A 40,500-nucleotide genomic window follows, 5' to 3' on the forward strand; every position below is an offset into this window, starting at 1 on the left:
CTATAGGCCTTTAAATCAAGCTTAAGCTGGTTTTCTTGCTTCTTTAGTGATGTTTTTCATCACTAAAGGCGCTGATATCAGACTGGGGTTGATTTTCTTGCTTCTTTTGTGATGTTTTTCATCACTAAAGGCCCTGAAATCAGACTGGGGTTGGTTTTCTTGCTGCTGTAGTGATGTTTTTCATCACTACAGCAACTCCACCCATGCTGCCGTGGATAATTTCACCCTGCAAATGATGATGAGGCTGCTCAGCACACTTTCAGATCTAGTTAGAGACTCTCCGCGATCATAATACTCGTATCGGTATACTGAAATTCGTGGTCAGGCTTCTTGCCACTGAATATGAGATCGTACAATATTCGCAGGGAGCGATAGCCTTGCTGAATCGGATTTTGCATAATGGTAAAATCAATAACACCCTCTCTCAGTCCTTGCTCAACTTCAGGCATCAAATCATTGCATACGATGCGGAGCTTACCACCCTTCCCTGCCAATTTCACCGCATCGATACATGCCCCTGCATCACCTGTTGCCATATAAATGCCATCCAAATCAGGATACATCTTCAGTGACTCATTCAGCTTGCGAAATGTATCTTCGTAGCGATCATATCCTTCAATGACATCAACAATCTCGATCTCACTCTGGATTAATTTCTCTTTAAAATACTGAACTCGCATGCGATGCGCATGGAATTTCATATTGGCTACAATGACTAAAACCTTGGCTTTGCCTGTGAACATTCGGGTCATCAATCCTGCCGCGATTTCACCGCTTTTCCCCAGATCCTGACCCACAAAACAGCTCCGCTTCGAGTTCTCGACGTCAGAATTAAACGTAACCACTGGAATGCCTTGTTCAATCGCCTTATCTATGCTTGCTCGGTTAACTTCATCATCAATAGCTGAGAATAGAATGCCGCTTGCACCATTCGCAATCAGTGACTGAATGGCTCTCGCACCCTCATCTGGCAGCTGATTATTGATATGCACATACTCTAAACAAATACCTAGACCCTTCAGCTCCTCTTCTGCAGCATGAATCCCTTTGCGAATGTCATCAAAGAACGAAATTTCTTTCGGAGGCATCACGATACCTATTTGAATCGGTTTTCTATTGTAAGCAAGTGCCTTCGCAGCCACATTGGGCACATACTGAAGCTCATCTGCAATCGCAAGTATACGTTCTCTAATTTCAGGCTTTACGCCTGATCTTCCATTCAGTACACGATCAACGGTACCTCTGGAAACACCAGCTTGCTGGGCAATCTCTCTAATTGTAACGCTCATAGGGTTCTCCATTCACAAGGGATTGTGCACGGGCACGTAACAAGTATGATAGAAATGAAGCTCGATATCAAGTCCGTGGCAATCGAACCTTATGTTTTCTCGTTCCCGCTGTTCCCGCTATACCAATTGCATAAACACCTTACCTGCTTCAACCTTTGTCGCATAGGTTTTGAGCTTGATACACACGGGAACTCGCTTCGCCTCTCCTGTGGTGATATCGAATCGGCCGTTATGCTTCGGACATTCTATGAGGTTCCCCATCACAAGTCCCTTGGATAGATGAATTTTCTCATGTGTGCAATACCCGTCTGAAGCGAAAAATTGCCCCTGTGCGTTCCGATAAACAGCGAACGTTGCTTCGCCGTGGTCAAATCGAATGACATCCTCATCTTCTAATTCACTAGCTGCACAGACCTCTATCCATTCGTCCATCATACTTGTTGTCTCCTTTGATTAACTTGTTCCTCTTCACGGCTACCGCCAAAATAATAAGGTTGAGCAGTTACGGGTAACGGCTTTACGACCACATAAGAAGGTTCATTTTTTTGCAACCTTAGTGCTGTAATGACCTCTTTCAATGCTACCCATAAGCTTGTGCATGGGGCTGGGCAGTCAGCCAACATCTCTTGATGTAATCTAGGTAATGCATGGTACGGCACCATGGGAAACATATGATGTTCGGTATGATAGTTCATGTTCCAGTACAGAAATCGAAAGATCGGATTCATATGAATCGTACGTGTATTCAATCGGTGATCCAGTACATCTTCATAAAGTCCAAGGTGCTGTGTCATGCCAAAAAGGAGTACAAACAGATTGCCATAGAAGGATGGCAAGAAGATAAACATCGCGGGAAGCAGGCTCCCCGTGTATATACATGCCACCACAACAGCAAGGATGATCAGCATGTAGATGCGCGCCTCGCGAAATACTTTCGGAAACTCAGAAGCTGGAATATAATCTTTCTCCTGTGTTTCCAATCGTCCAATCGTGTGTAGGACAAATCGCTTGATCTCGATCGGACCGCCATATAAATGAAATATTTGCATCAGGATGATTTTCCAAATCGGTGGTCTCTCCGTCAAAATTTCAGGGTCCTTGCCGACAATAATGGTGTCGGTATGATGCCGTGCGTGGCTCCAACGCCAAGGTGTAGCCGAACGCAATACGAAGAATGAGGCGATCTGATATACCACATCGTTCATCCATGGCGTTTTAAAAGCAGTACCATGCCCGCACTCATGCCATCTCGAGTCACCTGGAGATGCATAGAGCACACCATAGATGAAAAAAGCCGGAACAGCCCACCAAGTCCCCCATGATAAATACGCTAGATAGCCGAATATCAGCAATGCGCCAAACCAGATGATGGTGTCCCGAATCGCAGGTCCATCCTTGCGTTTCATTAATTCTTTCATCTTTGCGCGAGGAATGGGGCTAGCATACCATTCAGCACTAGCTAAACCTCGTTCTTGCGCTCTAATGCTTTCCTGACCGGTAATACTGTAATCTCTTTTCTGAACAACAATGGCCACATGAACGCCTCCTTATATGGCTGGAACTAATTCGAATCTCACCTTTCGTGCTCGAGCACGATAATGTCCAAAAAATAAAGCCACCTTGGCTTGATACGATTTGCCTTTGCTAAACTTACAATTCCGTGCTCGGGCACAACTCAATTCTAAAACATCCTTCTCTACTTTTCAAGTAGCAAAAAAGCCATGAATAGGGTATACCCCTCTCATGACTCTGCTTCGATCTTTATTACATCGAACACTTCATGTGGCACTACAGTTCAGAATAAATTTAAGATTCGCTATGCGTATTTTTTCTTACTACATAAGTAAGACAATCTGTCTTCAGTAGGATCTGTTTGCCATTGCGCTCTATGTTAAATGTCAACTTCTTTAATGTCGTTAATAATATGTCCCAACCTACATATTGTTTGTTCAAAATCTCTTGTAAGTGTTCTGTCGTGAGATTTAGTTCGATAAGAGGTGTTAATTCTTCCCCAGTTAATGTATCAATCTCTTGTAGATTCGAATTAATAATCAAACAATTAACCCCATTAACTTTCGTCCCCATAGCTATTTGATCCAGAACTCGTTCGAAGGCTTGCTCAGAGTCAACATGCTCCAGCGAAGATACGGCGACGATATAATCAAAAGTATCCGGTGCAATTTCATATTCTCCAATGTCGGAGAGATGCGTTTCGATTTGAGCTCGAACACCAAATTGTTCACTGTAGGCCAACAATTTCGTAAGCGCGGATGGCAGGAGGTCCACACAGACCACTTTACCTCCTTTGTGTTTCAATGCTTCGGCTATAGGTATACTATTTCGGCCAACTCCACTACCTAAATCCAAAACAGTTACATATTCATAAGCGTCAAAATAGGATAAAGCATCCATAACCGTTTTCACKGGTTTTGACAACCATGAGCCTTCTTCAAATAACTTATAGTTCTCATAACACGCATCATGATATTTTCTTTCTTCTTCCCGTATCTTTGAAATTCGTGAGTACTCCATCAACCAGCAATCTCGCAGCTCTCCCTCGTGCATCTCCCGTGCAGGCAATTCCTTCACTTTAGTAAATCCACATCGTTCATAGCATCTTATAGCTCGAAGATTCCACTGCTGCGGGTCCATGACAACGCGATCTGCTTTAAGGACATTCATCAAATAATCCACCATCGACATTACTAGCAGTTTCCCAATCCCTTGATCCCAATAGGCCGTTTCACCTATGAATTGATCCGTGCCATAGATTTTATCCGTGGATTCCGAATAGCCATACGCGAGACGTTCTTCTTCCTCTATCTCATAAAACTGAATATAGCCGATCGTCCGATCCTCATATTCGATAAGGCATCTGACAGCTGAATCTTCCTCCGTATAAAAGTGGGCATCCACCAAATCCCCATCGTGGGGGCGATCGCGACCTCCATAATAGGTTAATACCAAGGGGTTATTGAGCCAGGAAACTAACAGGTTCTTATCTCTGAGTTCAAGTTCTCGAATCGTTAACAAATCTGTTTGGTAAACTATCATAGGAATCTCCTTTCAATTGCTGCGCCCCTGTTGAAGTACTGTCCCATTCCCGAAAGCTTGTCCATCCTCAAGGATTAGTCAGGTGGAAAAACTTACTCAAACCCATCTAAATGCGCAATACAATTGTATTGTAAGCATTCCCAACGGCTCTCCGTGTGACGAATTTTCGTCACGGACGTGTTATGTAAGTGTTCCTCAATGTCTTCATGTGGGATCAAATCCATAAGAGTCAGACTAAGTAAGGCTCCATGACTAACAATTAACACCTTCTGATTCGGATGTCTCTCGATCACTTCTTGGATGAAACTCACACCGCGAGCCGCAATTTGTTGATGCGTTTCGACCCCTAAATCCAATTGGGACCAGTCTTTTCCCCATTTTGCCACACGTTCCTCAAGCGTTGTTCCTTCAATCTGACCGCAATACATTTCTCTTAATCGCTCATCTGTGTTCACTTCCATTTGCTTCACATTTCCAATACATGCCGCTGTTTCTCTAGCTCGACCCAAATCACTCGCATAGATGTAATCCCAATGCTCATCCTTCATTCGCTGAGATAATAATTCGGCTTGTTTGCGACCAAGTTCATTGAGCGGAACATCGGTTTGTCCCTGTATGCGCCGTTCCGTATTCCAATCTGTTAACCCGTGTCGTATGAGTCCAATCACCGTCATTCACTTTCAACCTCCAAATAATACATCTAGTATCGTGCCTAATGAGCCCGCTTTCTTACTATGTAACACATTCGGATCATACATTTCTACGTATCCACAGTGCAAACATGAGACAGCTAAGAAATGATGATGCTGAATATCGAACATTTTACTTAAGCCTGTTCCCGTCATCGCTATTTCTTTTATGTGACATTCCCTATGATTACATTTGAAGCACTTGTATTGGTGAGAGATTCGTTCTTCCAGACTCAGTTCGTCGATCTCTTCATATTCGGTTAGCTCTTCTACATTATTTTCTTCTCCATTTGGATTCAAATGGTTCGTGAGCACCTCCTGCTTGCAAGCAGGACAAACATCCTCAACTAACTGTACGTGTTCATGACACCAAGGACATTCCACCATAGTAAGTCTCCTTTCAGGAACATCTTTTACTATTCCATACATGGCAACAAATCCCTGCTTAATTTCCGAAATGGCACTCTTCCTTCTAGCAACATCAGCGTCCTCGTACAATTAACATTAACATGAAAATGTACAGTTAATTCTGCCGTTTTCCAACCTTTTTCCCAATTAACTGTAAAACATGACGCTAATTCAGCTGTTTTGATTCATAGTGAGTCTGATGGGAGAAATTAACTGGAGGAAATACAGCTATTGCTCACAAACTGCCGATTTACGCGAAATTAGCTACAGAAATTCCATCTATTCCAAAAACGGGCCTTGTTTCCCATTCTATGCCGAAAAGACAAAAAATAGCTGGAAGTTTTCCCGCTATTTCTCAATGTGTGCCTATAGAAATTGTTCCACACCCGTCTCGGCAGCTCGGTAAACAGCTTCCAGCGCAGCTATGACGCCTCGCGCATATTCGGGTGGACAACTCGTTTCACTTTTCGCCTCAATCGCGCTCAATAGATCCTTATACTGCAGCTCGAATGGCGTATCCATCGGTGGCACATCGACCTGTTCATAGGCACCGCCACGACTGATCCATAAACTTACGCCAGTAACCAGCTTCAGCATTCCTAACGTACCAATGATCTCTGTTTCATTCCGAGTAGCCCCTGGATAACCAGACTGAGCAATTGATGCGGGCAGCCCTGAAGCTAGCTCCATATAGATGATGCCGCTTCCCTCTACATTTCCTCGTTTGCCATGATGGCTCACTGCGGCGCTCACTTTACGGACTGAACTATCCATCAACCATTGAATCTTATCGATAGAGTGCGTGCCTAGATTGGCAAGTATGCCTCCGCCTGATTTATCTTTTTCCAGAAACCACTGCGGCCTTGTATCTTGGAAGTAATTCAAATGCCTGACATCATTGATCATGACAATCTCACCTAGCTCGCCACTTTCAATGATCCGCTTCGCATGAATATTCTCCGCCATATAATGCTGTGTATGCCCAACTAAGATGCGTATATCCGCTTTATTAGCGGCTTCCATAATATCATCACATTCAGCAACGTTCAAGGCCATTGGCTTCTCCAGCATCAAATGACACCCATGCTCTGCAGCGAATATAGCTGTTTCTCTATGTAGAAAATGTGGCAACGCAATGACCACAACATCCGGTCGTTCTTGCCGAATCAGCTCTTGATAATCACGATAGGCCGTAATACCATAGGTTTCAGCAATAGCTTGGGCTCTCTCCAGTTGAATATCCGCAACAGCACAAGCTACAAACCCGTCTGTACGACGAATTGCATCAAAATGTTGACGAGCAATAGCCCCCGCACCCAGGACAGCTACCTTTAATTCTGCTTTTTCCATCGTTGTAATCCTCTCCTTGGGTTTCTAAGCGATCACATCTATAAGTTCACGGTAAGTCCTGTTTCCCGACTCTCATTAGCCGCTTCCATAAAGCGAATGATTTGTATTGTTTCTTTCACATCAATATCCGGAGTTGCACTCGCAAACATCGTCATAATTTTCTCCAAGAGACTCGCATAATAAGGCTTGGGATGTTTGTTTACATCGACAAATTGTGTATGTGATTCCCGATGTAAAAGTGCACCAAATTGCCCGTTGCCCTTTCGATTGCCGCGAATAGTACCAATAACGCCATTGTCCCATACGCCAGTTATCAGATCATGATCTTCTGTAGTAGCCGCAGTCACGTGCAGGCAGCCCTTGCCAAGTGCTCTAAAAAGCATTTCAACCGTATGCACACCATACCAAAACAGCCCAGGCTGTGTCGCTTGTAATGCCAAAGGACCGTAGCAGTCCATCCCGATAATGTTACTACTAGTATCTGATACTGCTAGAGCTATCGTCAATTCCTCAGCGTATCTTAACGAGGAGCAACTCATAATAGGAATGTTATTTTCTTGCGCGATCTTGAAGATTTCACTAGCTTCGGCAGAAGATACGGTCATTGGTTTATCGATAAAAATAGGCCGGCGATAGGACGCTACACGGCGGAACTGCTCCAAATGAATTCGACCATCCACCGATGTCATCAGAATGCCATCGCAATTCGCTGCTACTTCTTCCGGTGAGTCCACAATTTCCACTCCTCGTTCGCGAAGCTGAGCAGTAAAACCTTCAATCCGGGAATAGCTCATCTCAAAATCCGGAGAACCTCCAGGATAAGCAATGGTGACCTTGCCGCCAGCAACATGAAAAGGATGATCCTCATCGTTTAACATTTGGGTAAACGTAGGTGCATGCGAGGAATCAATGCCAATGATACCAATTCGTAATGTAGACTGATTCATAAATGGAACAACCTCCAAGACAGTTTAAAATGAATTTTGTACTTTAATCTGTGGTCCGCTGGACCCAGAATGTCTTCACTCTCATCATAATGAACTTCCATATAAGAGACAAGTCTTTTAATCAACTATAAACATGAATCACGTTAGGCATTCGCATTGAAATGAAATAAAATAAGCCCCCCATTAAGGAAGCTATATCTCATATTCCATTGATGATCAGACAGCATCAACCTATAAATTGTGTAAGTACATAATTAAAGCGATCTCTTTCCTCCCAGAATGCGCCATGCCCACTGTAATGAAACGGGACAAGCTGCGAATTTGGAATTCGTTTATTTACCTCGACCGCTTGTTGGTAGGGAATCACTTTGTCATGTATACCGTGAACAATTAAGGTAGGTGCTTCAATTCGGCTTAGATCAGCAGCCACATTTTCATCTCTCAGCAATCGAATGACAGCCGCGGTGGACCAACTGGCCGCTTGTAAGCCCATTTGAAAGAACCAATCCGAGAATCGTTCCGTGATATATTGAAAGAAGAACGAATCCGTTACATGTTGCAGCATGTTGGGACGATCGTTGGCATTCTCTTGCAAAAACTTTGCTGCCGTTTCATTCGTAAAACCCGTTGGTGCAGCCGCATCAATCAGTACAAGCTTCGCGACACCTTGGCCATGATATCTGGCCATATAACGGATCGCGATAGCGCCGCCTGTTGAATGTCCTGCAAGTGTAATACCTTCCAGCTGTAACGACTGAATCACGGCATGCAGGTCATCGGCAAGACGATCGTACGTATAACCGTCCATCGGTTTATCTGATTGTCCGAACCCACGCCAATCCATACCGATACAACGATACCCCAGTCCTGGCAGCACATTAAACTGATACTCGAATTGTGTATGTGACAAAGGCCACCCATGTATAAACAGGATGGTCTTCGTCCCTTTTGGATTTACATCTTCGATAAATAATTTCACACCATTTTCCACTTGAACATAGTATCCCACGTCTGACGCCTCCGTTATGGAAATCACTTCTGTCCAATACGATATTCAACTAGGCAAATATCGGTGTCAATGGGTTTAAACTAGCGAGCACTATTCCACTTTTTGATGGTTCGTATAAACACCAATGACAGATAACAAGGCTGCGACACCGTTGGCAATGGCATTCGCAGTCTCGTCCGTAATGATATTCATACCAAATGCATCCAAAATTAATTTGGCTGCACCTAACAAGCCTAATGCTAACGTGTAATAGTTGATTGTTTTCATATCTCTCACCACCCGTCTATTAGAAGATGCTATATCCTATGTGAGAGAGTACGAGCTTGCACAGTTCGAATACAGGGGGGTAAAAGCACAAAAAAATGCCACTACCCTCATCGGATAGCAGCATTGTAACCTATTATTTCAGTCCGCTAGCTTCGGCTTTTACTTCATACTTCGAAGATATATAAGTCTCCGCCTTTGCTTCCGTCATGACTTGTGCATACATCTTATCAGGTTGTGGCTCCGTCAACGAATACTTCACGATCGCTTTACCATCAGACTCAAACTGGATGCTATCGATGCTAATGCCATAGCCAGGATTCGGCTTCATACCTCTGGAAAGGGTGACTTTGTTCACATCATCGTTCACTTTTTCAACCGATACCGTAACTTCTTCTACTTGTGGTGGTTTCTGCACATGCGCCTCTAGCACACGAATGGCATTATATAGCCAAGTCGCGGCTTCTCCTCTTGTTAGCTCACTTTTGGGATTGAATTTTCCATTTCCATCTAGAGCTGTAATTTTATAGAGCAGTAATCGTTGAATGGTGCCTTGATAATCCACGTTAAGCTGATCTTCATCTTTAATTGGGATAAACATTTTCACCAGTGGAAATTGACCCTTGGTTTCAAGCGCTTTAACCAATAGATTCCCGAATTGTTCGCGAGTAATCGTGGCATTCGGATTCACATCCTTCGGGATGTCCAAGTTGTGGTAATGCGCAATAATGAACGCATCCGCATACCAAGCATCATTCGGGATATTCGAAAAGCTATCGGATGCTAAAGGTTGCTTTATGAATYGCAAATGATCCAAGTTAAGGTCTAGACCTTTGACAATCATTTGGACGCTTTGTGCATAGCTGATTTTACCCTTTGGCACAAAATGCTCGTTATCAAAACCACTAACAATACCTCGATCTTTCAGGGATAGAACCGCAGTTGCTTGTCCCTCTTCTAAGTCTGAGAACGCGTAAGCGGAACCAAATGTCAAACTACTGCCCAGCAGAAGGGTTAAACTTAATGCTGCTATTTTTTTCATGCTAGTGCTCCTTTCATTTTCGGTTGGTATTTAACACCTTATCGGTTATGGATACTTTCCTAACGTCAGGAACACGTAGATTGTTGCAGCTTATGCCATTTGTTAACTCAATGAAAGTAATAACTCCCGTAAGGCAATCGCTTCCTCATGCTTAGGGGATTGGGAAAGCGTACGATCTACATACCGCTTAGCCGCATCATCTTGGCCCAATTCGTAGTAGCACACCGCCATCTCATAAAGGACGGTCGCATCATTCGCGAGCTTTGGCTGTGTACGTTCGAAGTAAKGGATTGCGTCCTGATACATGTCCATTTGATACAAGAGAATCCCACAAGCAAGGGCAACATCCGTGTTACCATCCATTGGATAATAATGTGCCCACATGTGGTCAATTCCTTGCTGAAGCGCGATCCATTCATGGTCCTTACCATCTGGAATCAGGTCAATCAGCCGTTTCGTACAGGGCAGTAGAAACTGAGTATCGTAGCCGCTCAAGCGCCACAAGGCTAACAGCTGAGGCATTGTCTTCTGCTCCAACTGAGCGTCGAAGGCTTCCTTTAGATTGAAAAAATCATCAGGACCAAATCGCTCCACAAACCTATCATACGCTAATCTCGTAAGACCATACTCGTGAGGTTCAGAAAGATTGAGCATACAACCGATGTTTAAGTAGGTATAGGGATGCTTCGTGAATAGTGCTTTGGCCCCCTGAGCTTCGCACACATAGCTAATCGCATGATAATTTGCCGTTAATGAGATGCTTCCGTGATGGATAAGTTTCGGTGGCTCGTTAAATTCCCAGCTTTCTAAGCGATGATCTCCTTTATCAGCAGTGAGTAGCAAGAAACCTTCCTGAGATAAGGCTTTCAATCGGTGTAAACATGCCAAACTTACTTCAGGCAAAAGAATATGTGAATCTGAAATATGCTGACGATATACATCTAATAGTTCACGATAAGGGTAGGACTTGTCATCATACATGTGTTCCCGTTGATAATGATAGCTCCCAATGACCTCTTTCAACTGCTGGGAAACGCTCAGCTCATGTGCACTTTCTGGAAATTGCAATGATATCCGGCAATCATACACCTGTTTGTCTTCAATATAAATTAATTCCTGCGGCAAGCTGTCAAAAAAGTAATTCGCCAAAATGACTAACGGCTGCGCCAGATCACCCGATCTAATGCGTTCACCCGCATGCTGTAAATAAATCTCTGTATCCTGTACTGCGTCGAATTTGGCAAAGTCCAATACGCCTTGCTCCACAAATGGTGTTAAGCAAGTATGCTGCCGCCAGAACGCTATATTTTTCTCAGCCAAATCGCTCATCACATATCGAAACGGGGGCAGTAGTATTCTAGCCAATTGTGTAAGCTTCGTTAACTCTTGTAAAACATAAAAAGCAAATTGACCTGAACCCGCCCCAAGCTCGAGGATCGTTACACATGCTGTCAGCTGTCCCATTCTAGCTCGATCCTGCAAGAATCCAAATAACATTTCCGCATAAGAAATGGCCATTACCCGATTGCTTGTTATGTATTGCGGCACTTCTCCGCTCTGCCAAGCCTCAATTCCTTGTTCCTCATAATAAGCACGCTGCAGCTCCCAAATAGGTGCTTCACTAAATCTGTACATATTTTGCTCCATATGAGCCATTCACGGACCAACTTCCCTTCGATTTCAAATTCTTAGCGCACATTCCGCATCTGGGCATATAGTAAATCATCACTAGGCGAGAGGAAGACCACTATGACTTATTTGAACGAAAATTATCAGAATCTAGGCCCCTCATGGCCATACCTTTATCCATCCAATCCCATGCCTACGAACTGGCCCTATATGCCAACCCCTTGGATCCAAGAGGATGATTCCTCTTATCGTGCCAAAGAACAGCCACTTACCTTCGTGCTTGTTCATGGTTCCTGGGCGGATGCCAGCTTCTGGGCAGGCGTTGCGGCTGAGCTAAGTAAAAAAGGCCATACCGTCTTCGTCCCTGAATTTCCAGGACACGGTGCTGACCCAAATAAAAATGTGACCCATGGGATGATAAGCAAATCAGTCGCGGATTTCATCATCTCACATAAGTTGCATAACGTCGTCCTTGTTGGCCATAGTTTTGGAGGATCAGTGATCCAAAAAGTAGCGGAGCTAGTCCCCGATCGCTTGAAGCGACTCGTTTTTCTCAATGCTTTTGTCCTCAAAGATGGCGAAATGCTTGCTGATGAGTTGCCTCCCCAAGTCGTTGAAAAATTTAAGCAGCTAAACGCAAGCTCCAAAAACAATACGATTACGCTGCCTTTTGACTTTTTTAGAGAAGCCTTCACCAATCTGGCCAGTCTTAGCCAAGCCCAACAGATCTACAAAAAAGCTTTCCCCGAACCGGCAGGTCCTTTATTCGAGAAATTAGATCTGAAGAAATTTTATAGCCTTCCTATTCCCAAGAGCTACGTACACCTTATGGAAGATAATGTAATCCCGTTAGGCGACCCTAACTATGGTTGGCATCCCCACATGTCCAGCAGGCTCGGCCTTTTCCGATTCATACAACTCCATGGAGATCACATGACGACTGCGCATTATGAACCCAAGCTGGTAGCCAGCAAGCTATACGAAGCGGCTCGTGATTAACTCGAACGTATTAGGATGAACAAGCGGGTGCACCCGCTTTGGGATTAGCTTTTAACCAATTCAAAATATCGTCTAGCGTTCGCACGGGTACGATACGTAGATCACCAGCACCTTTTCTCGCATCTGCTTCATTAGATACAGGAACGAAGAATACATCCGCATTCGTACGGCTCACGGTATAAGCTTTCTGAACGAGCCCACCGACAGGGCCGACTGATCCGTCCGGTTCAATCGTCCCTGTCCCTGCAACATGATGACCATACGTCACACCACAAGGTGTTAGCTGGTCAATTAACGTTAAAGCCAGCATCGCCCCATGGGACGGTCCACCTTCATGCAACAAATAACTATGATAGGTGACAAGATCAGGTATATCGTATCGAAGTTCATTCGCAATCATAATTCCGATGGATGCACGAGCTGGATCATCTGTACTTGCACGCGTAGCAACTGTCAATTCGACTTTCGCTTTATTCCGTAACACAGTCAATCGAATCGATTCGCCTGGTTTAATCACCTTCATTTGCTCACTAAGCTCCTGAGTCATGGTGATTGGCTGACCATTCAGCGCTGTGATGACGTCGCTTGGCTGCAGCAACTCAGCGGCTTTCGTATTTTGCAAAACGGCCGTAATTCGAACGCCTTCCGAGAGAATGCCTTTGCCAATCCCCACTTTATGGAAAGCAATCGCACTACCCGCGGCATTCGCATCTTCTTTCATCGTACGAACTTCCTGATTATATTCGCCGAGCGACATCCCTAACGTTTCAATCTTCTCAAAGGTGTAATCTTTAAAAAGCTTCGCATACAACCAGTCCATTGGAAATGCTGGACGTTCGAAAATAAGAACACCCGAAATATCACCATGCTTGGAGCCGCCTTGGGCTTGCGCATACCGGTTCATGTTGAGTGTAATTCCTGGATATGTCACCAGATATTGGGTTGGCCATAGCATCACAAGCAAGAGAACGAGTGTCACACCTAAAACAATCATACTTTGGTGTAGCACCTTGCGTTTCTTCCTTTCGTGTAAGACGATATCCGTTGCGATTAGAAGGAGACTAAGGATCAACGCGGATGCTGAGAACTCCAGCTTTTTGGGAATGGCAACCACAATAACAACACTAAGTAAACATACGAAGGCAATGAAGCCGCGAAATACTTTCATCCTCCGTGTTTGCGACTGTGCAAGATGCAGGAGTGCAGCAACCATCCAGATCAACGGAACAATAGCAATCGCGTAAATCAACAAATCAATAAGATCTATCCAATAAAAGCGAGTCCCCCATCTTAATGGGTCTGGCAGCCAGACCAGCTCGCCAATCATAATTAACAGGAGGATTATACCAATTCCCCATACATACAGCTTGTGCCAAAGTGCCATCGCACACATCCTTTTTGTGAAAAACTAACGCTACACTGGGTTGCTTAACTGCTCCACAACTTCATCATACGAGAGTTTCCCACCGAAAATATCAAGGGCACTGCCTACCGTAATATCTAATTTCCCTTGGGAAAGCTGTCTGAATAATGCCAAATCTTCAAATGATCTAGCACCACCTGCATACGTAGTTGGAATCGTAACCCACGCCGCCAAAGAACTTACCAGACTTTGTTGGATGCCGCTCTGCTTCCCTTCTACATCAACCGCATGGATGAGAAACTCATCGCAATATTGCTCAAAGAATCGTATTGTCTCTTGATTCAGTTCCACATCACTTAACTGTTTCCATTGATTGGTTGCAACATACCATTTGCCATCTTTTTCTTTACAGCTAAGATCAATAACTAATTTCTCTTTCCCAATCGCTTCAACGATTCGCGTAAGATTATCCATATTCAGCTGTCCGTCGCGGAAAATATAAGACGTTACAATGACATGTGATGCCCCTTGCTCCAGATAAAAGCTTGCGTTCTCCGCATGTATGCCGCCGCCGATTTGCAGTCCCCCTGGATAGGCAGCAAGAGCTTTTATCGCCTCTTCCTTATTCCCATCTCCAAGCATAATCACATGCCCGCCGGTTAAACAATCTCTTTTGAACATATTCGCATAATAGGTGGAGTCATACGAAGACACAAAATTCTCAACAACAGCCTGTCCTTCGCCACCCAAAGTTTCACCGACAATTTGTTTCACTTTTCCATTATGTAGATCGATACATGGTCTAAATTTCATGACGTTATGTTTCCCCTTTGACATTCGTAGTCCTTGAACGATTTTCCATCCATTATACCATAAAATAKCTGCTTAAACTGGGTTCGAGTATTGATGAAAGCTGCCGTGTGGCAGCTTGTGGATTCAAGGCCTTGCGCACAATTTTTGTGCGCTAGCGTGCGGCGGCCCGCGGCTTCGATTGCCTTGTGCACAATTTTTGTGCGCTAGCGTGCGGTGGTCCACGGCTCCGCTGACCTTGCGCACAATTTTTTTGCACTAGCGTGCGGTGGTTCGCGGCTCCGCTGACCTAGCGCACAATTTTTGTGCGCTAGCGTGCGGTGGCCGCGGCATCACTTGCCTTGCGCACAATTTTTGTGCGCTAGCGTGCGGTGACCCGCGGCTCCGCTGACCTTGCGCACAATTTTTGTGCGCTAGCGTGCGGCAGCCCGCGGCTTCGATTGCCTTGCGCACAATTTTTGTGCGCTAGCGTGCGGTGGCACGCGGMTTCGATTGCCTTGCGCACAATTTTTGTGCGCTAGTGTGCGGTGGTCCGCGGCTCCGCTGACCTAGCGCACAATTTTTGTGCGCTAGCGTGCGGTGACCCGCGGCTCCGCTTGACCTTGCGCACAATTTTTGTGCGCTAGCGTGCGGTGGCCCGCGGCTCCGCTTCCCCTGCGCACAATTTTTGTGCGCTAGTTTGCGTGCGGCAGCCCKCGGCACCATGGCCCACTCTAAATTACAAAAAAAAGCCCTCCAAKGAGGGCACTCATGCACGGTTACTTCTTATCGAAGCCTTCTTCTTCCAAATACTCTTGTACTTCTTCGTACGTCTCAAAGGCACAATCGAGGTTTTCTCCTGCGTAGATATACCATAAATCTTCCACGAAAGTTACACTCAATGTGTTGCCATCTTCATCCACCCAAATCTCTTCTTGAGGGACTTGAACTTCTTCGACCTTCGAAACCTTAGGACTACCGCCGCGAGTTAAAGACTGAATCGACTTCGCAATGATCTCACGAAGCTCGTCTTCACTATAATCCCGAATGTTAATTAAACCTTTGGCATCCACCGTACAACCTGGGATGTATTCGGCATACACGAATCCATTTCCATTTGGGTGAAGATGATAAAGAACTGTAGTCTTCTCATAGTCACTTTCTAGATAATGAAAATTAATTCGTCCCAGTGAAACATCCTTACGCGCAAGTTCCGGGAAGGATGTTGCTATTGCTAACTTTTCGTCTAAACTAAGCATACAAGCCCCCGTAACTTAATCAATCACTTGAATTTTAAACACGTTCTCAAGCTTGCCGTCCGCTCTCTTCTTCAGAGGCACTTTAATATCTCTCCCGAGCTCTTTGAAAAAAGTCTCAACATCACATTGTACATTCGAAAGAACAACTTTAAATGAACCATCTTGGACGATATTCTGATTTGCTTCAGCAGGCACCGTAATATCAACTGCGTACTTCTTCGTTAACGTGTTAATATAACGACTAAAAATTTCAATGAGCTCCTCATTATTGAAATTTTCAATTACCACTTTGCCCTTGTTTGTAAAATTTAAATGAACGTTCACCTTTAAATGTCCCCTTTTCCTGTACACCCTGTATTTGCTTGTGGGTAAAAGCCTACATCGAACGAATAATGCTTCACTTCTATTTTACTTGTTTATAGGGGTATGAAGCAACACCAAAGCCAAATTCATTTTCTGTACACAAAAAGAAGCAGGTATTTCCCTGCCTCTACGGGTATTGCTTCTATACTAATTATGCCACATTTACCTAATTTCTACGCACAAATGGCTCTAGGCTTTTTTCGGAATTCGCCTAATTCGCGTCTGAAGACGATTAATCGAGATGATTCGAAATTCCCCAAACGTTAAGATACGTTGACGAACAGCTTCGGGAAAGGTTGGATGATACACTTCCAAATGGTCGTCAAGCTCGTTATACCATGGTAATAAATTCATTTTAATGACAAGAACACGCTCACTCACATCCCCACTCCACCTTTTCCACGCAGGTTTACTAAATGATTTGCGTCTTATTGGACTCATTTGCTCAATAAAAATTTGGCATAAAGCATCGGTGTTTCATAAGTACGATAAAAAGTCTTGTTCAAATTCAAATGCTTATATTGATATCGCTGATCTCGGCCATTCACTTCGATTAACCATATCGCACCTTGATGATCAATTCCGATATCCATTCCCACATCCGAGATCGATGGAATTTGTGTACTCAAGCTTTCTGCGATTAGAAGCGCTGCTTCTTCAACTTGTTTTCTTTTTACCACAGGGTCATAGCCGTTGCTTAGGAACAATTTCTCACAACGAACAGCCTCTCCGCCCTTTGCCAAATTCGTGACATGGCGGCCAACAGCGGCGACCTTCCCAGCAATCCCCGTAACACCCCATAGTCCTTTATCACCACGTTGTACCGATACCCTTAAGTCATAAGGGCGTCCTTCATACATAGAAAGTGGAATCGCTTTTTGAATCAAATAGCGTTGGCTATTAACTTTCCCATCTATAAATTCAATTGTTTGCTGTTGGGCAAGTTGCCTTGGTGATTGATTACTCCACCAGACTTGCCATACGCCATCTGGCATCGCAGCAACCTTTATTATCCCTTTCCCAACAGAACTATTGGTAGGCTTTACAAAAAAAGAGTCCTCTCGGTTCATCGCTTTTACCAGATTTTCATGTGAATACTTCACGGTATGAGGAAGAAATGCAGAGCTATTCGCACTCGCACGCAACAATCGATGTATATGAAGCTTATCATGTCTATTTAGACCATTAAAAACTTGGCTTATCTTGGCTATGACTTTTAATTTCTTAAGCGAAGTTGGGGAAAGCGTCATCGCTCGATTGTGAATTACCTTTGGGATCGGCAACCGTTTCAATGTGTAATTGTTATTCTCAAAACACAAGCCCAGCGCTGACTTTGTATTTATATGCTTTAAGCACATGTAGAAAGGCGTCATTCCAAGCTCAACGGCCGCTTGATTATAGTAGTCGATATGCTCATATCCAGTTTGATTCCGAAGGATGCCGAGATAGGTTTTACGATCTAGGAGTATGCCGATCACATTACTCACAATTACACCTCTCCTGCTTGGGTTCATCCTACTATTGTATGCAGAATTGGCATAAATGGTCCAAATTCAACGAAGCAAATCGTGACAACAGGTTTATCACACTCGGAGTTTGACTCAATGGAAATGAAGTGCTACAATTCAAGCAAATTTGGATTCATATTGTCTGGAGGGGATGTATGTGAACCCTTTAACACGCAGATGCTGTTGGACAATCATGGTCTGGCTGATTCTCGGACTTTTCGTCTTCCCATTAACACCCCCAATATCCAATCATGCTGCAGCCGATACCGATGTTCTCATTTCAGCCAGTACCACTCAGGTCTTGACTAGTCAACAGCAACCGCCTTCTAAGGAAATCATTCATGTCTACGAAAATAAAATTCATTTGCATGACCAGTTTCACAAGCACTATGAAATGACCGTTTTTGTTGTATTCATCGTTTTTTTAACAAATTTAATATGGAAAAAACTGAAAGTTATCCTACTTGCTTTCCTCAAATTCACTTCACGTTATGCGGGCCTCATTCCTTCTTACTCATAAGTAACGAAATTGAATGATTGAGGAAAAGAGGAAACTTTCATGGCTAATTCACAAGCTCAAGCTCAAGCACATGCACACGCACAACATCAAAAATTGACACGATTGAAATTTGCACGCAGAATCCTTTTTATGATTATTGGTGCTGCGCTCGTATCCATTGGGTTAGAAACTTTCTTAGTTCCAAACCATATTATTGATGGTGGTATTGTAGGGATTTCCATTATTGCATCTCATTTATCTGGCTTCCCACTCGGTATATTTCTAGTTCTGCTCAACCTGCCTTTCGTCTTACTCGGGTATAAGCAAATTGGCAAAACTTTTGCTATATCAACAACCTTTTCGGTTATTGTCATGTCGATTGGCACATCTTTACTTCACCCTGTTAAAGCCATCACCATGGATCCTTTGTTAGCTGCTGTATTCGGCGGGATTATCCTTGGGATTGGCGTCGGGCTCGTTATTCGATCAGGAGGATCGCTAGACGGCACGGAAATTGTAGCTATTTTATTTAGTAAAAAGAGTGCCTTCTCGGTAGGCGAAATTGTCATGTTCTTCAATTTGTTCATTCTTGCCAGCGCAGGCTTTGTCTTCGGTTGGGATCATGCGATGTATTCTCTGATTGCCTATTTTATTGCTTATAAAATGATTGATATCACGATTGAAGGTCTTGACCAATCCAAATCTGTTTGGATTATCAGCGATGAATATGTGAAAATTGGGGATTCCATTACAAATCGACTAGGTCGGGGAGTCACGTACCTCAATGGCGAAGGCGCTTTTACAGGTGATGATAAAAAGGTCATCTTCAGCGTCATTACACGTCTCGAAGAAGCGAAACTCAAATCCATTKTCGACGACTTGGATCCCAAAGCCTTCCTAGCCATCGGGAATATCCATGATGTTAAGGGTGGACGCTTTAAGAAGAAAGATATTCATTAATCGKGGATTCGCTGCTAATCGTGGCTTAGCGTTGGCGAATAACATCTAAACAGAGTGTAAAAATTAGAGCGTAAACCTTTGAGCGCCACTTCCAGATGCCCGTCGTAGCGAATAACTGGATTTCATACAGCTAATTTCACGTATATCTTTGCGAAAACAACAAATAACTGGATTTCATGTAGCTAATTAGCCCCGATTTCTTCAAAAACGTCGAAATTAGCATAATTAGCTGTAGGAAATCCATCTAAAGTGTTTTTTCGGCTGGATGGAGTGAAATTAGCTGTATTTTTTACATTTAGTTAGGTGGAAGGGGGAAATGGTGAAATGGTAATTGAGGTAGCCCCACTCGAATGGCATCAACTGGAAAATGATCTACTTTGACTAACCTGCTACTCTAACCTGATTTTCCTGCTACTTTGTCTAACTTGCTACACACAGAAAAGCCAACAATCCCACACTTGGTGTGAATTGTTGGCTTTTATCATGCTTCGCAGTTACGCTGCTCAGCTCCAATACGAGCGCAGGTCGACCTTCTGGCCCAGCTTCGCGCTGTCCAGCGCGCCCAATACCATCGCCATGCTCTTGATATTGTCGCGGCAATCGGTCTCCGCGCGGCGGCCTTCGGCCAGCGCCGCGAACATCTCGTCCAAGCAGCCGGCATGGCCGCTGCGACCAGACCAGTTCACGTCCGCGTCCACGCGCGTGAACTCACGAAGGAACTTGCCGTCTTGCGTGCCGGCAGCCACAACCTCCGCGTACGGCGCACCCGCTCCGTCCCACAGAGCGGTGCCCTGCTCGCCCGTCACGCGCCAATCCGCCTCCCAGGAGGTCGGCGCACCTTCCGCGCACCAGGAGCCACGGTAGCAGAACACAGAGCCGTCTGACATCTCGTAGATGCAGATCGCGGAGGCATTCCCGGCATACCAGGAGCCGGGCGGGTTCCATTCTTGGCAGTACACCGAAACGGGGTCTGCCCCTGTAAGAAAACGAGCCTGATCGAACGTATGGATCGCCATATCTAGAATGAGCGGACTTTCCATCGCATCGCGAAAGCCCCCAAAATGCGGCCCCAGAAAGAAGTCCGCACCAACATAACCTACACGACCAATCGTTCCGGATTGGATCAGCTCGCGAAAGGCGCGAATATTCGCGTCATACCGCCGATTTTGCATAACAGCCAATGACTTTCCTGCGACATCTGTTATCTGGATAAGCTCCCTAGCCTCGTCCAYCGTAGCTGCCATCGGTTTCTCCCCGAGCACATCACACCCATTGCGAAGCGCGGTGCTTGCAACTTGGAAGTGACTCGCTGGGATCGTAATATCCAATACCAGATTGGCCTCATTGTCACGAATAGCTGCTTCAACATCCGTATACACACCACAAGTTAGCTCATGACGCTCCGCCATCGCTTGCGCGAACTCCGTTTTAATATCAACAAGCGCCACAATTTCGCACTCATGTCTTTGTTTCATATTTTCAACCCATACATTGGCCATACCGCCACACCCAACAATAACCACGCGATAGCTACTCATCGATAAATGACCTCCAACAGCTTTTTCTAGCGTGTCTCCACACCGCTTATATCTGCTATTCTACCTCTTTTATCGTGTCAACGCGCTATCCAATCTTGTCACAAAACAATGCAATTCTGCACTCTGAAAGCGCATACGAACAAGCAGTTAACAAAAGATCTGAAATAAATCAAAAATAAAATGCATGGCCTCTTCCTCATCTTTTCCTCTCGTGAGCAAACGCAGTGTCGTGCCTGCCTTGATGGGGACTAAAAGCATACCTAATACACTTTTCACATCAACTTTATGGTGCTTATCATCAAACTGAAAGTCGAGCGTGACATCTGAAATAAAATGAGATGATTTCACAGAAATACCAGATAAATCGCTTCGTTCTAAATCTTTTGTAATCTTAAATTCATGTACGCGCATGCCACTCGACTTCCTTTCCAAGACATTTGGAGGTTTGTGATTTCTCATTATGTGTGGTATTATACAAAGATATTTGTGAAAAGTGAAGTGTTGAATATGCCATTTATTGATAGTTTACTAGATTTATTTAAAAATATCAGCCCAATCCCCCGACCTTAGGTYGAGGGATTTTTTTTCCTTCGGGAAACACTTCTGCAGGAGGTCATCATTCATGCACGTCGACAACAAGTCATCGGTTTGGGCCATTTGGCTCTCCMTCATCAGTAACATTTTATTAACGATTATCAAAATTATTATCGGTCTTATCTTTAATAGTGAAGTACTCATGGCAGACGGCGTCCATAACGCAGGAGACATTATTGCAACCATTGCCGCACTAAGTGCGATGCGGATTTCCAAGCTCCCAGCGGATGAAGATCATCCCTATGGACACGGTAAAGCTGAAGTACTGGGATCAGGCTTTGTTGCTTTCATCCTTGTAACAGCTGCACTTTATATCGGATACCACGCAGTTGCGGCTTTATTCCATGAACCGAGTGCCCCAAGTCTAATCGCCTTAATCGCTTCAGCCGTTTCTGTGATATGGAAATATCTTCTTTATGTATACACCATGCGGATCGGACGTAGTACGAACAGCAAAAGCTTAATTGCGACAGCCCATGATCATATTGCCGATGTCTATGCCTCACTAGCAGCTGTTGTAGGTATTGGCTTAGCTTTCATTGGTAAAGCCTATGACATTCACTGGTTAGCCTATGGTGATGCTGCGGCAGGCGTTATTGTATCTCTCCTAGTTTTGAAACTAGGCATCGAAATGGCCAAAGAATCCTTTGATATTCTCATGGAAAAAACCGTCGATCAACACATGCTTTCGCAATATACGGCGTTGATCGAAGCGGTTCCTGGTGTGAAACGTATTGATCGTGTTCGTGCGAGAGAGCACGGACATTATATTCTAGTAGACGCTCGAATTTCAGTACCTGGCGAACTGACCATCCAACAAGGGCATGACATTTCACGTGCCATCAAGAAATCCATTATGGATCAGCATAGTGACGTAGATGAAGTTCTGATCCATTTGAATCCTTGGTACGAAAACTAATCGCGTTACTGCTTCGCCGTAATTTCTGACTTGATTTGCTCCTTAATCTCCGGCAGCGATCTTATTCCAAGATCACCCTCTCCCCGTTTTCTGATGGAGACACTGCCGGAGATTTGTTCTTTTTCACCTAGGATGAACATGTACATGACTTTGTCTAGCTGGGCTTCACGAATTTTATATCCTAATTTCTCAGCCCGCGCATCCACTTCCACCCGTACGCCTGCCTCTTCAAGCGATTTCTTCACTTGGAAGGCATAATCCACGTAGTGATCTGAAACTGGCAGCAATTTCACTTGAACAGGTGCCAGCCACAACGGGAAAGCTCCAGCATAATGCTCCGTTAAGATCCCGATAAAGCGGTCAATTGAACCATATACGGCTCGATGAATGAYGACTGGCCGATGTTTGAGACTATCATCCCCGATATACGTTAAATCGAATTTTTCCGGCATTTGGAAATCCAATTGGATCGTTCCGCATTGCCAGCTCCGCTTCAAAGCATCGAGGATGTGAAAATCGATTTTGGGCCCATAGAAAGCGCCATCCCCCTCATTAATGCGGTACGCGATCCCTCTTTTATCCAAAACATGCTGCAACGATTTCTCCGCTTGATCCCAGAGCTCACTTGAACCCATATAATCATCTGGTCTAGTCGAAAGCTCAATCCGATATTCGAAACCAAACACGTGATAGACATGTGAGATCAGCTCAATGACTCGGCCGATTTCATCCTCTATTTGTTCTGGCAGAACGAATAGATGGGCATCGTCCTGACAAAAAGTACGTACACGCATCATTCCATTCAGCGCTCCCGAATACTCATGACGATGAACTTGACCAAATTCTGCAAGGCGAATCGGTAATTCCCTGTAGGAGTGTAGACTATTTTTATAAATCAACATGTGACCTGGGCAATTCATCGGTTTCAGCGCAAACTTTGTCTCGTCAACATTCGTAAAGTACATATTGTCTTTATAATGATCCCAATGCCCCGATTCCTCCCACATGCGATTATTCATCATCAGAGGTGTACGCACTTCATCATATTCTCTAAGACGCTGCAGCTCTCGAGCGAAATTCTCAAGTTCGTTGCGCAGAATCATCCCCTTCGGCAAATAAAAAGGCATGCCCGGCGCTTCTTCCGAGAACATAAAGAGTTCAAGCTCTTTTCCGAGCTTACGATGGTCACGTTTCTTCGCTTCTTCGAGCCTATGAAGATGGTCATCGAGCTGCGCTTTCTTCAGAAATGCTGTGCCATAAATCCGTTGCAACATAGGGTTCTTCGCATCACCACGCCAATACGCCCCTGCTACATGGAGCAGTTTAAAAGCCTTAATCCGTCCAGTTGAAGGGAGATGAGGACCTCGACATAGGTCGAAGAATTCCCCTTGGTCATAGATCGAAATCAACACGTCTGCTGGCAGATCTCGGATAAGCTCAAGTTTATAGGACTCTTTTAACTTTGCAAAAATGTCCAATGCTTCCTCTCGGCCGACGACTCGTCTAGTAACCGGAATGTTCTCCTGAATGATTTGACTCATCACGTCTTCAATCGCTCTTAGATCATCACTTGATAATGGTTTCTCAATATCGATATCATAGTAGAAACCATCCTGAATGACAGGTCCAATACCCAGCTTAATGGCCTGATCGCCATAGATGCGTTTAAGTGCTTGTGCGAGTACATGTGCTGTGGTATGACGATAAACCTCTAACCCCTGCTCACTTTCCAAAGTGACGATTTCGATGTGGCTATCCGCTTCAATTTGTTGCTGTAAATCGACCAATTGGCCGTTCATTTTGCCCGCGATGGCTTGCTTTCTCAGCCCCACACTAATCGAATCAGCAACTTGTTCAACCGTCGTGCCTTGTACGTACCTCCTACTAGTTCCATCTGGCAAAATTACTTCAATATCCATGCCTTCCTTCCTCCTTTTCCTTATTTTTGTGAACGCAAAAAAACGCATCTCTCCCAGAAAGGGACGAGTGCGTTCAGCTCGTGGTTCCACCCTAATTCGACTCCCATCGTGCAAGTCCTTATTAGTATCCGGTATCGAGGATAAATCGGTTTCACTTATTTCCCTGCGTTACTTCGCAGTAGGTTCAGCGTCACAGCTACAAAGGGGTAATTTTCAACCGGCAACAGGAGAAGATTTCAGCTAGTACTTCTCTCTCTGGGCAGTTCGTGATGAAAATCATGTCTTTGATMATAACTTCATATGTGATTATGGAACTCATAATACCTACTCAAGCAGGTCAACGTCAAGGGGCATCCGAGGATAAAATAATTATAGCCATTCTCTCCTACACATACTGAACGACCGTGAACATGCCACCTGTCGGCTTCGTCATGTTATTCGATGTATGATGCGGCATATGACAATGAAGCGGCCAAACGCCGGGATTTTGCGCTGAAAATTCAATATCGGTGGTGACTCCGCTAGGCACAAGTATCGTGTTGCGCAGTTCTCTGTTGAAATGAGGTATCGTGTTCCCATCTGCTGCTGCCACCMAGAATTGGTGCCCATGTAAATGAATCGGATGCGCATTCATACCGATATTCCCAAAGCGAATGCGCACTTCCTCTCCATAACAGACGGGTAACGGAGTTGTATGTGGAAAGCAGCGACCATTCATCGTAAAAAAGTTAAAACCATCCGACATTGTATCCAGCTCAAATTGCCCCGTCTTCACCACGCCTTTTTCCATGCCTTTTAAGTGAAACTCTTGCAGCATAATGAAATAATCGCGCTGGGCACTGTATTCATAGGGATCCTCAATGATAAAGCCTCCACCTAAGCCCATTAATTCTTGAAAAGCAGCGTCTACATGGGTGTGATACATATGTGTACCTGGTGGATTAACAATTTGAAAATGATAGTCAAAAAACTGGCCTTGTTCGATATAAGGCGAAGGTTCAACGGCCGGTACCCCGTCCATGCGATTCGGCACATCGAGCCCATGCCAGTGCACACTTGTAGCCTCCGGCAGCCGATTGTGTACACGAATTGTCACCCAATCACCGGGAAACACGCGAATCGTCGGCCCTGGGATGCTGCCGTTGTAGCCCCACCCTTTCATGAACACGCCCGGGAGAATTTCTTGCACAACTGGCTCAGCGACCAGCTCAAAAAACTTCACTCCCTGCACAATGACACAGGTAAGATCTCGCAGATCCGGTGATACGACCATGGCAACTCCTCCGTTTCAACGCGCCATAGTTATATGTATGCGGGAACGGTTGAGACTTACCAATATAGCCTTACTTCTGGTCGAAGAATCGAAGATAAGCGCCGTAGCCTTCCTTCTCCATGTCAGCCAGTGGAATGAATCGCAATGAAGCTGAATTGATACAGTACCGAAGACCATTCGGACCTGGACCATCATTAAAAACGTGACCCAAATGCGAATCCGCCTCTGTGCTTCGTACTTCTGTACGGATCATAAAATGACTTGTATCTGTTACTTCTTTCACATGTCCTTCGAATAAGGGCTTGGTGAAACTTGGCCAGCCGCAGCCTGAATCGAATTTATCATAAGAGGTAAATAAGGGCTCTCCTGAAACGATATCCACGTAGAGACCTTTTTCTTTGTAGTCATGGAATTCATTCTGGAAAGGACGCTCAGTCGCATTATTCTGTGTTACCTCATATTGCAGAGGTGTGAGTGCTTTCTTGCGCTCTTCTTTATCCTTCGCTGTGTTCCAAAATTGGGAGATATACGCATCGCGCCCTGAACCTTTACGGTAGGCTTTGTAGTGAGATGGATTTTTGTGATGATAATCTTGATGATACTCTTCCCCTGGATAAAATGCTTCCGCATCAATCCGCTCAATTTCCGTCACAATTGGACGATCGAATCGACCGCTGTCCTGCAGCGCTTGTTTGGACGCCTCAGCTTTGGCGAACTGCTCATCGCTATGGGCAAATATCGCCGTACGATACGATGATCCTCGATCGTGAAACTGTCCGCCAGCATCGGTCGGATCAATTTGACGCCAGTACGTTTCAAGCAATTTGTCATAAGGGTACAATTCAGGATCGAATGTGATTTGCACAGCTTCCGCATGCCCTGTTGTCTCGGAACAAACCTCTTTATACGTCGGATTGGTCGTGTGCCCACCGATATATCCGGAAACAACAGAAATAATGCCCGGCAGTGACTCAAAAGGCGTCACCATACACCAGAAACAACCTCCTGCAAACGTCGCTTTATCTAAATGAACTTCATGGATGTGATTTGTCATGTTTATTGCCTCCTCTTTCTCAAAGTATCCTCTTATCATACCAAAAGTTATCGGTATAACCAAAACACACCGTTCATTGAATGAACGGTGCTCGATAATGCGTGAATGTATGCATCCTACAGGTTGTTGAAAATGTCTGTAAGCACAGGTACGATTTGTGATTTACGAGAAACAACGCCTTTAAGTACCGCTTTGTTATCAACAAGAGATACATTGTAAGCTTTCTCAACTGCGTCTGCTTTACGTCCAAGAGCAAGACCTACGGAGTCATTGTTCAAAATGTCTGTTACAACAAATAAGAACAAATCTAGGTTTTTCTCAGCGATAATCGCTTGAAGCGCCGTTTCGATTTCAGCTTGTTGGGATAGAACATCGTTCACATCAACCGCATTGACTTGTGCAATTTCGGCTTTATAGCTGCCCATTTGGAATTCTTTGGCATCCAATGAAATCAACTGTGCCACAGTTTTGTCGCTTAGATCTGCGCCTGCTTTCAGCATGTTCAAGCCATACACTTCAGCATCTACACCAGCGATTGCAGCTAGCTCACGCGCAGCAGCAACGTCTTGCTCCGTGCAAGTTGGGGATTTGAATAGTAAAGAATCAGAAATGATAGCAGAAAGCATCAAACCAGCGATGTCAGCATCGATGGAAACACCGTTTTCTTTGTACAATTTATTTAAAATCGTTGCTGTGCAGCCAACCGGTTCTGCGCGGTAGTAAAGCGGGTGGCTCGTCTCGAAATTAGCAATACGGTGGTGGTCAATGACTTCCACTACACGTACTTGATCGATGTCGCTAGCGCTTTGTTGGCGCTCAACGTGGTCAACCAAGATGACATGGGCTGCTTCGTTCGCAACAGTTTGAACTTCACGTGGAGCTGCTACTTTAAACGTATCAAGTGCAAATTGCGTTTCGCCGTTAATGGAGCCTAGACGAACTGCTTCTACTTCTTGTCCTAATTTTGTTTTCAGTGCTGCATAAGCAATTGCGGATGTGATTGAATCAGTGTCCGGATTTTTATGTCCGAAAATAAGTGTTTTTGACATTGTACGACTCCTTAAACGACACATTTTAGTGAGAGTGCTTATCATCTCTATATACGATTATACTCAAAAATTTGGGTAAATCCACTATTAAACACGGAGTGTTCATAAATCCACTTGAAATGCTTGGTAAAATCGATACAAAAGCAAGGGATATACCAAATCTCGCTTACKAGGACGTCGCTTCGGTTAATTGCTGCACCCAGTCTTCGAATGGTTTTTGGCTGTCTACGACAATGCGATGCAGCTCCAGCGGGGGTTGGTCGGACGAAGCCCAGCCTGGCTGCGTGGTGAAAGCATAGCTAAAATGGGCTTTCTTTAAAATTCTGAGCGTTTTGCGGTTGTACTCGCCGTACGGATAAGCGAACGTATTCGCTGGTTTCCCCAGCTCTTGCTCGATCTTGGCGCGCGCAGCTAGTATCTCTTCGCGCTGCGCTTTTTTGCTAAGCTTGGGCAGATGCGGGTGCGTCACGGTGTGTGACGCAATATCCCAACCTGCTGCGCTCAGCTGTTTGATCTGTGGCCAGGTAAGGTAACCTGGCGTATTGACAAGGCCCGTCGACAAGTATAGCGTCGCCGGAAAGCCGTGTTGCTGGAGGATAGGCAACGCCACCTCCGCGTTATTGGCATAGCCGTCATCGAACGTGAGCAGCACGGGGTGAGCCGGTGACGGCCTTTTGTTTATGATGACGCTGGTGAATTCGGCCAGCGTCATCGGGGTGTAGTGATGCGCGGCCAAATAGTCCATTTGGCGCGCGAACGTATCGGGGTGGAGCACGTACGTGTTCCCCGGGTCCACCCCGATGCTGTGGTAGTTCAGCACGGGGATAGCGACCCCGTGCTTGGCCTTCGCTGGCGTGGCGAAGCACGCCAGGAGGACGCCCGCGAGCAGCAACGCTGCGCGGGCTTTCTTGTTCTTCCAAAGGTTCATCTTAGGTCGCCTACCTCTATATGAACATGAATGTTCACTGATTGATCTCCTAAGGCTCCCCCATCGACGCTGCGAATATGCAAAAAATCCCAAGTACATTAGCGATTTATCAACACTTTATCACTGTTGATAACGTTAGCGATGTACTGGGAGCTGCGTTAGTCCGATATCTCCGAACTAAAACGAAGATTACTAGTAAAAAATGACCATTAGTCCGATTCCGCCGAACTATTTGGCCATTTTCCACGCGTGAGGGTTGTTTGGAGCGATTTAGTTTGGCAATTTCGGACTAAATACGATTTAATGACGCGAACATTGAGATTAATTCGGCGATTTCGGATTAATGGGTGCCTGGGGGAGTAGACGGACATGTGCGGCGCAGCCTTTGGAGCTCTGTAAGTCGATTTTTTCGACTTACGCGTGCGCAGCGCGTTCTTTGGAGCTCTCTAAGTCGATTTTTTCGACTTACGCGTGCGCAGCGCGCCCTTCGGAGCTCTGCAAGTCGATTTTTTCGACTTACGCGTGCGCAGCACGCCCTTCGGAGCTCTCTAAGTCGATTCTTTCGACTTACGCGTGCGCGGCGCGGCATTCGGTGCTCTCTAAGTCGATTTTTTCGACTTACGCGCGCGCAGCGCGCCCTTCAGAGCTCTGCAAGTCGATTTTTTCGACTTACGTGCGCGCAGCGCGCCCTTTGGAGCTCTGCAAGTCGATTTTTTCGACTTACACGCGCGCAGCGCGCCCTTCGGAGCTCTCTAAGTCGATTTTTTCGACTTACACGCGCGCAGCGCAGCCTTTGGAGCTCTCTAAGTCGATTTTTTCGACTTACGCGTGCGCAGCGCGGCCTTTAAAGAGTAGCCTACTTCCCCTCTTCCCCCGCCAATTGAATCAACTTATTCACCGTTTCCCAATTCCGGGTGGTCGCAGACACCCCTAGCTTCTTCTCTATGAAGTTGTTGCTGAATTTGGAGTCGCCATAGTTTTTGCGAATAAGCAGATACACGGTCAATCCCTTGACGCAGTACTCGTCCACTTCACTCTGCGCAGCATCTAGCTTAGCAAGCCCCGCATCCGTCGGAGCTTGCGACAAGAAGGTAACGTATCTTTGTTCATTCGCATCCACATTCACACTTGGGTATGGTGTGTCTTGCACCACCTCTTGCAGCTCCGCAGGGGTGCGAATAATGACCGGTATATCAAACGTCAGCTGTTCCTTCAACTCATGTACGATCCGATCTCGAAGGGTCGCAGCATCTACTTCTTCAGCATCAAAAATCACATTCCCACTCTGAATATAGGTACTCACATTCGTGAATGCCATAGATTCGAAGAGTTGCCTAAGCCTGTCCATTTTAATAATTTTCTGACCACTCACATTGATTCCACGCAGCATAGCGACGTATCGCGCCATAGAATAATCCCCTCCCAAATCACTCATTCTACTCACCTTCCCACAACTTACCCTACCTCATTCACATGCGTTCCATCGATACAGGCAGCGATATAGACAGCTACGCCATCCTCATCATTACTCACGACGATCTCATTAGCCAGTAGCAAAATCTCTGGATGCGCATTCGCCACCGCAACTTTACGGCCTGCCTCAAGAAACATGCCCGTATCGTTCAAATTATCACCGAATACCGTCACATCCTCGGACGTGCATCCAACGAGCTCAGCCCATAATCGCAGACCCATCTGCTTATTTGCTTCGGGATGACTGAATTCAAGGAAATAATGCCCAGCAATATAATTATCCTTCATCAAATGAATATGAACCTCAGAACCCAACATTTCCTGAACCGCAGTTTTCAAAGGAAGAAGCTCCTCCAACAGTCCGATATATGTCAGAATTAGCGTTCGCAATGTTTGCGTACTGTGGAGCTCATCCACCTCTCGAAATCTCGGATCATTCGGCCGACTGGCTACGAATTGAAGATCCCCCGTGCGTTCCAATTTCTCATGATGTACCCGCTCGTTATCCTGCTCATCGAGTGCAAACAGCAGCGGTGTGATTCCAAAACTTTTACCCATTTGAATAATTGCATTACTCCGCTCACAATCCAGCCAACGCCCGCCGAGCACCCGCTTCTCCAACGGATCAAACAACATAGCCCCATTATATAAAACTAGTGGATACCGCCACGGAATTCCCGACACGACTGCCTGCGAACTTTGATAACTTCGTGCAGTAGCATAACTAATGACCGCCCCCTGCTCAAGCGCTTGCGTTATTACTCGTATCGTAAAGTCCGATGGCTTCGCATTGGAGCTCAACAAGGTTCCATCCAGATCGGTTAAAAAATAGTTTCTACTCATCCGATTCACTACGCAAAGCATAGACTGATCTTGCTTCCAATTTGATTTCCAAGCTCATGACTACTCCTCCAAGTCCCTTGTCCTTATCTGTCTACATTACCTTCTCTCATTTTCAATCGCAATCAATTTGATTTATACTTAGGTCAATTATTCCAAAACAGAAAGGATACGGATCACATGGAGCAGCAGCCAGCAGCGACGAATTATGAAATCGCACAAGTGTGTTTACTCGCGGGTAAAATCATGCTGGAAAACGGCGGTGAAACCTATCGGGTTGAAGATACGATGACTCGTGTGGCTGAGGCTTTTGGTATTCCAAATTCACATAGCTTTGTTACGCCTACGGGCATCATTTTCTCGATTGATGGGCCTGAGCAGACAACCCGACTCATTCGCATTTCTTCGCGATCAACGGATTTACGGAAAGTAACGGTCGTGAATGCCATTTCTCGCAAAATCAGTCAAGGTGAGCTATCACCGACAGCCGCCTACCAGGAGCTTGAGGCTCTAAGTGCCGATACACGTAGATATCCCGCGTGGTTACAAGCTTTAGCAGCTGCGATTGCGAGCGGTTGTTTTCTCATCATGTTTCAAGGGACGTGGTCCGATTTCTTCCCGGCCTTCCTTGCTGGTGGTGCTGGTACCATATCGCTGACTTTCTTCCATCGTTTAGTTCCGATCAAATTTTTCGCTGAATTTCTCGCATCATTAATCATTGGACTTATTGCCTATTTAACGGTCAAAACAGGGTTAGGTCATAATCTAGATAAGATTATCATTGGCTCCGTCATGCCGCTCGTGCCTGGACTGCTCATCACGAATGCCGTGCGCGATTTAATGGCAGGTCATTTCGTATCGGGCGTGTCCAAAGGTGCGGAAGCATTCTTAACCGCATTCGCGATCGGCGCAGGAATAGCTTTTGTATTGACATTTTATCCAGGGAAGGGGTTCTAGTATGGACATGTTGGAACAGCTCGTAACTAGTTTCATTTCAACGTCCGCTTTCGGCATCATTTTCAATGTACCTCGTAGAACGCTTGTACAATGCGGGTTTGTTGGGATGATTGGCTGGATGCTTTATTTCTCTTTTCAAAAAACGTATCTGGATCCCATCCTTGCCACGCTCATTGCATCCTTTGTGGTCACGATCATTTCTCAATTTTTCGCGAAAATATATAAAACACCCGTCATCGTATTCAGTGTCTCTGGTATTATCCCTCTAGTCCCAGGTGGACTAGCATATGACGCCATGCGCAATGTCGTTCAAAATCATTACGATGTCGCTGTTCAGCTCGCTGCGAAAGCTTTTTTGCTCTCTGGGGCAATCGCCATTGGACTGGTATTCTCAGAAGTCATAAACGTACTGTTAAGACGGATAAGAGCTTAAACCAACCCAATGAAATAATAACGATCCAATCGTTAATAGTTTTCACCTATAACTCCAGTGCTTTTACATCTTGGATTTTTTCCCATTCGCCCTTTACACTAAGGGTATAGTACTAATAAGCCAAGGTTTGGAAATGGAGCTGAAAACACATGAACGACAACGCGAACCATCACATTTTAACGAAATTCGATGAAATTGCCCAAAAGTATGACAGCCAACGCAGAAAGTTGATTCCTTGCTTCGATGATTTTTACAATACGGCCGCTTCTTTGGTCCAATTCGACCAGAAAGCACCACGTATTCTTGATTTAGGCGCTGGGACAGGACTTTTCTCCTCCTATATGCTGCGTTCGTACCCAGAGGCGCGTTTAACCTTGATTGATCTGTCGACGGGGATGCTGGATATAGCCAAAGAAAGATTTGCAGATACTGTAGCTTCCGAAGTAACTTACCTTGTCGGGGATTATTCGACTTATGAGGATGCAGAGCCTTTTGATGCTGTAATCTCCTCCCTCTCCATTCATCATTTGGAGGATGAGGCTAAGCAAGCTCTGTATGCAAATATTTTTCATTTATTAAAGCCAGGCGGGGTTTTCGTGAATGCTGATCAAGTTTTAGGAAAAACTCCCTTCCTTGATGGCTTGTACCGATCGGATTGGGTCGCCAAGATTGAAGCTACGGATCTATCTCCAGAAGCGCTGCAAGCCGCCTATGAGCGTACGAAGCTGGACAGAATGGCTCCACTTGATACGCAGCTTGGCTGGCTACGCGACTCCGGATTTTCAGATGTGGACTGCGTTTACAAGTCTTATAATTTTGTCGTGATGTTGGCTAGAAAGCTTTAAATAAACTAGAAACTCTAATTCGAAGGTTGCTCTGATGGTTCTTTACTCTTTACCAGATTGTCGGCTTGGACACCATGAACCACATCATCGCAAGCGTAATGATCACATACAAGATCAAAGCTTTACGCAGCTTGTTTACGAGGAAATTACGATCTTCATGCGGAGCTTTGAGCTGGCGCAACAGTGGTGAGAATGCACGTGCAATGAAGTATAGCGAAGCGACCATAATCAGGACCGTCGCGACAATCCAGGAGGTTTTCCAACTCCAGGCCGTAATCCACGTCAGTAGAATACCCGTCGCGACCAACACATGTCCTGCATGCTTCGTCAATCGAACGGTAATCCGAAACGGTTCTAAGTAATCAGGCAGTTGCTCGAATGGTGCTCTACGAATAAGTGCTAATAAAGGAAACAAGACGAAATAAGGGCCGATGCTTAACACAACGCTGAAAATATGAATATAGAGCATGATAATATACCAAGACAAGTTGATCATCCTAACTGTAATGTGAATAAACCGTGTGAATCCAAGGATCCACACGGTTCTTTGTCTTATTCGGCTTTTGTAAATTCGTGTACCCAAACTTTCATCTGAGGCAGCCAAGGCATACCTGGATGCATAGCAAGAATACTGTCGCGATACTCATCAACGGTTTCGTGACCTTCTTGTTTCGCATGTTCAGGTGTTAGTTCACCCAAAGATTGCTGATACACGTTGGTGACTGTAAAGGATGTGCCTTGCAGATCCATGGTTTCACCAATATCCGCATAACGTCCATTGCGACGACAAGCCGTTTTTTGGCCAGCAAGCACTTTACTTACTTCTGCTTCTTTCGTAACTAGTCGATCGATGGAACACGTTTTTGGTGGTAAAGTCTCATTTACGTTCGTTTCACTCATATTGTTCCCTCCTTTTGCCAGTTATCATTATATCGAATCCATTTCGCTTTGTCGAACTGACACATTCCTTCGGATCCAATTGCTTCAATTACTCCCTCAAAGCTTCCTTCAGCTTCGTTGACATGCTCTCCATGGAACCCGACGCAGGAGGCTTAATACCGCGCAGACGCGCGATTTCCGCCTTTAATCTCTCATTCTCAGACAACAATGCCTCAACTTTGGCGATCATCTGATCGCGATCTAAGTGATCCCACTTCCCCATCCTTACCCCTCCTTGGCTCAAAAATACCCCCTCCTCGCAAGTCGATCATCCCATCGGATTCTCTCCATGCATCAAAGGGGGTGCTTCCTATTGCTAATCATGTAGCAATTATTTCGTGATTTTAATCGTATATAATCGTGCAGTTTCTTCCCAAACTTCACCTGGTTCTAAGGAAACAAGTCCGATTTGATCGGCAGGCAGATCCACATTCGGTGCATTAACCAAATTCATTTGCGGCTCAGGGCAGAAGAAGCCTTCTGTTTTGCCATTGTTCCAGATCATCCATTGCTTATAGGAAGTCCCTACATCATAAACCAGTTTGATGCCTTCACGTGCATCTGTCAATGCCATGAAGTTGCGGCTATTTTGCGGAACACTCGTGTAATGATTATCCATACCCTCGAAAAATGGCGATAGACCGCCAACTTTCATCTTCTCTTCATCCGCGGAGAGCGCTTGATACTCACCCGTTGGCAGCATACGCTCGTTCAACGCCCAACGCTCGCCGATTGTCATTTGGAACGTATAATCCGAAGGCTGGCTGTTCACAGCAAATGGCGCGTTAATCGTTGTATGGAACGCTAGTAAGCACGGCATCGCTTCATTGCCTTCATTATGAACGGAAATCTGTTGGTGCAAACCTTGCTCGTTCAAGGTATAAATCAAGCGGATCGTAAAGTCAAAAGGTAAGAATTCATGAACGGAATGCCCTTCGCGCACTCGCAAAGCTAATGCGACGCGACTTTCATTGCCATCACTGCTGAAATTCTCAACGGCCCATGGAATATTGTGCACAAAACCGTGTAGATGATTACCTGTCTTAGGTTCATTGACTGGGAATTGGAATACGTTCCCTTTCCACGGGAATTTGCCATCCTCATAACGGTTCGGCGGGAATAACACAGGAATTCCATGAACGATTGGACGCTCTTTAAACGCTTCCATCTCTTCCAGCGCAGGTTCGCGCAAGAAACGATATTCCTTCTCTATATCACGGAAAGCAATCAGATTTGCACCAACATCTGGCAAAACTACCGCTTCATAACGCCCAGCTTGCAGCCAAATCGCTTGTTCACCGTTGTACGTTCCTTCATATGCTTTGGTAGACATCTCTTCATTCTCCTCCTAAATAACTACTTATCCTTGTCCAATATTTGGACAGACACAATGCTTTCACTTTAGCCCATGTATGCGAAAAAAGTCAATGGACGTAAATTGCTTTTATATCGACAAATGTGACTTTCCTTGAAGTGTGAAGAAAAACCTGAGGCAATGGCCTCAGGTCCTTAACATATAGGGATGACTTAGCGTTTCCACACCGCTTCATTCCAACGAAGCTCATTGCGGAACTGTAAGGTTGACGTATTTTTATTGATAATGACGACTTCGATCCCTGCTAGCTCAGCCCAATCCACAAGTTGTTCTGTACTCACATTGTAAGAGAACACGGTGTGATGTGCGCCACCTGCAAGAATCCAAGCTTCTGCTGAATCACGCAAGGACGGCTGCGGTTTCCAAAGAACGCGCGCCACAGGCAATTTCGGCATCGCTTTAACCGGTTGCACGGCATCAACTTCGTTAATTAGCAAACGGAAGCGATTGCCCATATCGATAAGTGAAGCATTCAGCGCTGGGCCGGAAGCTCCGTCGAAAACAAGACGAGCCGGATCCGCTTTGCCGCCGATACCAAGCGGGTGAACTTCGATTTTGGGGCGAGTTGCCGAGATCGTTGGACAAATTTCAAGCATATGCGAGCCAAGTACGAGCTCATTGCCTGATTCCATATGATACGTGTAGTCCTCCATGAAGGAAGTTCCTTTGTTGTTCGCCATGATTTTCATCACGCGCAGCAATGCGGATGTTTTCCAATCGCCTTCGCCACCGAATCCGTATCCTTGCTCCATCAAACGTTGAACCGCAAGTCCAGGCAATTGCTTAAGGCCATGCAAATCCTCAAATGTGGTCGTAAATGCGCCGAAACCGCCCTCTTGGAGGAATGCTTTCATCCCAAGCTCGATGCGAGCTTGCTCGCGAATCGCATCTCGAATCGGACCCGCAGTACGGCCTTCTGGTGTAATATCATACACTTCGTTGTACTGATCCATGAGCAGATCAACTTCAACCTCAGAAATATCCCCGACACGCTGTACAAGATCACCTACGCCGAACCCATTGATGGACCAACCAAATTTAATTTGTGCTTCGACTTTATCGCCTTCCGTTACAGCAACATGGCGCATATTATCACCAAAACGGGCAACTTTTAAATTGCGACCTTCAATGAATCCCATCGCCGTGCGCATCCAACCACCAATTCGCTCCAGAACAGCTGGATCTTCCCAGTAACCGACAACGACTTTACGAGCAATTCCCATACGTGCACCGATGAAGCCATATTCACGGTCACCGTGGGCAGCTTGGTTCAAGTTCATGAAATCCATATCAATCGTATCCCAAGGGATATCGCGATTGAATTGTGTGTGCAAGTGAAGCAACGGCTTCCGGTACTCCGAAAGACCCGCGATCCACATTTTAGCCGGAGAGAATGTATGCATCCAAGTAATAATTCCCGCGCAAGAATCATCTGCATTCGCATCCAGACAAAGTCTACGAATCGCATCTGGTGTAGTTAGAACAGGTTTGAATACGAGCTTGCTTGGAATGGCTTCGGAACGATCGATACCTGCTGTGATTTGTTTGGAGTGCTCATCTACTTGAAGGAGTGTTTCAGGTCCGTACAAATGCTGACTACCAGTAACAAACCAAAATACTTTTTCTGAAAAAGGGTTCATGGCTTAATGCCTCCTAGGATATGGGATATTGAATTGAAAATTACGTTCAGTGATTAACTAATCATTAATGGCGAGCTTCCTCGCGAATCGAGCGAAGTCGTTTCATAACATCATTGTCACCCCGACCAAAATAGTCATGCAGCTTGCTGTATTCTTGGTACAGTTTCTCGTAAACGGCTACGTTCTCCGCAATCGGCTTGAACGTTTCTTTACGAACACGTGCCATTTGCTTCGCGGCATCAACAATGCTGTCATAGCCGCCTTTGTCCGCACCTGCAGCAACAGCTCCGAACATCGCAGCACCAAGCGCTGGTGTCTGTTTCGAATCAGCAATTTTAATTTCACGGTTCGTTACATCCGCATAAATTTGCATCAACAGATGATTCTTCTGCGGCAGACCGCCACAAGCGTACAATTCTTCAACCTTAACCCCGTTGCTATGGAAAGCATCAACAATTTTACGTGTGCCGAAAGCCGTTGCTTCCAGCAATGTACGATAAATTTCTTCTGGTTTCGTAAGCAAGGAATAGCCTAGGATAAGTCCATTTAACTCTGTATCTACAAGCACTGAGCGGTTGCCGTTCCACCAATCCAAAGCGAGCAAGCCCGTTTCACCTGGTTTGTAAGCGGATGCACGGCGCTCCAACCATTCATGCACGTTGATGCCTTCCTCAGCAGCCGCTTTTTCCACATAAGCAGGAACACCTTGTTCCACATACCATGCGAAAATATCACCAACCGCCGATTGCCCTGCTTCATAGCCTAAGTAGCCAGGAATGATGCCGTCTTCAACAACGCCGCACATGCCTTCTACTTCTTTCTCTTCTGTGCCAAGCAGCATATGACAAATGGAAGTACCCATTGCCATGACTAGCTTACCTGGTGCAACTACGCCAACGCCTGGAACAGCCGCATGCGCATCAACGTTACCAACCGCGATCGCAGTTCCGGCAACGAGTCCCATACGCTCAGCCATAGCAGCTGTCAGTTCTCCAGCTTTTGTGCCTAGGGCAACAACATCTCCGCGAAGCTTCGTTTCTGTGATATTTACAAGTCTAGGATCCAACGCTTGAAAGAAATCTTGGCTTGGATACCCATCTTGCTTGTGCCAAATGGATTTGTAGCCCGCAGTACAGCTATTGCGCACGATCTCGGATTGACCTGTCATTTGAGACACAACCCAGTCCGTCGCTTCTAAGAAACGATCGGCTTGCTCATAAATCTCAGGCGCTTCATTCAAAATCTGCCAAACTTTCGCAATCATCCACTCCGAAGAAATTTTACCGCCATAACGAGGTAAGAAAGCTTCTCCTCTGCTCGCTGCAATTTCATTAATGAGAGTAGCTTCATCTTGTGCGGCATGATGCTTCCACAGTTTCACCCAGCTATGTGGATTCGCTGCAAGTGCTGGTTCGAAGCACAGTGGTTGACCTTCTTTATTAATCGGGAGCATCGTACACGCTGTGAAATCAATACCCAAGCCGATAATATCTGCTGGATCTACGCCAGATGCACGTACAACTGCTGGAACAGATTGTGTGAGTACATCGATATAATCTTGAGGATGTTGTAAAGCCCAATCGTATTCTAACTTCACACCGGATACCGGCAGTTTCTCATCAATAACATTGTGTGGATATGGCGTTACGTGATCTGCCACCTCTGTGCCATCACTCAAATCAACCAGAACCGCACGTCCTGATTCCGTGCCATAGTCAACACCAATCGCATATTTCTTCGACATGGGGAGCCTCCTTCAAATTTATACCTGTTTCTTGCTCTCAGTATAACACTTGTACGTACAAGTTGGCTACCCCAATTTTGAAAATTACGGAATGCGAATTGTTGACTCTCGAATAACCAGTTCTGGCTTGTACACTTTCCCTGTTTCGCTGCCGATTACTCGCTTATTCTCAATCATATCAATTAAAATGCCCGCCGCGTCGCTGCCGAGTTCTGTTTTGGGATGAGAAAGTGACGTCAATTTCACCTCGGTTGCCGTTGCAAGAGTTGAGTCATCGAAACCAATTAAAGAGATGTCTTGTGGCACCTGCATACCAATTGTACGTACAGCTTCAAGAAGATGAATCGCGAGTTCGTCATTGTAGCATACAAAAGCTGTTGGCCGTTCCTCAACTGCACCGTGTTCTAGCATATCGAGCGCGATTCTGTATGGTTTTGTCCGCTTTTCTTCCGTCGTATAATGAATAACGAATTCCGGAAGCAGAGGAACCTGATAATGATGATGCGCGCGAATAAAGCCTTTTAACCGATTCACACCTTGTCCATCATCTGTTTTGAAAAAGCCCGCCAACCGTCGATGCCCCAGCTGAATCAAATGCTCTGCCGCCTTAAATCCACCATCTTCATCATCCACGATCAAAGAAGGACAATTCATTTCAGGGTATCGCTCGTTTATCATGAGATAAGGAATATGCTGGTAGTCCAATGACAAATAATAGCTAAGATTCGGGTTGCCTTCCGCACTCTTCGTCGGCTCAATAATAAGGCCACTTAGAGGCTGACTCATCATCATATCCAAGCTTTCCCGTTCTTTTGCTTTGTCGTTATCCGTGGACGAAAGCAGCAGTCTATAGCCTCTCGCCCGTAATGTAGCCTCTGCTCCTCTAACAATATGCGGAAAAATATAGTCAGATATATAGGTCGTAAGGATGCCTATCGTTTGTACATCGCGTGATTTTTGCGTTTGTGGCGTAGAGACGAAAGTACCTTTGCCTTGCATCCGATACAACCAGCCTTCTTTCTCCAATTCACCAAACGTCTGCCTTACGGTCTGACGACTCATCAGGAACTGTTCTGCAATTTCATTTTCGGATGGCATTTGATCATTCGGTTTAAGCCTTCCTGTATGTAACCAGGTCAAAATTTCCTGTTTTAATTGTTGATATTTCGGTAATTGCTTTTCCTTCATGCTTCACCTCAGGGCTTTGATTGTGAACGTATTATACCATCCGTTCAACTTGTATGTACATATTCTATGAAAGGGCATCGTTATGTCGAATGCTTCCTATTCGCCTAATTTACTCATCAACAGTCTGATCTTCGTATCGGTATCAGATCCGATGGATGGTGTATATACACTGCATCTCAGATCCGTTCTCCCTTGCACCTGCAAGGTCGTTAGATCGAACAACATTTTCCCCACCTTGGCATGTCGAAATTCAATGAATACTTCAGGTGCAGAACTGACATCACTCTCGTTCCAAAATGCACGAAAATCTTTGCTCCGCTCACTCAGTTCCTCAATAAATTCGCTATACCAATTATCACTCACATATTGAC

General features: G+C 45.3%; 42 protein-coding genes and 1 pseudogene. 7 read left to right on the forward strand and 36 right to left on the reverse strand.

Annotated elements, in window-relative coordinates:
• Positions 1 to 269: 269 nt before the first annotated feature.
• The 13 genes and pseudogenes from AC1DLM_RS26600 to AC1DLM_RS26660 form a co-directional block, all read right to left on the reverse strand.
• Positions 270 to 1,289 (reverse strand): LacI family DNA-binding transcriptional regulator, encoded by a 1,020-nt coding sequence (locus AC1DLM_RS26600; RefSeq protein WP_441991956.1) that lies wholly within the window; start codon positions 1,287 to 1,289, stop codon positions 270 to 272.
• 117 nt (positions 1,290 to 1,406) lie between these two features.
• Entirely contained in the window at positions 1,407 to 1,724 is a 318-nt protein-coding gene (locus AC1DLM_RS26605) for a MocE family 2Fe-2S type ferredoxin (protein ID WP_441991955.1), read from the reverse strand.
• Positions 1,721 to 2,824, reverse strand: coding sequence for a fatty acid desaturase family protein (locus AC1DLM_RS26610; protein ID WP_441991954.1), 1,104 nt, complete (start codon positions 2,822 to 2,824; stop codon positions 1,721 to 1,723). Before AC1DLM_RS26610 ends, AC1DLM_RS26605 begins: the two co-directional genes overlap by 4 nt.
• 271 nt (positions 2,825 to 3,095) lie before the next feature.
• The gene (locus tag AC1DLM_RS26615; RefSeq protein ID WP_477571666.1) at positions 3,096 to 3,821 is read right to left on the reverse strand and encodes a class I SAM-dependent methyltransferase; all 726 of its coding nucleotides are present in this window, start codon (positions 3,819 to 3,821) and stop codon (positions 3,096 to 3,098) included.
• Positions 3,822 to 3,878: 57 nt separating this feature from the next.
• Positions 3,879 to 4,343, reverse strand: a pseudogene (locus AC1DLM_RS26620) (GNAT family N-acetyltransferase); the annotation flags it as partial.
• Positions 4,344 to 4,435: 92 nt separating this feature from the next.
• Positions 4,436 to 5,017, reverse strand: coding sequence for a histidine phosphatase family protein (locus AC1DLM_RS26625; protein ID WP_477571650.1), 582 nt, complete (start codon positions 5,015 to 5,017; stop codon positions 4,436 to 4,438).
• A gap of 6 nt (positions 5,018 to 5,023) precedes the next feature.
• Positions 5,024 to 5,419, reverse strand: a complete 396-nt coding sequence (locus tag AC1DLM_RS26630) for a zinc ribbon domain-containing protein (RefSeq protein ID WP_477571651.1) — start codon at positions 5,417 to 5,419, stop codon at positions 5,024 to 5,026.
• 387 nt (positions 5,420 to 5,806) lie between these two features.
• Positions 5,807 to 6,790 (reverse strand): Gfo/Idh/MocA family protein, encoded by a 984-nt coding sequence (locus tag AC1DLM_RS26635; protein WP_477571652.1) that lies wholly within the window; start codon positions 6,788 to 6,790, stop codon positions 5,807 to 5,809.
• A gap of 38 nt (positions 6,791 to 6,828) precedes the next feature.
• Positions 6,829 to 7,737, reverse strand: coding sequence for a Gfo/Idh/MocA family protein (locus AC1DLM_RS26640; protein WP_477571653.1), 909 nt, complete (start codon positions 7,735 to 7,737; stop codon positions 6,829 to 6,831).
• Positions 7,738 to 7,963: 226 nt separating this feature from the next.
• Positions 7,964 to 8,746, reverse strand: a complete 783-nt coding sequence (locus tag AC1DLM_RS26645) for an alpha/beta fold hydrolase (RefSeq protein ID WP_477571654.1) — start codon at positions 8,744 to 8,746, stop codon at positions 7,964 to 7,966.
• 90 nt (positions 8,747 to 8,836) lie between these two features.
• Positions 8,837 to 9,013: a hypothetical protein gene (locus AC1DLM_RS26650; protein ID WP_164483576.1), complete on the reverse strand. Its 177-nt coding sequence runs from the start codon at positions 9,011 to 9,013 to the stop codon at positions 8,837 to 8,839.
• Between the two features lie 133 nt (positions 9,014 to 9,146).
• Complete coding sequence (locus AC1DLM_RS26655; RefSeq protein ID WP_477571655.1) at positions 9,147 to 10,052, reverse strand: S-layer homology domain-containing protein; 906 nt, start codon at positions 10,050 to 10,052, stop codon at positions 9,147 to 9,149.
• Between the two features lie 102 nt (positions 10,053 to 10,154).
• Complete coding sequence (locus AC1DLM_RS26660) at positions 10,155 to 11,687, reverse strand: tetratricopeptide repeat protein (protein WP_477571656.1); 1,533 nt, start codon at positions 11,685 to 11,687, stop codon at positions 10,155 to 10,157.
• Between the two features lie 114 nt (positions 11,688 to 11,801).
• On the opposite strand from AC1DLM_RS26660, the gene AC1DLM_RS26665 reads away from it, so the two are divergent.
• Positions 11,802 to 12,680, forward strand: a complete 879-nt coding sequence (locus AC1DLM_RS26665; RefSeq protein WP_477571657.1) for an alpha/beta fold hydrolase — start codon at positions 11,802 to 11,804, stop codon at positions 12,678 to 12,680.
• A gap of 10 nt (positions 12,681 to 12,690) precedes the next feature.
• Here AC1DLM_RS26665 and AC1DLM_RS26670 read toward each other — a convergent pair whose 3' ends face one another.
• From AC1DLM_RS26670 to AC1DLM_RS26695, 6 genes are all read right to left on the reverse strand, one after another.
• Entirely contained in the window at positions 12,691 to 14,064 is a 1,374-nt protein-coding gene (locus AC1DLM_RS26670; RefSeq protein ID WP_441991945.1) for a PDZ domain-containing protein, read from the reverse strand.
• Positions 14,065 to 14,094: 30 nt separating this feature from the next.
• Positions 14,095 to 14,856 carry a phosphoribosylformimino-5-aminoimidazole carboxamide ribotide isomerase gene (gene hisA / locus AC1DLM_RS26675; protein ID WP_441991944.1) on the reverse strand — a complete coding sequence of 254 codons (762 nt, stop codon included), beginning with the start codon at positions 14,854 to 14,856 and terminating at the stop codon, positions 14,095 to 14,097.
• Positions 14,857 to 15,611: 755 nt separating this feature from the next.
• Positions 15,612 to 16,091, reverse strand: coding sequence for a hypothetical protein (locus AC1DLM_RS26680; protein ID WP_477571658.1), 480 nt, complete (start codon positions 16,089 to 16,091; stop codon positions 15,612 to 15,614).
• 15 nt (positions 16,092 to 16,106) lie between these two features.
• Complete coding sequence (locus tag AC1DLM_RS26685) at positions 16,107 to 16,415, reverse strand: hypothetical protein (RefSeq protein WP_056621264.1); 309 nt, start codon at positions 16,413 to 16,415, stop codon at positions 16,107 to 16,109.
• Positions 16,416 to 16,643: 228 nt separating this feature from the next.
• Positions 16,644 to 16,835 (reverse strand): hypothetical protein, encoded by a 192-nt coding sequence (locus AC1DLM_RS26690; protein ID WP_441991942.1) that lies wholly within the window; start codon positions 16,833 to 16,835, stop codon positions 16,644 to 16,646.
• A 56-nt stretch (positions 16,836 to 16,891) separates the two neighbouring features.
• Positions 16,892 to 17,941, reverse strand: coding sequence for a YheC/YheD family endospore coat-associated protein (locus AC1DLM_RS26695; RefSeq protein WP_441991941.1), 1,050 nt, complete (start codon positions 17,939 to 17,941; stop codon positions 16,892 to 16,894).
• A gap of 178 nt (positions 17,942 to 18,119) precedes the next feature.
• Between AC1DLM_RS26695 and AC1DLM_RS26700 the strand changes: the two genes are divergently transcribed.
• Positions 18,120 to 18,482: a hypothetical protein gene (locus AC1DLM_RS26700; protein WP_441991940.1), complete on the forward strand. Its 363-nt coding sequence runs from the start codon at positions 18,120 to 18,122 to the stop codon at positions 18,480 to 18,482.
• A gap of 39 nt (positions 18,483 to 18,521) precedes the next feature.
• Positions 18,522 to 19,421, forward strand: coding sequence for a YitT family protein (locus tag AC1DLM_RS26705; protein ID WP_477571659.1), 900 nt, complete (start codon positions 18,522 to 18,524; stop codon positions 19,419 to 19,421).
• Between the two features lie 503 nt (positions 19,422 to 19,924).
• Here the strand turns inward: AC1DLM_RS26705 and AC1DLM_RS26710 are convergent.
• The gene (locus tag AC1DLM_RS26710) at positions 19,925 to 20,959 is read right to left on the reverse strand and encodes a Gfo/Idh/MocA family protein (protein ID WP_477571660.1); all 1,035 of its coding nucleotides are present in this window, start codon (positions 20,957 to 20,959) and stop codon (positions 19,925 to 19,927) included.
• A gap of 147 nt (positions 20,960 to 21,106) precedes the next feature.
• Positions 21,107 to 21,370: an HPr family phosphocarrier protein gene (locus tag AC1DLM_RS26715; RefSeq protein WP_441991937.1), complete on the reverse strand. Its 264-nt coding sequence runs from the start codon at positions 21,368 to 21,370 to the stop codon at positions 21,107 to 21,109.
• A gap of 211 nt (positions 21,371 to 21,581) precedes the next feature.
• On the opposite strand from AC1DLM_RS26715, the gene AC1DLM_RS26720 reads away from it, so the two are divergent.
• Positions 21,582 to 22,472, forward strand: a complete 891-nt coding sequence (locus tag AC1DLM_RS26720; RefSeq protein ID WP_477571661.1) for a cation diffusion facilitator family transporter — start codon at positions 21,582 to 21,584, stop codon at positions 22,470 to 22,472.
• Positions 22,473 to 22,477: 5 nt separating this feature from the next.
• On the opposite strand, the gene thrS is transcribed toward AC1DLM_RS26720, so the two are convergent.
• The 7 genes from thrS to AC1DLM_RS26755 form a co-directional block, all read right to left on the reverse strand.
• Positions 22,478 to 24,391, reverse strand: a complete 1,914-nt coding sequence (thrS, locus tag AC1DLM_RS26725; RefSeq protein ID WP_477571662.1) for a threonine--tRNA ligase — start codon at positions 24,389 to 24,391, stop codon at positions 22,478 to 22,480.
• Positions 24,392 to 24,776: 385 nt separating this feature from the next.
• Positions 24,777 to 25,664, reverse strand: coding sequence for a multicopper oxidase family protein (locus AC1DLM_RS26730; RefSeq protein WP_477571663.1), 888 nt, complete (start codon positions 25,662 to 25,664; stop codon positions 24,777 to 24,779).
• 70 nt (positions 25,665 to 25,734) lie between these two features.
• The gene (gene msrB / locus AC1DLM_RS26735) at positions 25,735 to 26,718 is read right to left on the reverse strand and encodes a peptide-methionine (R)-S-oxide reductase MsrB (RefSeq protein ID WP_441991933.1); all 984 of its coding nucleotides are present in this window, start codon (positions 26,716 to 26,718) and stop codon (positions 25,735 to 25,737) included.
• Positions 26,719 to 26,834: 116 nt separating this feature from the next.
• Positions 26,835 to 27,767 carry a manganese-dependent inorganic pyrophosphatase gene (locus AC1DLM_RS26740; protein ID WP_441991932.1) on the reverse strand — a complete coding sequence of 311 codons (933 nt, stop codon included), beginning with the start codon at positions 27,765 to 27,767 and terminating at the stop codon, positions 26,835 to 26,837.
• Positions 27,768 to 27,933: 166 nt separating this feature from the next.
• Positions 27,934 to 28,695: a polysaccharide deacetylase family protein gene (locus tag AC1DLM_RS26745; RefSeq protein WP_477571664.1), complete on the reverse strand. Its 762-nt coding sequence runs from the start codon at positions 28,693 to 28,695 to the stop codon at positions 27,934 to 27,936.
• An 856-nt stretch (positions 28,696 to 29,551) separates the two neighbouring features.
• Complete coding sequence (locus tag AC1DLM_RS26750; protein ID WP_441991930.1) at positions 29,552 to 30,103, reverse strand: DUF1697 domain-containing protein; 552 nt, start codon at positions 30,101 to 30,103, stop codon at positions 29,552 to 29,554.
• 47 nt (positions 30,104 to 30,150) lie between these two features.
• Positions 30,151 to 31,011, reverse strand: a complete 861-nt coding sequence (locus AC1DLM_RS26755; RefSeq protein WP_441991929.1) for an HAD-IIB family hydrolase — start codon at positions 31,009 to 31,011, stop codon at positions 30,151 to 30,153.
• A 177-nt stretch (positions 31,012 to 31,188) separates the two neighbouring features.
• Here AC1DLM_RS26755 and AC1DLM_RS26760 point away from each other — a divergent pair, with 177 nt between their 5' ends.
• The 3 genes from AC1DLM_RS26760 (at position 31,189) to AC1DLM_RS26770 (ending at position 33,243) form a co-directional block, all read left to right on the forward strand.
• The gene (locus AC1DLM_RS26760) at positions 31,189 to 31,965 is read left to right on the forward strand and encodes a threonine/serine exporter family protein (protein ID WP_441991928.1); all 777 of its coding nucleotides are present in this window, start codon (positions 31,189 to 31,191) and stop codon (positions 31,963 to 31,965) included.
• Between the two features lies 1 nt (position 31,966).
• Positions 31,967 to 32,398 (forward strand): threonine/serine exporter family protein, encoded by a 432-nt coding sequence (locus AC1DLM_RS26765; protein WP_441991927.1) that lies wholly within the window; start codon positions 31,967 to 31,969, stop codon positions 32,396 to 32,398.
• 149 nt (positions 32,399 to 32,547) lie between these two features.
• Complete coding sequence (locus AC1DLM_RS26770) at positions 32,548 to 33,243, forward strand: class I SAM-dependent methyltransferase (protein ID WP_441991926.1); 696 nt, start codon at positions 32,548 to 32,550, stop codon at positions 33,241 to 33,243.
• A 49-nt stretch (positions 33,244 to 33,292) separates the two neighbouring features.
• Here AC1DLM_RS26770 and AC1DLM_RS26775 read toward each other — a convergent pair whose 3' ends face one another.
• The 8 genes from AC1DLM_RS26775 to AC1DLM_RS26810 all read right to left on the reverse strand — a co-directional run.
• Positions 33,293 to 33,739 carry a hypothetical protein gene (locus tag AC1DLM_RS26775; protein ID WP_436244968.1) on the reverse strand — a complete coding sequence of 149 codons (447 nt, stop codon included), beginning with the start codon at positions 33,737 to 33,739 and terminating at the stop codon, positions 33,293 to 33,295.
• 56 nt (positions 33,740 to 33,795) lie between these two features.
• Positions 33,796 to 34,143, reverse strand: a complete 348-nt coding sequence (locus AC1DLM_RS26780) for an ASCH domain-containing protein (protein ID WP_441991925.1) — start codon at positions 34,141 to 34,143, stop codon at positions 33,796 to 33,798.
• Positions 34,144 to 34,231: 88 nt separating this feature from the next.
• Entirely contained in the window at positions 34,232 to 34,405 is a 174-nt protein-coding gene (locus AC1DLM_RS26785; protein WP_441991924.1) for a hypothetical protein, read from the reverse strand.
• Positions 34,406 to 34,513: 108 nt separating this feature from the next.
• Positions 34,514 to 35,515 carry an aldose 1-epimerase gene (locus AC1DLM_RS26790; protein WP_436244343.1) on the reverse strand — a complete coding sequence of 334 codons (1,002 nt, stop codon included), beginning with the start codon at positions 35,513 to 35,515 and terminating at the stop codon, positions 34,514 to 34,516.
• A gap of 194 nt (positions 35,516 to 35,709) precedes the next feature.
• Positions 35,710 to 37,197 (reverse strand): L-arabinose isomerase, encoded by a 1,488-nt coding sequence (araA, locus tag AC1DLM_RS26795; protein ID WP_441991923.1) that lies wholly within the window; start codon positions 37,195 to 37,197, stop codon positions 35,710 to 35,712.
• A gap of 64 nt (positions 37,198 to 37,261) precedes the next feature.
• A complete protein-coding gene (locus AC1DLM_RS26800) occupies positions 37,262 to 38,941 on the reverse strand; it encodes a ribulokinase (RefSeq protein ID WP_441991922.1) in 1,680 nt (559 codons plus the stop codon).
• Between the two features lie 84 nt (positions 38,942 to 39,025).
• Positions 39,026 to 40,129, reverse strand: a complete 1,104-nt coding sequence (locus tag AC1DLM_RS26805; RefSeq protein ID WP_441991921.1) for a GntR family transcriptional regulator — start codon at positions 40,127 to 40,129, stop codon at positions 39,026 to 39,028.
• A 96-nt stretch (positions 40,130 to 40,225) separates the two neighbouring features.
• A partial coding sequence (locus AC1DLM_RS26810; RefSeq protein ID WP_477571665.1) for an MmyB family transcriptional regulator occupies positions 40,226 to 40,500 on the reverse strand: 275 nt, incomplete at its 5' end.

Source organism: Paenibacillus sp. 01T442 (genome assembly GCF_056398345.1).

Excerpts from the sequence above, each read along its gene's own strand:
- AC1DLM_RS26600 (WP_441991956.1), bottom strand. The coding sequence starts at position 1,289 with ATGAGCGTTACAATTAGAGAGATTGCCCAGCAAGCTGGTGTTTCCAGA.
- AC1DLM_RS26605 (WP_441991955.1), bottom strand. The coding sequence starts at position 1,724 with ATGATGGACGAATGGATAGAGGTCTGTGCAGCTAGTGAATTAGAAGAT.
- AC1DLM_RS26625 (WP_477571650.1), bottom strand. The coding sequence starts at position 5,017 with ATGACGGTGATTGGACTCATACGACACGGGTTAACAGATTGGAATACG.
- AC1DLM_RS26630 (WP_477571651.1), bottom strand. The coding sequence starts at position 5,419 with ATGGTGGAATGTCCTTGGTGTCATGAACACGTACAGTTAGTTGAGGAT.
- AC1DLM_RS26635 (WP_477571652.1), bottom strand. The coding sequence starts at position 6,790 with ATGGAAAAAGCAGAATTAAAGGTAGCTGTCCTGGGTGCGGGGGCTATT.
- AC1DLM_RS26640 (WP_477571653.1), bottom strand. The coding sequence starts at position 7,737 with ATGAATCAGTCTACATTACGAATTGGTATCATTGGCATTGATTCCTCG.
- AC1DLM_RS26650 (WP_164483576.1), bottom strand. The coding sequence starts at position 9,013 with ATGAAAACAATCAACTATTACACGTTAGCATTAGGCTTGTTAGGTGCA.
- AC1DLM_RS26665 (WP_477571657.1), top strand. The coding sequence starts at position 11,802 with ATGACTTATTTGAACGAAAATTATCAGAATCTAGGCCCCTCATGGCCA.
- AC1DLM_RS26670 (WP_441991945.1), bottom strand. The coding sequence starts at position 14,064 with ATGGCACTTTGGCACAAGCTGTATGTATGGGGAATTGGTATAATCCTC.
- hisA (WP_441991944.1), bottom strand. The coding sequence starts at position 14,856 with ATGAAATTTAGACCATGTATCGATCTACATAATGGAAAAGTGAAACAA.
- AC1DLM_RS26680 (WP_477571658.1), bottom strand. The coding sequence starts at position 16,091 with ATGCTTAGTTTAGACGAAAAGTTAGCAATAGCAACATCCTTCCCGGAA.
- AC1DLM_RS26715 (WP_441991937.1), bottom strand. The coding sequence starts at position 21,370 with ATGCGCGTACATGAATTTAAGATTACAAAAGATTTAGAACGAAGCGAT.
- msrB (WP_441991933.1), bottom strand. The coding sequence starts at position 26,718 with ATGACAAATCACATCCATGAAGTTCATTTAGATAAAGCGACGTTTGCA.
- AC1DLM_RS26740 (WP_441991932.1), bottom strand. The coding sequence starts at position 27,767 with ATGTCAAAAACACTTATTTTCGGACATAAAAATCCGGACACTGATTCA.
- AC1DLM_RS26750 (WP_441991930.1), bottom strand. The coding sequence starts at position 30,103 with ATGGCGCGATACGTCGCTATGCTGCGTGGAATCAATGTGAGTGGTCAG.
- AC1DLM_RS26755 (WP_441991929.1), bottom strand. The coding sequence starts at position 31,011 with ATGAGTAGAAACTATTTTTTAACCGATCTGGATGGAACCTTGTTGAGC.
- AC1DLM_RS26760 (WP_441991928.1), top strand. The coding sequence starts at position 31,189 with ATGGAGCAGCAGCCAGCAGCGACGAATTATGAAATCGCACAAGTGTGT.
- AC1DLM_RS26765 (WP_441991927.1), top strand. The coding sequence starts at position 31,967 with ATGGACATGTTGGAACAGCTCGTAACTAGTTTCATTTCAACGTCCGCT.
- AC1DLM_RS26770 (WP_441991926.1), top strand. The coding sequence starts at position 32,548 with ATGAACGACAACGCGAACCATCACATTTTAACGAAATTCGATGAAATT.
- AC1DLM_RS26775 (WP_436244968.1), bottom strand. The coding sequence starts at position 33,739 with ATGATCAACTTGTCTTGGTATATTATCATGCTCTATATTCATATTTTC.
- AC1DLM_RS26780 (WP_441991925.1), bottom strand. The coding sequence starts at position 34,143 with ATGAGTGAAACGAACGTAAATGAGACTTTACCACCAAAAACGTGTTCC.
- AC1DLM_RS26785 (WP_441991924.1), bottom strand. The coding sequence starts at position 34,405 with ATGGGGAAGTGGGATCACTTAGATCGCGATCAGATGATCGCCAAAGTT.
- AC1DLM_RS26790 (WP_436244343.1), bottom strand. The coding sequence starts at position 35,515 with ATGTCTACCAAAGCATATGAAGGAACGTACAACGGTGAACAAGCGATT.
- araA (WP_441991923.1), bottom strand. The coding sequence starts at position 37,197 with ATGAACCCTTTTTCAGAAAAAGTATTTTGGTTTGTTACTGGTAGTCAG.
- AC1DLM_RS26800 (WP_441991922.1), bottom strand. The coding sequence starts at position 38,941 with ATGTCGAAGAAATATGCGATTGGTGTTGACTATGGCACGGAATCAGGA.
- AC1DLM_RS26805 (WP_441991921.1), bottom strand. The coding sequence starts at position 40,129 with ATGAAGGAAAAGCAATTACCGAAATATCAACAATTAAAACAGGAAATT.